The organism is Streptomyces sp. NPDC088124 (genome assembly GCF_040685895.1).
In the GTDB taxonomy this organism is placed as follows: Bacteria; Actinomycetota; Actinomycetes; order Streptomycetales; family Streptomycetaceae; genus Streptomyces.
The window spans coordinates 1-56378 of sequence record NZ_JBFBJB010000022.1 but is presented as its reverse complement, the minus strand read 5'-3'; the positions used below and the strand labels follow the sequence as shown (position 1 = coordinate 56378).

The following is a 56378-nucleotide window of genomic DNA, read 5'->3' as shown; positions in this document are numbered from 1 at the left end:
CACATCGAGGTAGATCCTTATGGCCCCCGCCATTCGTCCCCCCGAGACCGCCCAGGCACTGCCCCGCGAGGCGTACCTGTCGCAGGAGCACTTCCAGAAGGAACTGGAAAGGATCTTCTACTCGACGTGGCAGTACGCCGGACACGTCTCGGAGTTCCCGACGACCGGTTCCTACAAGCGCTTCGCCGTCGGCGACGTCGACCTCCTCCTGGTCCGTGCCGGCGACGGCGCGATCAACGCACTGCACAACGTGTGCCGTCACCGCGGGGCACAACTCGTCTCCGACGAGACCGGAACCTGCAAACGCGCCGTGACCTGCCATTACCACGGGTGGGCCTACAACCACGACGGCAGCCTCCGAGGCGCTCCCAAGATGGGCGAGGACTTCGACAAAACCCAGTTCGGTCTGAAGCGCGCCCACACCGAGATCTGGAACGGCTGCGTCTTCGTCTACCTCGGCGACGAGACCCCCACACCGGTCCGCGCAAGCCTCGCCGATGTCGTGTGGCCCTACGCGGACCTCGACCGGGCCAAGGTCGCCGAAGTCGTGACCCATGAGGTGGAGAGCAACTGGAAGATCTGCTGGGAGAACGCCCTTGAGTGCTACCACTGCGCGATCAACCACCCAGAACTCGTTCGCGTCTTCGACCAGGACGGCGACGCCGGCGGCGCCGACGGAGGCGACGACTACGTCTACTTCGTCAACCCGCTCCTCGGCGACTCGCTCTCGGTGACGCTCTCGGGCCACCTGGAGAGCAAGATGCTCTTCGAGTGCACCACCCCCCTGGACGAGGCACGCGGCTTCTTCCAGTGGCACACGTCAACCTTCGAGATGGTCGCCAGCCCGGACTGCGTCGCCGTGATGACCTACACGCCGCTGGCTCCCAACCGCACTCGCATCACCCAGACCTTCCTCGTGCCCGAGAAGGCCGAAGCCGGCACGGACTACGACCCCGGCACTCTCTTCGAACTGCACAAGCTGGCACGCGAACAGGACAACCAACTCTGCACCTCGGTACAGAAGGGCGTCACCAACCCCGCCTACGTCCCAGGCCCCTTCAACGACATCTATGAGGTCGAGAACCTCCGATTCCTGGACGTCTACTGGAAACTCATGGGCGACACCTCCAGCAGCGACTACAACAGTCATCGCGGGTAGCAGGGCATCTCCAGGGTGGATCCAGGCTCAGTGGGCCATCACGGGCTCGCCCTCGGACGGCTCCAGGGCCCGATTCGGAATCAGGAACGCCGCGGCGGACGAGGGCGCCCTGGAACGACTGCACGCCTACTTGCTCCGCGCCGTCCACGGGGTGCCACTCGCCGCCGATGTACCCCCGCCCCCGACCGGACGGCGGCGGCCTGCTTCGCCGCCAAGATGGCCCTGGAGATCGGCGCCTCCGACCCCGAGGTGCAACGCCTGGCCAACGACTGCTTCTCCGTAGTCCGGACGGCGGTGGCCGAGTGCGTGCGAGCGGCCCAGCGCAACGGCGACATCGACCCCGATGCCGATCCCGACGACCTCGCCTACCTCCTGCTGACCATCATCCGCGGGAGCGATGTCGTAGGCGCGTACGGCCACAGCCCCGCCCGCCTGACCTCGATCGCGGAAAGCGCGTTCGCCCTGCTGCCCCGCCCCCGCCACCGCTGAGAAGGGCACGGCCGGCCTCGTTGCACCGGCACCTGATGCGGTCGGCCCACTTCGACACCGCGGAGACACGGATTTGGACGGCGTGTGGACCCTGCGCACCCTGGACGACGCGACAGCCCTCCGAGCCTCGCTCCGGGGGCGGCTGACGTGGTGGTCGTCGGGGCCGGCTTCATCGGGGCGGAGATCGCCTCTTCGGCGCGAGCGGGCGGTGCCCGGGTCACGATCGTGGAGGCAGCCGCCGTACCGCTCGTCCGCGCGGTGGGCGAGGTGGTCGGCCGCGTGCTCTCCACCCTGCACGAACGGCACGGCACACGCCTGCTCTGCGGCACGACGGTCGAGGCACTGATCGGGGACGGACACGTGAGCGGCGTCCGTCTGTCAACCGGCCAGGTCCTGCGCGCCGACGCCGTGGTCGTCGGCGTGGGCGCCGCTCCGGCGACGCAGTGGCTGACGACTTCCGGCATCGTCCTCGATCCCCGCGACGGAGGCGTCGTCTGCGACGAGTACCTGGAGTCGTCCATCCCCGGCGTCTACGCCGCAGGAGACGTCGCGCACTGGCCCAACGGACTGTTCGAGGGCGACGACACCACGCGCCTGGAGAACTGGACGAACGCCGCGTCGCAGGCCGCACACGCCGCCCAGAACGCGGTACGGCCCGACCGGCGTCGGCCCTACGAGACCGTGCCCTACTTCTGGAGCGACTGGTACGGCCAGCGGATCCAGTTCGTGGGCACCGCCGACGCGGATGCCGTGAGCGTTGTCGGCGGCGGCGGACCGGACGAGGGATCGGATCACCTCGTCGCCCTCTACCGACGCGGTGACCGGCTCCTCGGCGCCGCGACCCTCAACGAACCCCGCAAGATCATGAAATACCGGAGGTTCATCGCCGAGCGCGGCCTGTGGTCCGCCGCCGAAACCGCGGTCCCGGGCTGAAGGGGGTCCGAAACGGCAGCACGCCGTCGATGTTCCGGACAACGAGAGCCGACGCCCGACGCCCACGGCAACCCGACACGGAGAGCAGAATGGTCCTATCGCCCTCGAACCATGTCCCCCTCGGCGTCCCCGACCATCCGCCGAAGCTGAGGAAACAGCAAGCCAGAGGCGCTCTTACAGACCATGCCGCTCACCCCCTCCGATACGGACGACACCCACTGGCACACATCGGCTAGGCTGCCCCTGGTCGGTCGTTGGTACGGCGCCCTGTCTGCTCAAACCGCAGTGCAGAGAGCTCCACACCACGTCTGACCAGCGGGCTTGTTCTCCTTGCCGAAGATCCACGCCCTGGATTTTCGACAAGGTTTTCTACAAGCCCCACCTGGGACTGGTCCCCATCGCCACCGGTGAGCACGAGTTCACCCGGTACGGCTTCCAGCAGCTGCTGGAAGCCGGGGCCGCCGACGTCCTGCAGCCCGATGTCCACCGTGTCGGAGGCATCACCGAACTGCGCCGTGTCTGCCAGATGGCCTCCGGCTCCGGCATCGAGGTCATCCCCCACGTGTACTCGGCGGCCACCCTGCACGTCGTGCTCTCCCAGCCCAACTGCGGCTGGATCGAACACCTCACCAACCCGTCGTACTGGGGCGACGGCCAACGCGTCGACGCCCTGTTCCTCGGCGAGCCGGAGGTCCTCGACGGCGCGCCCGCACTGCCCACGGCCCCCGGTATCGGTGTGCGCGTCAACCCCGAGGCCATGCCGGAACTGGCCGACTGGCAGGAGTGACCTCTCCGGCCGAGAGTGGAGACGTACCGCCGGATCCTTCCGCGGCACCCACGCCACTCCCAGGAGCCCGCCATGACCTGTCCTGCCCGACGCGACCTCGGCCTGCTCGCCCTGCGGCTCGGCACCGGCGCGGTACTCGCCGCGCACGGCACGCAGAAACTGTTCGGCTGGTTCGGTGGCCCCGGGCTCGACGGCACCGCCCAGGGGATGGAGGCCATGGGCTACCGCCCGGGCCGGCCGAGCGCGCTCGCCTCCGGCCTCGCCGAAACGGGCGGCGGCGTGCTGCTGGCGCTCGGCCTCGCCACCCCGGCGGCCGGCGCGGCGGCGGCGGGCGGCATGGCGGGCGCGGTGGCCGTGCACGCGCCCAACGGGTTCTTCGCCCAGTCGGGCGGCTGCGAGTACCCGGGCCTCCTCGGCTGGACGGCCGCCTCCATCGGGCTGGCGGGCGCGGGCCGTTACTCCCTCGACCACGCCACCTGCCACGTGCTCGACCGGCACTGGATGGTCCCCGCGGCGTTCGCGGTCAGCGCGGCGGCGGCCTATGTGGTGATCGGCAGGCGGGCCAAGGCGCTGGCGGCGGCCGGGAACGGCGGGGACGACGGCTCCGCGCGGGAGTGACACACGGACCACCGCGCACGTACGAGGGGCGGGCCACCCTCCACGGTGGCCCGCCCCTCGTACGTGCGCGGGCGCTTCCGGCCGGTCTACGGCCCCGTCGGAGGCTGCTTGACCGGCGGCTCGGTCGAATGGGGAGCCGACGGACGTGCGGGAGCGGCCGGAGAGGAGGGGGACGGGGGAGCGTCCCTGGCCGGGACGCGGCCCTCCTCGGTGGGGCCGCCGCGCGCCCTGATGACCGGGGCGATCACGCGGTCGTAGATCTGGGACCCGACGATGCCACCGATGAGCGGGCCGATGATCGGGATCCACCAGTAGTGGCTGAACCACTGGAAGCTGCCCGGCAGCGCGATGGAGCCCCAGCCCTCGAAGAAGGTGAAGAGCCGGGGACCGAAGTCCCGGGCGGGGTTGATCGCGTAACCGGCGTTCGTTCCGAAGGTCAGACCGATCGCGAAAACGACCAGACCGGTCAGGAACGGGCCGAGGTTGGAACCCGGTGCCAGGTTCTTCGTGTCGATGAGCGCGCAGATCAGCAGGAGCAGAACCGCGGTGCCCACGATCTGGTCGAGCAGCGGCCCCCACCATGAATTCCCGAAATACTCGGCGGGAAAGGTGGCGAAGATCGAGAAGGTGGAAAGGGACTGTTCCCGCCCGGTTCCCGCTTTGAAGTTGAACGCGTCGATCGCCCACCGGTACGTGGCGTAGACGAGCGCGGCGCCGGTAAAAGCGCCCAGCAATTGGGCGCCCCAGTAGGGGAGGACCTTCCGCCAGGGAAAAGTGCGCCGGACCGCGAACGCGAGCGTCACCGCCGGGTTGATGTGCGCGCCGCTGATACCGCCGGCGACATACACGCCGAACACCACGGCGAGGCCCCAGCCCCACGAGATGATCAGCCAGTTGGCGGGCCCGAAGGCCGCGACCTGACGGCCCGAGCCGGGCAGCCCGACGACCGCGACGGCCACGGATCCGCAGCCCAGCAGGAGCAGGACGAGAGTGCCCAGGAACTCGGCGGCCAGCTCGCCGCCGAGACCTTCCGGGTAGCCTCTGCGGCGTGTACTGCGTACGGCCATGTGCTCTCCTTCTCCCGGGCGGCTCCGCACCGCGCATCACACATTTCCGACCCTAGGCGCCGGGTTCGGCGGCCGCGTCCGGACCGCCCGGCGGAAAGGCCGGCCGTCCCGTCCGGCGGCGTACGGCAGACCGGTGATTTCACGCGCCGCGCGGGGGCCGGGAATTCCGGAAGGGGAATCGGAACGGCCGCCGGAGGGCAGGGAACGCGGGGACACCGCCGCGCACGGCCCCGTCGCCCGGGAATTACGGTGGGCCTTTCCGGGAGCCAGGGGGTTTTCCTCACGGGCCCGTCGGCCGTCCGGGCGATCCCGCCGCGCACCCGGCCGGCCCGGCGCCCGTACGGTAAGGGGTCCGGCCTCACCCGTACCGAGCCGGCCGGGACCGGGCGGGAACGGACCGGAGCCGGAACCGAGCCGGACGGGAACGATCAGCAGGGAGACAGGCGCATGGCAGACCTGAACATCCGTGACAACCGGCCCCAGGGCCGCTTCGAGGCGTACGAGGACGGTCAGGCCGTCGGCGCCATCTCGTACGTCACCCTGGTGGCCACCCCGGAGACCCCCGCCGTACCGGCAGCGCTGGTCGCGATGCACACCGTGGTGGAGGAGGAGTACGAGGGCAAGGGCATCGCCGGGGCGCTGGTGCGGGAGTTCTACGCGATGGCGGAGCGGGAGGGCGCCTTCGTCGTCCCGCTCTGCCCGTACGCCGCCCGCTGGGCGCAGCGTCACCCCGAAGCGGCGCCCGAGGCCCCGCCGGAGGCCGTCGAGGCGGCGAAGGCACAGGTGAGGAACGCGTGACGGCGCGGAGCGCGGCGCCCTCGGACGGGCAGCGGGTGGGGGGCCCACCGGAGCGGGCCGTGCTCGTCCTGCTGCACACCTCCGCGGTCCATGTCCCGGCCTTCGACGCCCTGCGGGACGCGGGCCACCCCGGTGTGACCCTGCGTCATGTCGTCGCCGAGGAACTGCTCGCCCGCGCCCGGGCGGAGGGGCCCGAAGCCGTGGCGGCCGAGGTCGGGGCGGTGCTCGCCCCGGCTGTCGCCGAGGGGGCGGGCGCCGTGCTCTGCACCTGCTCGACCATCGGGGAGGTGGCGGAGCGGGCCGGGGCCGCGCTCGGCGTGCCCGTGCTGCGGGCCGACCGGCCGATGGCCGAGGCAGCGGCGGCGGCCGGCCGCGTCGTGGTGGTCGCCACGGTGGAGTCCACCCTGGGGCCGACGGCCGATCTGATCCGGGAGGCGGCGGCCGGGCAGGCCCTGGAACTGCGCACGGTGCTGGTGGAGGGGGCCTGGGAACGCTTCGAGGCCGGGGACATGGACGGCTATCTGGCGAGGGTGGTGGCGGCCGTCGACGCGGTTACGGACTCCGTCGAGGACGGGGTGATCGTGCTGGCCCAGGCGTCGATGGCCGGGGCGGCCGAACGGATCCGCGGCGCCGTGCCCGTACTCACGGGGCCCCGGACCGGGCTGGCCGCGGCGGTGGCGGCCGCGACGGCCGACCGCTGACGCCGTCGCGCCCCGCGCCGCCGCGCGTCCCTTGCCCCGCGCGACCGGCCTCCGCGACGGACTCGGCCCTTCGCGTCCCCCACCACGAGGGGGCCGGCCAGAGGCCGGCGAGGGACCACGCGTGGACCCGGCGCGCGTGGGCACGCGCACCGGGAGACATTGGGAACGCACGACTCCCGTACTTCTGGAGGACAGGCATGACCAGTCCGTACCCCGACCCGGTTCCGCAGCCCACCCCGCCGCCCGGTCCGCCAGGCCCGGGACCGGCGCCGGATCCCGTTCCTCCGGGCCCCGCGCCGTCCCCCGTGCCCACGCCGCCGGGACCGGCGCCGATCCCCGGCCCCGACCCTGTCCCCAGCCCTGTCCCCGGCCCGCCGGAGCCCGGCCCCGTACCCCAGCCGGAACCCCAGCCGCAGCCGGGCCCCCTGGGCTGAGGCCACGCGGCCGGGCCCCGCGCCCAACGGAACGGGCTCCGCGCCGACCCAGGTCGGTGCGGAGCCCGTTCAGCCGTGGCGGGCCGCCGGATCAGCCGGTCTGCACCTCGGAACGGTCGCCGCCCCACAGCGTGTGGAACGAGCCCTCGCGGTCCGTGCGCCGGTAGGTGTGCGCGCCGAAGAAGTCACGCTGGCCCTGCGTCAGCGCGGCGGGCAGCCGCTCGGCGCGCAGCGCGTCGTAGTACGAGAGTGCCGCCGCGAAGCCCGGTGTGGGGACGCCCTGGTGCACGGCGGCGGCGACCACCGCCCGCCAGTCCTCCTGGGCCGCGCCGATCTCCTCGGCGAACTGCTTGTCGGAGAGGAGGCTCGGCAGGTCGGCGCGGGTGTCGTACGCCTCGCGGATCCGGTCGAGGAACGCGGCGCGGATGATGCACCCCTCCCGCCAGATCGCCGAGATCGCACCGAGGTCGAGGTCCCAGCCGTACTCCGTACTGCCCGCCTGGAGCTGGTGGAAGCCCTGCGTGTACGAGACGATCTTCGACGCGTAGAGCGCCTGCTCGACCTGGTCCGCGAAACGGGCCGCCTCGGCCTCGCCCAGCGGCGCCGCCGCCGGGCCCGGCAGCGTCTGCGACGCGTCCCGCAGCCCCGCGTGGCCGGAGAGCGAACGGGCGAAGACCGCCTCGGCGATGCCGGAGACCGGGACGCCCAGGTCGAGGGCGATCTGCACGGTCCAGCGGCCGGTGCCCTTCTGCTCGGCCTGGTCGGTCACGATGTCCACGAACGCCTTGCCGGTGGCCTCATCCGTATGGGCCAGCACCTCGGCCGTGATCTCGATCAGATACGAGTCGAGGCGGCCGGTGTTCCACGACTTGAAGGTCTCCGCGATCTTCGCGGGGGAGTAGCCGGCGACGGAGCGCAGCAGGTGGTACGCCTCGGCGATGAGCTGCATGTCGGCGTACTCGATGCCGTTGTGCACCATCTTGACGAAGTGTCCCGCGCCGTCCGGGCCGATGTGGGTGCAGCAGGGCGTGCCGTCCTTCGCCTTGCCGGAGATCTTCTCCAGGAGCGGGCCGAGGGACGCGTACGACTCCTTGGAGCCGCCCGGCATGATGCTCGGCCCGTGCAGGGCGCCCTCCTCACCGCCGGAGATACCGACGCCGACGAAGTGGATGCCGCGCTCGCGCAGCTCCTTCTCGCGCCGCCGGGTGTCCGCGAAGTGGGCGTTGCCGCCGTCGATGATGACGTCGCCCTCCTCCAGCAGCGGGGCGAACTCCTCGATGACGGCGTCCGTCGGGTCACCGGCCTTCACCATGATGACCAGCCGGCGCGGCCGCTCCAGGGCCGCGACGAACTCCTCCGCCGACTCCGCGGGGACGAACGAGCCCTCGTCACCGAACTCGTCCACCAGGGCACGGGTCTTCGACGCGGTGCGGTTGTGCAGAGCGACGGTGAATCCGTTGCGGGCGAAGTTCCGGGCGAGATTGCGGCCCATCACCGCGAGCCCCGTGACACCGATCTGGGCTGTACCACTCATGCGTGTGCTCCTGGATATCCGTCGAATTGTGCCGTGCCCCGCCAGTAAAGACCCCCGCACCCGGGCGCGCCAAGAAAGACCTGCGGGTACCGGGCCGGCCGGACGGGGCCGCCGGGGAGGGATACGTACCGCCGAACACGGCCGTTCACCCCGACCGGCGCCGCCCGGAGCCGCCTGCTCCTGTCCGCAAACGGGCTCCGTTTCCGGTGCCGGCCACGGCCGCACCGGGCGCCGAACGGGCACCGAAGTGACTCCATTCGGGCAGTGATCCGTGCAACACCGACCCCTTCGGCCGGTGTGACCAGGGCAGACGCGATGGGTCGAACGGGCAGACTCGGACTCACTCAACGCTGTGAAGAGCCTGGTCGCGGTGGGTTGCCTGCTTGTAAAAACGACGCACGAGCCCGAACGGGTGCTGAGCCGCAGTAAAAGCAGGGAAGTGTGTGGTCGTGGACACCGACGAGCGCCGACGAGAAATCCTTGAGATCGCCCGGAGCAACGGGTCAGTGGAGGTCACCGCACTGGCCGGGAGGCTTCAGGTCGCCAAGGAGACCGTACGGCGAGACCTGCACGCCCTGGAAGGACACGGACTGGTACGGCGCACCCACGGCGGCGCCTATCCCGTGGAGAGCGCCGGGTTCGAGACGACCCTCGCGGTACGGACCACCCGGCTCGTACCCCAGAAGTCCCGGATCGCGGCGGCCGCCGCCGACCTGCTCGGTGACGCCGAGACGGTCTTCGTCGACGAGGGGTTCACCCCCCAACTCGTCGCCGAGGCGCTGCCCCGCGACCGGCCGCTGACCGTGGTCACCGCCTCCCTCGCCGTGGCGACCGCTCTCGCGGACGCCGAGAAGATCGCCGTACTGCTGCTCGGCGGCCGGGTGCGCGGCTCCACCATGGCCACCGTGGACCACTGGACCACCCGGATGCTCTCCGAGTTCGTCATCGACCTCGCGTACGTCGGGGCCAACGGCATCTCGCGCGAGTACGGGCTCACCACCCCCGACCCCGCCGTCAGCGAGGTGAAGGCCCAGGCGATGCGGAGCGCCCGCCGCCGGGTCTTCACCGGGATCCACACCAAGTTCGGCGCGGTGAGCTTCTGCCGCTTCGCCGAAGTCGGTGACTTCGAGTCCATCGTCACGGACTCCGGACTGCCCTCGGCCGAGGCCCAGCGGTACTCGCTGCTCGGACCGCAGGTCATCCGCGTCTGACGGCGGGCCCCTGCCCGAGCGGGCCCGGCCCGTCCGGCCCACCCTCTCCGGTCCACCCTGTCCGTTCCACCCTGTCCGTTCCACCCACTCCGTTCCGCCTTGTCCGTTCCGGCCTGTTGTTCCGCCGAACCGGCGCCGCGTCGGTCACCCCGGCGCACCGTCCCCCGTCCCACCACCCCCACTCACCACCCGAATGATCAGGAGATCTCTCATGCCACTGCAACAACGACGTCGTGGAATCCGCCTGCGCGTGGGCGCGAGTGTGGCCTTGACCGCGCTTCTCGCTGGATGCAGTGGCGCGGGTGGGGGTTCCTCCGCCGGCGGCGACGACACGCTCAACGTGCTCATGGTGAACAACCCGCAGATGGTCGACCTGCAGAAGCTGACCGCGGACAACTTCACCAAGGAAACCGGCATCAAGGTGAACTTCACCGTCCTGCCGGAGAACGACGTCCGGGACAAGATCACCCAGGACTTCTCGAACCAGGCCGGCCAGTACGACGTCGCCACCATCAGCAACTTCGAGGTGCCGTTCTTCGCGAAGAACGGCTGGCTGCACGCGCTCGACGAGTACACCGAGAAGGACAAGGAGTTCGACCAGGGCGACATACTCAAGCCCCTCTCGGACTCCCTCACCGCCGAGGACGGCAAGCTCTACGGCCAGCCCTTCTACGGCGAGTCGTCCTTCCTGATGTACCGCAAGGACGTCTTCGAGGCGAAGAAGCTGACAATGCCCGAGAAGCCCACCTGGCAGCAGGTCGCGGACCTCGCCGCCAAGGCGGACGGCGCGGAGAAGGGCATGCGGGGCATCTGTCTGCGCGGGCTGCCCGGCTGGGGCGAGGTCATCGCGCCGCTCACGACCGTCGTCAACACCATGGGCGGCACCTGGTTCACCAAGGACTGGGAGGCCCAGCTCGACTCGCCCGAGTTCACCAAGGCCACCCAGTTCTACGTCGACCTGGTGCGCAAGCACGGCGAGGCGGGCGCCCCGCAGGCCGGCTACGCCGAGTGCCTCAACAACATGACGCAGGGCAAGTCGGCGATGTGGTACGACGCCACCGCCGGCGCCGGCTCGCTGGAGGCCAAGGGATCCCCGGTCAAGGGCAAGATCGGCTACGTACCGGCCCCGGTCGACAAGACGGAGAACTCCGGCTGGCTCTACACCTGGGCCTGGGGCATGCAGAAGGCGTCCAGCAAGACGGAGAACGCCTGGAAGTTCATCTCCTGGGCGTCCAGCAAGGAGTACGAGGCCCTCGCCGGTGAGAAGGTCGGCTGGTCGAACGTCCCGGCCGGCAAGCGTGCCTCGACGTACGAGAACCCGGACTACCTGAAGGAAGCCGCCGCGTTCGCCGAGGTGACCAAGAACGCCATCGCCAACGCCAACCCGACCGACCCGGGCACCCAGCCCCGTCCCACCGTCGGCATCCAGTTCGTCGACATCCCCGAGTTCACCGACCTCGGCACCAAGGTCTCGCAGGAGATCAGCGCCGCCATCGCAGGCAAGAAGACCGTGGCCGAAGCGCTGAAGAACTCGCAGGCGCTGGCCGAAAAGGTGGGCAAGGACCAGAAGTGAGTACCTCCGTCAGCACACCCCCACTCACCCCGGCCGGAGGGCCGCGGCCCGCCGCGTCGCACCAGGCCGGCCGGGGCGGCACCCGGGCCCGCGCGTGGGCCACCCGGGCACCGCTGCTGCCCGCCCTGATCTTCCTCATCGCGGTCACCCAACTGCCCTTCGTGGCAACCCTGCTGATCTCACTCTTCGACTGGAACTCGCTCGCGCCCGACGAGCGCAGCTTCGCCGGGCTCGCCAACTACGGCTCGGTGTTCACCGACGCGAGCCTGCGCGAATCGGTGTTCACCACCGTGCTGCTCACCGCGACCGTGGTGATCGCCAGCGTGGTCCTCGGGCTGCTGCTCGCGCTGCTGCTCGACCGCAAGTTCATCGGCCGCGGCTTTGTCCGCACCCTGCTGATCACACCGTTCCTGCTGGTCCCGGTCTCCGCCGCGCTCATGTGGAAGCACGTCCTCTACAACCCCGAGTACGGGCTCCTCAACGGCGGCTGGGCCTGGTTCACCGGGCTCTTCGGGGTGGAGAACCCCTCCCAGCCCGACTGGATCTCCGACATGCCGCTGCTCGCGGTCGAGGCCGCGCTGATCTGGCAGTGGACGCCGTTCATGATGCTCATCCTGCTCGCCGGACTCCAGAGCAGGCCCGCCGAGATCATGGAGGCAGCCAAGCTGGACGGTGCGACCGGCCGCCAGATGTTCGGCTACCTCACCCTGCCCCACCTGCGCCGTTACCTCGAACTGGGCATCCTGCTCGGCTCGATCTACATCGTGCAGAACTTCGACGCGGTCTTCACCCTCACCTCCGGGGGCCTCGGCACCGCGAACCTCCCGTACACCATCTACCAGACCTTCTACCAGGCTCACGAGTACGGACTGGCCTCGGCCGCCGGCGTCGTGGTCGTGATCGGCACCATCGTGATCGCGACCTTCGCCCTGCGCGTCGTCTCGTCCCTCTTCAGTGAGGAGGCGAACCGCGCATGAGCACCCTCTCCGTGACCGGCACCCGTGCGAGCGCCCGGCCGCACGTCGACAAGTACGCCCCCGCCGCCCGGCGGGCCAGGCGGCGCTCCGCCGGACTCGGCCTGCTGGCCTGGATCGTCGGCATCGTCTTCTGCCTGCCGGCCCTCTGGATGCTGCTGACCTCCTTCCACACGGAGGCCGACGCGGCGACCAACCCGCCCTCGCTCACCGCCGGACTCACCCTCGACAGCTACCGGGTGTTCTTCGGCGAGGGCGGCGGCGCGAGCCCCTGGCCGCCGCTGATCAACTCCGTGACCGCGTCGTTCTTCTCCACGCTCTTCGTGCTCCTGCTGGCCCTGCCGGCGGCGTACGCGCTCTCCATCAAGCGCGTGGAGAAGTGGACGGACGTCATGTTCTTCTTCCTCTCCACGAAGATGCTGCCGGTGGTCGCCGGGCTGCTGCCCGTCTACCTCTTCGCGAAGAACATCGGCATGCTGGACAACATCTGGCTGCTGGTCATCCTCTACACCTCGATGAACCTGCCGATCGCGGTGTGGATGATGCAGTCCTTCCTCGCCGACGTGCCGGTCTCCATCATCGAGGCCGCGCAGGTGGACGGGGCCCGGCTGCCGACCGTCCTGCTGCGCGTGGTCGCGCCGGTCGCCGCGCCCGGGATCGCGGCGACGTCGCTGATCTGCTTCATCTTCAGTTGGAACGAACTGCTCTTCGCCCGGGTCCTCACCGGAGTGACGGCGCAGACCGCCCCCGTGTTCCTGACGGGCTTCGTCACCAGCCAGGGGCTCTTCCTCGCCCAACTGTGCGCGGCGTCCGTCGTTGTGTCCCTGCCGGTGCTCGCCGCAGGATTCGCCGCCCAGGACAAGCTGGTCCAGGGCCTTTCTCTTGGAGCTGTGAAGTAATGAGGGCAGCGATCGTCGAAGCCGTCGGCAAGGTCTCCGTCACGACGGTTCCCGACCCCACCCCTGGCCCTCGTGACGTGGTCGTCTCCGTCGCCGCATGCGGACTGTGCGGCACGGATCTGCACATCCTGCAGGGTGAGTTCGCGCCCACCCTGCCGATCGTTCCGGGGCACGAGTTCGCCGGTGAGATCGTCGGGATCGGCACCGATGTCACCGAGCTGGCGATCGGCGACAAGGTCGCCGTCGACCCGTCCCTGTACTGCAACGAATGCCGCTACTGCCGCACCGGACGGGGCAACCTGTGCGACCGGTGGAACGCGATCGGGGTCAGCAAGCCGGGCGGGGCCGCGGAGTTCGCCGTCGCGCCCGTGGCCAACTGCGTCAAACTGCCCGACCACGTCGACGTCAAGGACGCGGCGCTGATCGAGCCGCTCTCCTGCGCCGTACGCGGGTACGACGTGCTCCGGTCGACCCTCGGCGCCGAGGTGCTGATCTACGGCTCGGGCACCATGGGCCTGATGATGCTGGAGCTCGCCAAGCGCACCGGCGCCTCCTCCGTCGACATGCTCGACATCAACCCGGAGCGGCTGGCGACCGCCGGCAAGCTCGGCTGCTCGCGCTCCGGTTCCTCGGCGGACGAGTTCGACCGGCCCACCGGCTGGGACGTCGTCATCGACGCCACCGGCAACGCGGGCGCCATCCAGGACGGTCTGGGCCGGGTCGCCAAGGGCGGTACGTTCCTCCAGTTCGGGGTCGCAGACTACGCGACGACCGCCGTCATCGAGCCGTACCGGATCTACAACCAGGAGATCACCATCACCGGATCCATGGCGGTGCTGCACAGTTACGAGCGGGCCGCCGCGCTCTTCGCCTCCGGGGTGCTCGACCCGGCCGTCTTCATCAGCGACCGGCTGCCGCTGGAGCAGTACCCGCAGGCCATCGAGAAGTTCAAGGCGGGCCAGGGACGCAAGATCGTGGTCCAGCCGTGACCGAGGTGGGCCCCGGCGCCGTCCTCGTGATGGGGGAGGCGCTCATCGACCTCGTCCCGGTGCCGGACGACCCGGAGACGTACCGGGCCCAGCCCGGCGGCGCGCCCGCCAACGTCGCGGCCGGCCTCGCCCGGCTCGGTACGCCGAGCTGGTTCGCCGGGGCGCTCGGCGGCGACGGCTTCGCCCGCATGATCGAACAGCGGCTGGTCTCCGCCGGTACGGAACTCGGCCTGTGCGCGCGTTCGGAGCTGCCCACGACGCTCGCGGTCGCGGACCCGGGTCCGGACGGCACCGGCTACCACTTCCACGTCGGCGACACGGCCACCTTCCGGCTGCCGGACCACTCCGCGCTGACCGGCCGGTTCGCCGCCGTGTACGTGGGCGGGGTCGCCGCCGTCGTGGAGCCCTCGGCCGAGGTGGTCGCGGCCACCGCCCGTGCGGGTGCCGAGCGTTCGCTGCTGGTGGTGGACCCGAACGTGCGCGAGGACCGGACGATCGACCCGGAACGGGCGGTCCGGCGGCTGCGCGAGCTGTGCGCGCTCGCCCATGTCGTCAAGGCGAGCGACGAGGACCTGGCGCGGCTCCGGCCCGGCACGGACCCCGACGAGAGCTGCCGGCGGCTGGCCCGGGAGGGGCGCCTCGTGGTGCTCACCCGGGGCGCCCGGGGCGCCACGGCGTTCGCGGGGGACGCGGAGCCGGTCTCCGTGCCCGCCGTACCCGTCGAGGTGGTCAACACCATCGGCGCCGGTGACGCCTTCATGGCCGGCGTCCTCAACTGGCTGACCGCGCCCGGCGCGGACCGGTCCGGCGGCGTCGCCGGGCTCTCCCGCGACGAGGTGACGGAGATGCTGGGCTTCGCGTCCCGGGTGGCGGCCTCGGTCTGCGCCCAGGCCGGTACGGAGCCGACGAGACCGCCGGACGCCTGACCCCCCGGGGGGACTTCCTCCCCTGCTCCCCCGGGGTTTTCTCCCGGAGCCGCCGCCTCGCACCCGCGCGGGGCGGCGGCTCCGCGCGCGTCCGCGGGCGCCTCCCGGACGGGGCGCGCGGGCCGGTGCCCGGGTTCGGGCGGACGAATTTCCCGCTCCCCGGGACACCGCGGGTTCCGGGATGGCACGCTGTGTGCCGGTACGCGGCCGTCCGGCGACCGGGACGCGACGGTGAGCTCTTGTCACGGTCCTTGCCCAGCCTTTACGTTGGCCGCTGCGACGTGTCCTACAGCCAGTGGGGGAGCCACATCATGGCCGCAACCGGTCGGCACCGCCGATACCAGCCGAGCCGTATCAACCGTGCGTCGCTCACCGTCACGGCGGGCGGCGCGGGCATGGCCCTGCCGCTCCTCGCCGCGGCGACCGCGCAGGCGGCCCCGGTGGACGTCTGGGAGAAGGTCGCGGCCTGCGAGTCGACCAACAACTGGCAGATCAACACCGGTAACGGCTACTACGGTGGGCTCCAGTTCACCCAGTCCACCTGGGAGGCGTACGGCGGCACCCGCTACGCCCCGCGCGCCGATCTCGCCACCCGGGACCAGCAGATCGCCGTCGCCGAGAAGGTGCTCAAGGGCCAGGGCCCCGGCGCCTGGCCCGCCTGCTCGGTCCGGGCCGGACTGACCCGGGGCGGCGACGCGCCCGACATCACCCCGGCGCAGGGCCGTGACACCGGCACCGTGGAGCGGGCCCAGGCCCGGACCGACAGCGCCCCCGCGCGGACCGGGACCACCGGGACGACCGGGACCACGGCGAAGGCCGAGCGGAAGAAGGCCGCCTCGCCCACCTCCGTACCGACCCAGCGCGAGGGGTACACGGTCGCCCGGGGCGACTCGCTCTCTCGGATCGCCGTCGAGGAGTCCGTCAAGGGCGGCTGGCAGCGGCTGTACGAGGAGAACCGCCAGGTCATCGGCAGCGACCCCGACCTGATCTTCCCGGGGCAGAAGCTGGTGCTCCAGGCGCCCGCGAAGGGCACCGCCACCCGGCCGGAGAAGACGGCGCGGCCCGCCCCCGCCGAGAAGCCGAAGGCGACCGCCGAGCCCGAGCGCCGGGTGGAGAAGAAGCAGGAGAAGCCCGAGCAGGAACAGAAGCAGGAGAAGCCCCAGCAGGAACAGAAGCAGGAACAGAGGCAGGAAAAGAAGCAGGAGCAGAAGGAAGAACAGGCGCCGAAGCAGGAGGAGAAGCGGCAGGTCAAGGCCGAAGCCCCGGCCGCCAAGCCGAAGACGGGCGGCATGTCCGCGCCGGTCGCCGCCTCCACCGGCACCCAGTACCGCCAGGCCGGCTCCTGGGCCAGCGGCTACCACACGGGCGTCGACTTCCCCGTCCCCACCGGCACCTCGGTGAAGGCGGTCGCCGCCGGCCGCGTGGTCTCCGCGGGGTGGGCCGGGGCCTACGGCTACCAGGTCGTCATCCGGCACACCGACGGCAAGTACAGCCAGTACGCGCACCTCTCCGCGCTCACCGTGCGCGAGGGCCAGAACGTCGGCAGCGGCCAGCGGATCGCCCGCTCAGGATCGACCGGTAACAGCACCGGACCGCATCTCCACTTCGAGATGCGCACGGGGCCCGGCTACGGCTCCGACATCGACCCCCTCGCCTACCTGCGCGCGGGCGGTGTCCGGCTCTGACCCCCGCTCCGGAGGCCGGGCCGCCGGGACCGATGACCCGGCGCCGCCCCGCGTCGCGGCCCGCGCCGCCCGCGACGCGGCAACCGACCGCTCCACCGTGAGCAGGATCAGCCCGCCCGCCGCCACGGCACCCGAGGCCAGCGCCAGTGCCGTACCGAGCGTCCCGTACCGGAAGTCCTCACCGAACAGCGTCAGTCCCACGGTCGCCGCGACCACCGGGTTCACGACCGTGACCGTGGCCAGCGGGGCGGCCAGCCCCGCGCCCCGGTAGGACGCCTGCGACAACAGCAGTCCGCCCGCCGCGAGCACCGCGATCACCACCAGGCTCGGCGCCTGCACGGTGGGCCGGTCCGCGGTCCAGTCCACGGCGACCGTCTTGGTGAAGACCGAGGCGATACCGAACGCGATCCCGGCAGCGGCCGCCAGCAGCATGCTCCGTACGGCGGGCCGCCCCACGAACTGCGCGGCCAGGAAGACCACCCCCACCGCGCCGAACGTCGCCGCGGCCACGACCAGCCGCTCCGTGCCGTCCAGCGCGCGGGTGTCCGTCCCCTCCGTGAGGGCGAGCAGCCCCGCCAGCCCCACGGACGCCATGAGCGCGCCCCGCCACGCCGTGCGCCCGGCCCGGCGCCCCACGAACAGCGCCGCCATCGGCAGCGCGAAGACGATGGTGAGCGCGCCGAGCGGCTGGACGACGCTGAGCGGCCCGTAGGCGAGCGCGACGACGTGCAGCGCCGCCCCGAGCCCGTTGAGGGCCACCGCGGCCCACCACAGCCCGTGGTGCAGCGGTGCGTACGGGCGGGCGGGGGTGTCCGTCGCGACATGCTCCTGAAGGATGGCCCCGGACGCGTAGGCGACCGCGGAGACCAGCGACAGGAGAACGGACAGGGCGAGTGCACTCATGTCGTCACGATCTCTCGCCGGGGACGGCTCCCGCGTCGTCCTGTAGACGTCAATCCGGCGTACTGCTGTAGTAGTACGGATCCGGGCCGGTTTCCACCCGTGGAGGGTAGCCCCAGGTCAGCGCCGTGCTCGGGCCCCTCCACGGGCACGGCCCGAGCGGCCGGGCCCCGGGCCCGCGCCGCCGCCGTACCGGTCCGGCACAGCGGAGCGTGACCGCCCGGGTGTGCCCGGTTCCCGGCCGGGCGCCGCAGCGGTCTTCCGCCCGGACGGTTTCCGGGTGACCATGACAGGGCCGCGCGGTCGCCGGGCGAGGACGGGGGTACGGCGTGAAGGTCGGTCTGCTCACCCGCGAGTATCCGCCGGAGGTCTACGGCGGCGCGGGCGTCCACGTGGAGTTCCTGGCCGGCGGGCTCCGGCCGCTGACCGACCTCGAAGTGCACTGCTGGACCGGGAGTGACGCCGCGTCGCTCCCCGCGACGGGCACCGACGCCGGGACCGTGGTACGGCACCGGGCCGCCCCCGGTCTCGCGGACGCCAACGACGCCCTGCGCGCCTTCTCCGCGGACCTGTCGATGGCCGCCGCGCTCGGCGGCCGCGACCTGGTCCACTCGCACACCTGGTACGCCCACCTCGCCGGCCATCTCGCCAAACTGCTCCACGGCGTCCCGCACGTGGTGACGGCGCACTCCCTCGAACCGCTGCGCCCCTGGAAGGCCGAGCAGCTCGGCGGCGGCTACGCGCTGTCCCGCTGGGCCGAGCGCACCGCCTTCGAGGCGGCGGACGCCGTCATCGCGGTCTCCCGGGGCATGCGTGCCGACATCCTCGCGTGCTACCCCGCCCTCGACCCCGGGCGGGTGCGCGTCGTCCACAACGGCATCGACACCCGGCTCTACCGCCCCGACCCCGGCACCGGCGTACTGGAGCGGATCGGCCTCGACCCGGAGCGGCCCTACGTGCTCTTCGTCGGCCGGGTCACCCGCCAGAAGGGCGTCCCGCACCTGCTGCGCGCGGCCCGCGCCCTCGACCCGCGGGCTCAGCTCGTGCTCTGCGCGGGCGCCCCGGACACCCCGGAGATCGGCGCCGAATTCCGCGCCCTGGTGGACGAGCTGTTCCGGACCCGGGACGGGGTGCACTGGATCCCCGACATGCTGCCGCGCCCCGAGGTGATCCAACTCCTCACCCACGCGGCGGTGTTCGTCTGCCCCTCGGTGTACGAGCCGCTCGGCATCGTCAATCTGGAGGCGATGGCGTGCGGCACCGCCGTGGTCGCCTCGGCGGTCGGCGGCATCCCGGAGGTCGTCGACGACGGCGGTACGGGACTGCTCGTACCGTACGACGAACGTCACCCGGAGGACTTCGAGTGGGGGCTCACCGAAGCGGTCAACCGGGTGCTCGACGACCCCGAGTCGGCCGCCCGGATGGGGGCCGCCGGACGGCGGCGTGCCGTACGGGAGTTCGGCTGGGACCAGGTGGCCCGGCGTACGTACGACGTGTACCAGGAGCTTCTCAGGAACCGGCCGGAACCCGGTAACCGGTAACCGGTAGCAACCCAGTCAAGGGAGCGGCCATGCGTGGTGGACCTTCGGTGCTCGGGATCGTGCTGGCGGGCGGGGAGGGCAAGCGTCTGCTGCCGCTCACCGCGGACCGGGCCAAACCGGCGGTGACGTTCGGCGGTACGTACCGCCTCGTCGACTTCGTCCTGTCGAACCTGGTGAACGGCGACATCCTGCGGATGTGTGTGCTCACCCAGTACAAGTCCCACTCGCTGGACCGCCATGTCTCCACCACCTGGCGGATGTCGAGCCTGCTCGGCAACTATGTGACCCCGGTGCCCGCCCAGCAGCGGCTCGGGCCGCGCTGGTACCTGGGCAGCGCCGACGCGATCCTCCAGTCCCTCAACCTGGTCCACGACGAACGCCCCGACTACATCGCGGTGTTCGGCGCGGACCACGTCTACCGGATGGACCCGCGTCAGATGCTCGCCCAGCACGTGGAGAACGGCGCGGGCGTCACCGTCGCGGGCATCAGGGTGCCGCGTACGGAGGCGTCGTCGTTCGGGGTCATCACCCCGGGCGCCGACGGCGTCCAGGTCGAACGGTTCCTGGAGAAGCCGGCCGATCCGCCGGGGCTGCCGGGCGATCCCGAGCGCGTCTTCGCCTCGATGGGCAACTACCTCTTCACCACGAAGGTCCTCGTCGACGCGCTGCACCGGGACGCCGAGGACGAGAACTCCGTGCACGACATGGGCGGTTCCATCCTGCCGATGCTCACCGAGCGGGGCATGGCGCAGGTCTACGACTTCCAGGAGAACCACGTCCCCGGCGAGTCGGCGCGGGAGCACGGCTACTGGCGTGATGTCGGCACCCTCGACTCGTACTACGACGCGCACATGGACCTGATCTCGCCCGAGCCGGAGTTCGGCCTCGACAACCGCCGCTGGCCCATCTACACCCACCCCGGCCAGCTGCCCCCGGCGCGCTTCGTGGCGGGCGGTATCGCCACCGACTCGATCGTGAGCCCCGGCTGTGTGATCCGGGGCCAGGTGAGCCGGTCGGTGCTCTCCCCGGGCGTGGTGGTGGCCGAGGGAGCGATGGTGCAGGGCTCCGTGCTGCACGACAACGTACGGGTGGGACGCGGGGCGGTGGTGCGCGGCTCCATCCTCGACAAGAACGTGGACGTGCCGCCCGGGGCGACGATCGGCGTCAACCCCGCGCGCGACCAGGAGCTGTACACCGTCTCCAAGAACGGCGTCATCGCCCTGGGCAAGGGGCAGCCGGTGGTCTGACCGGTCCCCGCGGCGGGCGGCGGGGACCGGACCGAGGACCCGGCGTCAGAGCATCCGGCGCCGCCGCCCCAGCCAGGTCTGGGCGATCACCACGACCGCCAGGAAGGCACCGCTGACGACCTGTTGGTAGGCGGAGTCCAGCGAACCGATCTGGTTGATGACGTTCTGGATGACCTTCAGCAGCAGCACCCCGACGAGCGAGCCACTGAGGAAGCCGAAGCCGCCGGTGAGCAGGGTGCCCCCGATGACGACGGCGGAGATCGCCTCCAGCTCCATCCCCGTACCGAGAATGGTCACCCCGGAGACCAGCCAGGCCGCGTTGAGCGCCCCGGCGAGCCCCGCGCAGAGCCCCGAGAGGGTGTAGACGGCGATCTTCGTACGGGCCACCGGGGCGCCCATCAGCGCCGCCGCGTCCTCGTTGCCGCCGACCGCGTACACATACTGGCCGAAGCGGCTGCGGCGCAGCACGACCGCGCCCAGCGCGAAGAGCGCCGCCGTGATCCACACGGGGACGCCGATCCCGAGCAGGCTGTCCTGGCCGAGCCGCGCGAAGAAGGACGTCCCGTCCACCAGATAGGTGTTGGCGCCCTCGTCGGTGACCGACAGCAGCACCCCGCGCGCCAGCAGCATCGCGGCCAGCGTCACGATGAACGGGGCCAGCCGCGCCCGCGCGATCAGCAGACCGTTGACCAGGCCGATCAGCCCGCACACCGCGAGCGGCAGCAGCAGCGCGACCGCCGTGCCGTACCGCGACCCCCAGGCGGCGAGCACCCCGCCGAGCGCGAAGAGCGAACCCACCGACAGATCGATCCCGCCGGTGATGATCACGAAGGTCATGCCGAGGGCGACGACGGCGAGGAACGCCGACGAGACCGCCATGTTGGCGAGGTTGTCGCCGGTCGCGAAGGTGTCGAAGCCGACGGAGGCGGCGACGGCCACCACGGCGAGCGTGACGAGCGCGCCGTGCTGCTGGGCGAAGGCGCTGAGCCGCTCGGCCCGGCTCGCGCCGGGGGCCTCCGCCTCGTCCTCGGGGGAGTGGGCCTCCCTGGTCTCCACCGTCGTCACCGCTTCCCCCGTTCCCGCGCCGCGTAGACCGCGAGCACGATCACCACGGCCTGGGCGATCTGGGTCCAGGACGGCGGCAGGTCGTGTTTGATGAGTGTGGCGGTGAGGAGCTGGATGAGCACGGCGCCCGCCACGGTCCCGCCGATCCGGATCCGGCCACCGCTCAGCGGCGTACCGCCCACCACCACGGCGGTGATGGCCGACAGCTCCATCAGGGTCCCGAGCGAGGTCGGGTCGCTCGCCTGGAGCCGGGCGGTGGCCAGCACCCCCGCGACCGCGGCCAGCACACCCGAGGCGACGTAGACCAGGATCAGCACCCGGCGCACCGGCAGCCCCGCGAGCCGGGCCGCCGGCCGGCTGTCCCCGATCGCGAGGAGCTGCCGGCCGAAGGTGGTGCGCCGTACGGTGAAGCCCACCGCCAGCGCCAGCGCGCCGGCGATCAGTACCAGATACGGGACGCCCAGCAGATCGCCGGAGCCCAGCGCGGCGAGCCCCGGGTCCCGGACGTCCTTGAGCTGCGGGAGCAGGACCAGCGCGAGCCCCCGCCCGGCGACCATCAGCGCGAGCGTCGCCACGATGGGCTGCACCCCGATGAACGCGACCAGCGACCCGCCCGCGAGCCCGACGGCCGCCCCGCCGGCCACGGCGGCGAGCAGCGCGATCCACGGCCCGTACCCGAGGTAGAGGGAGAGCAGGGAGGTGGCGAGCGCCATCACCGCGCCGACGGAGAGGTCCACGCCCTCACTGCCGATGGCCAGCGCCATGCCGAGCGCCACGATGATGACGGGCGCCACCTGCACGGCCTGGGTGCGGAAGTTCTCGGCCGACAGGAAGTGCGGGGTGAGAAGGACATTGGCGATCAGCAGCACGGCCACGCCCGCGTAGACGCCGTACTCCTGGAGGAGCGTCAGCAGACGCCCCCGGTCGGCCCGTTTCAGGGGCAGGCGCCGCAGCGCCGCGAGATCAGTCATGCGGGGACCCTCCGTCCTCCCCGGGTACGGAACCGGCCGCGATCGCGCCCAGCAGCCGGTCCTCGGTCACCTCGGAACCCGTCAGCTCCGCCACCACCGCACCGTCCTTGAGGACCACGACCCGGTCGGAGCCCTCGATCAGCTCCTCCATGTCGGAGGAGATCAGCACCACCCCGAGCCCCTCGCCCGCGAGTTCGTCGATCAGCGCCTGCACCTCGGCCTTGGCGCCGACGTCGATGCCGCGCGTGGGCTCGTCCAGAAGCAGCACCTTGGGCCGCATCGCCAGCCAGCGGGCGAGCAGCACCTTCTGCTGGTTGCCCCCGGACAGCTCACCGACCTTCTGGTGGGGACCCGCCGCCTTGATGCGCAGCCGCCGCATGAAGGTGTCCACCAGCCGGTCGATCCTGGCGTCGTCGACCAGCCCGAAGCGGGCCAGCCCCGGCAGCGCGGCCAGCGCGATGTTCTCCCGTACGGAGAGCCCGGGGACGATCCCCTCGGCCTTGCGGTCCTCGGGCAGCAGGCTGATGCCCGCCCGGATCGCGGCGGGCGTGGACCCGGTCCGTACGGGCGCCCCGGCCACCACCACCCGGCCCGAGTCGGGCGGCAGCGCGCCCGCCACGGCCTTCGCGGTCTCGCTGCGGCCGGAGCCGAGCAGCCCGCCGAGCCCCACCACCTCGCCGGGCCGCACCCGTACCGACACCCCGTGGAGGACCTGACGTACCGTCAGATCGCTTGCCTCCAGCACCGGTTCGCCGCCCGTGTCGGGCCCGCCGGAGGCGTGACTCCGGGAAAACTTGGTGAGCCCCTCGCCGCGCACCTCGCCCATCGCACGCCCCAGCATCAGCGAGACCAGCCGCAGCCGGTCCAGCCCGGCGAGGGGGCCCGCGTGGACCCGGTGGCCGTCGCGCAGCACGGTGACGGTGTCGCAGATCTCGTACAGCTCGTCGAGCCGGTGACTGACGTAGATCACCGCGATCCCGCGTTCCTTGAGCATCCTGATCACGCCGAACAGGGTGCGCACCTCGCGCGGTTCGAGCGACGAGGTGGGCTCGTCCATGACGACGACCCGCGCGTCGACCGAGACCGCCCGCGCCAGCGCCACCATCTGCTGGGCGCCGACCCCCAGCGAGCGCAGCGGCCGGCGGACGTCGACGCGCAGCCCGAGACCGCGCAGTGCCTCGTCGGCGGCCCGGTGCATCCGCCGGAAGTCGATCAGTCCGAGGCGGCCGCGCGGCTCGCGCCCCAGGAAGAGGTTGCGGGCCACACTCATCAGGGGGACGAGATTGACCTCCTGGTAGATGGTGGAGATCCCGGCGTGCTGCGCCTCCAGCGGGGTGGCGAACCGTACCGGCTCGCCCCGCAGGACGATCTCGCCCGCGTCGGGCCGGTACACCCCCGTGAGTACCTTGATGAGCGTGGACTTGCCCGCGCCGTTCTCGCCGATCAGCGCGTGGACCTCGCCGGGGCCGACGGTGAGGTCCACCCCGTCGAGCGCCCGCGCGCCGGGGAAGGACTTGGTCAGCCCGGTGACCGACAGCAGCGGCGGGCGTATGGCGTTCTCCGGCGTTCCCGGCGTTCCGGACGGCTTCGGCGTTTCCGGCGTTTCCGGCGGCTCTGATGCTTCCGGTGCTCTCTGCGGATCCGGTGCTCCGGACGGCACGTCAGTAGGCCTTGCCGAGATCGGCCTTCGCGTTCTCGGGGGTGTAGGCGCTGTCCTGGATGACGATGTCCTGGGAGACCTTCTCGCCCCGGGTGAAGGTGTCGAGCGTCTCGAAGGCCAGCGGCCCGAAGCGCGGATTCGACTCGATGACGCCGGAGATCCAGCCGTCCACGATGCCGCGCACCGCGTTGCGCGTGCCGTCGACCGTCACGATCTTGACGTCGCCCGCCTTCTTGCCCGCGCTCTTGAGGGCGTTGACGGCGCCGAGGCCCATCTCGTCGTTCTCGGCGTAGATCCCGGTGATGTCCGGGTTGGACTGTATGAGCTGCTCGGTGACCTGCTGGCCCTTCTCCCGGGCGAACTCGCCGGTCTGCTCGAACACCACCTGGAGCCCCGGGGCCTCGGCGGCGATCCGGTCCTTGAACCCCTTGGTGCGTTCCGTGGTGACGTTGTTCCCGGCGGTGCCGAGCAGAATGGCGACCTTGCCCTTGCCGCCGGTGGCCTCGATCATCCGGTCCGCCGCGCGCTCGCCCTGCTCGATGAAGTCCGAGCCGATGAAGCTCACGTAGTCCTTGCAGGCCGTCGCGTTGATCTTCCGGTCGATGGTGACGATCGGGATCTTCTTCGCCGCCGCCGAACGCAGCACCGGGCCCCAGCCGTCCGAGTTGAGCGGGGCGATGACCAGCAGGTCCGCGCCCTTGGCGATCAGGTCCTGGACATCGCTGATCTGCTTGGAGAACTGCGACTGGGCGTTGGCCGTGAGGAGCTTCACCCCCCGGTCGGCCGCCTCCGCCTTGATGGAGGCCGTCTCCGCGATCCGGAAGGGGTTGGCCTCCTTCTCGGACTGGGAGAAGCCGACGGTCGCGCCCGAGAGGTCCAGCTTCTCGCCGCCGAACTGTCCGAGGGTGCAGGTCTTGCCGGCCCCGGCACCGGGGGAGGCGACCACCTGGTCGCCGCCTCCGGCGGCGGTCGCCGTCGCGCTGTCGCCGGCGGCGTCCTCCTCCGACTTGGCGCAGCCCGTCAGGGCGAGTGCGGCGACGAGGCTCGCGGCGAGAACGGTCGTGGTGGTGGAGCGGGCGGAGGACTTCATGGCGGAACCCCATCTCGGCACGGCCCCGGCGCGCGAACACCGCCCGGGAGATCGGCTCGTACGGTCTGCTGGTCTGCACGGTCTGCTGCGCTCGTTCGGAAGGGTTTTTACATCGTTGTACGGATCCTGTAAACCCTTCGCGCGAGAACGGCGCCACCCGGGCCCGCGACCGCTCCGTACGGGCACATCACGCTCTGCCCAGCGTGGACTCCCGCTCCACCAGCCGGAATTCGGCCCGGAGTTCCCGCGCCCGCCGGCCGTCCCCGGCCTCGTCGCCGGTGCCTTCCCCGGCTCCCTCCAGCCGCTCCACGAGCGACCGCACCGCGAGCCGGGCGATGGTGTGCTTCGCGGGGGAGACCGTGGTCAGGGTGACCGTCCCGTACCGGCCCTCCGCGACGTCGTCGAAGCCCACCACCGCCACGTCCTCCGGGACCCGCAGCCCCCGCTCGGAGAGCACCCGCATCGCGCCGATGGCGATCAGGTCGTTGTACGCGAAGACCGCGTCCGGCAGCTCGCCCGAGTCCAGCAGCCGGGCCATCGCCGCCGCGCCGTCGGCGTGCGCCCAGCCGCCCGTCTGCGCGACCAGCGAGTCCGGCGCGGGCACCCCCGCCGCCGTCAGCTCCGCCCGCCAGCCGCGCAGCCGCAGCTGCGAGGGCTCGTTGAAGCGGTCGGTGCGGGCCCCGAGGAACGCGATCCGCGACCGGCCGAGCGCGAGCAGATGGCGTACGGCCGTCCTGGCCGCCGCGACATTGTCGATCGCGATGTGGTCGTACGGCAGGTCGTACTCCCGCTCGCCGAGCAGCACCAGCGGCGCGTCCTGGTCCCGTCCGCGCAGGTCCTCCGCCTCCAGCTCGATCGGGCTCAGGATCAGCCCGTCGATGACCCGCGCCCGGAACCCCTGGCTGACCAGGATCTCCCGCTCCCTGCTGCCCCCGGTGTGATCGAGCAGCACGGTGTACTCGTGCTCGGCGGCGGCGTCGATGACCGCGCCCGCCAGCTCGGCGAAGTACGGGTTGCCCAGCTCGGGCACGGCCAGCGCGAGGATGCCGGTGCGGCCCTTGCGGAGGTGTCTGGCCGTCATGTTCGGTACGTACCCCAGCTCGTCGATGGCCCGCTGTACACGGGAGCGCATCGACGGTGTGACGTGCCGGTAGTTGTTGACCACGTTCGACACGGTCTTGATCGAGACGCCCGCGCGTTCCGCGACGTCCTTGAGGCTGACGGTCACCGATACCTTCTCCCCGGGTCTGGACAGTGCAGGATTGGCGTGTTGTCATGCCAACTGCCGTTCCTTCCAACGTTGTACAGACTGACGCAACGAGCCGCCACCTCTCTTCGCAAGGAGGATTCGTGCGCATCCGAAGAAAACTGGCCCTCCTGCTCGCCGCCGTCCTCGGCGTCGCCGGACTCACCGCGGCGCCCGCCGCCTCGGCCGCGGACGACCCGGTCGAGGTCCATGGACTCAAGGGTGAGTACTACACCCAGTCCGCCCCCGGCGCCTTCGATTTCGACGAGCTCAAAGCCACGGTGTTCGATCCGGCCATCGACTTCGCCAATCTGGAGCCGCGGCTGGCCGCCACCACCGGACGATCCGACGACGTCTCCGTGCGCTGGACCGGGAAGGTCGTCCCGGCCACCTCCGGCGCCCACACCTTCTCGATGATCGGTGACAACGGTTTCCGGCTCTGGGTCGACGGCCGGCTCGCCATCGACTACTGGGTCGACGAGTGGGACAAGGAACAGACCGCCGAGCCCATCGATCTGACCGAGGGCCAGGAATACGACATCAAGGTGGAGTACTTCGAGCGCGTCGGCGGCTCGAACCTGCGCCTGCGGTGGACCGAGCCCGGCGGTACCAAGGTGCCCGTCCCCTCCTCGGCCTTCCGGCTGCCCGACGGCTTCGCCTACGACGGCGCCCTCGCCGCCACGGTCCTGCCCGACGGCCGCAGCCTGCGCCTGGACTTCGCGCAGAAGCTCGCCGCCCCGCCCGCCGGTCTGGCCGGCCACCTCAACGCGGTGATCGGCGGCGCCCAGTGGCCGCTCGGCACCGTCAAGAAGGACCCGAAGGACGCCCGGCGGCTGCTGGTCACCCTCAAGGAACCGGTCGTCGGCCAGGGCGGCAGCGCCGATGTGCGCTACGACGGGACCGGCGGCCTCGCCGCCCGTGAGGGCAAGCCCGTCGACGCCTTCTGGAGCAGCGGGCCCAACACCTCCGAGTACCAGCTCTCCACCCCCTGGGCCAAGGAGGTCGGGCCCCGCAACGCCCTTCCCGAGTACCCCAGGCCGCAGCTGACCCGCGGCGACTGGCGGAACCTCAACGGGCAGTGGCAGTTCGCCGCCGCGACGAAGGGCGAGAGCCCGCCGGTGGGCAAGAACCTCCGCGAGAAGATCCTCGTCCCGTACCCCGTGGAGTCCCAGCTCTCCGGGATCGAACGGCACGAGGACCGGATGTGGTACCGCCGTACCTTCACCGTGCCGTCCGACTGGCAGGTGGGCAAGGGCAAGCGGCTCAACCTCAACTTCGACGCCGTCGACTGGCAGGCCGAGGTCTACGTCAACGGCACCAAGGTCACCGAGCACAAGGGCGGTTACGACCGCTTCACCGCCGATGTCACCGACGCGCTGAAGCCCGGCCGCACCCAGGAACTGATCGTCGGCGTCTACGACCCCACCGACTCCAGGGACGGCGAGAACCCGCCGATGGGCAAGCAGCGCCTGGACCCCAGCGGCATCTGGTACACCGCGTCCTCCGGGATCTGGCAGACGGTGTGGATGGAGCCGGTCGCGGCCGACCACATCGGCTCCCTGAAGCTCACCCCCGACGTCGCCGGTGAGAAGCTCGCCGTCGAGGTGCGCGGCATCCGGGACGGAGTGCCCGTCACGGCCACCGCGTACGACGGCCGGCGCAAGGTCGGCAGCGTTACGGGCCGGAGCGGCACCACCCTCGGTGTGCCCGTCCGTGACCCGCGCCTCTGGTCGCCGGACGATCCCCACCTCTACCGGCTGGAGGTGACGGCCGGCAAGGACCGCGTCGGCAGCTACTTCGGGATGCGCTCGCTGACGGTCGAGAAGGTCGACGGCACCCCCAGGACCGTCCTCAACGGCAAGCCCACCTTCCTGATGGCCACCCTCGACCAGGGCTTCTGGCCGGACGGACTGCACACCGCGCCGACCGACGAGGCCCTCGCCTACGACCTGAAGGCGCACAAGAAGCTCGGCTACAACTCGGTGCGCAAGCACATCAAGGTCGAGCCCGACCGGTGGTTCTACTGGGCGGACCGGCTCGGGCTGCTGGTCTGGCAGGACATGCCCGCGATGAACACCATCAACCCGGACGCGGAGTCCCGTACCCAGTACGAGCACGAGATGAAGCGGATGATCGACCAGCACAGCAGCAGCCCCTCGGTGATCATGTGGGTCACCTTCAACGAGGGCTGGGGCCAGTACGACCAGGCGCGCGTCGCCGACCAGGCCAAGTCCTGGGACCCGAGCCGGCTGATCAACAACATGAGCGGGGTGAACTGCTGCGGCGCGGTCGACGGCCGCAACGGGGACATCGCCGACGCCCACGGCTATCCGAGCGCCCAGCTGCCCGCGCCCGACGGGAAACGGGCTCTGGTCAGCGGTGAGTACGGCGGCCTCGGCCTCGCCGTGCCCGGCCACGCCTGGCCGGTGCAGCACACCTACGTGGGGGTGGACCAGGCCGCGTACACCGACTCGTACCTCGCCGAACTCGCCAAGGTGCGCGCACTCGCCTGCCAGGGGAGCAACGGCGCGGTCTACACCCAGATCACCGATGTGGAGGGCGAGCTGAACGGTCTGCTCACCTACGACCGCACGGTGCTGAAGCCCGACGCCGAGCGGGTCAGGGCGGCGCACGAGTCGCTGATCCGCGACGCGGAGAACCCGGCGGCCATGGAGTGCACCTCCTGAGGCCTGACGGCCTGACCGCCTGACCGCCTGACGTCCTGAGGGACGCCGGAGACGGCCCCGGTCCGCCCCCGCCAGGGGCGGACCGGGGCCTCCGCACGCCCGGCGGCGGAGCCGGGTGGCGAACCCCGGGTGGCCGGGGGTCCGGGGCGCCGGAATAGCCTGCCACCTGTCCGCATTACACGGTGGTGGCGCCCGGATGAGTCATTCAGGGGGCGACCGACCCACTGGTTCAGATGGAGGAGCCGCGTCCATGCCAGACGCCCCCGCGCCGCCGCACGCGCTCGACAACCCCGCCCGCTCGGCGCTCACCGGACCCCACGCGCACCTCGCCGAGCGGTACGGCAGGCTGCTGCGCTATCCGGCCGACATGGCGCCGTGGCTGGCGCTGCCCGACGACCCGGACGAGAGCGACTGGGCCGACGCCGCAGCGTTCGCCGGGCCCGGCGGTTCCGTCGCGGTCGCCGGGTTCGCGGGCCCGCCGCCCGCCGGCTGGGAGATCACCTTCCACGCCGACGGCGTCCAGATGGTCGCCACCGGACTCCCCGGCGGGCGGGACACCGGCGGGGACGTGATCGTGCCCCTCGGCCCCGCCGATGTGCCGGAGATCCTCGACCTGGTCGAGCGCACCAGGCCCGGGCCCTTCCTGACCCGTACCGTCGAGCTCGGCACCTATCTGGGCATCCGCCGGGGCGGCGCGCTCGTCGCGATGGCGGGGGAGCGGATGCACCCGCCCGGCTGGACCGAGATCAGCGCCGTCTGCACCGACCCGGAATTCCGGGGCCGGGGACTGGCGGCCCGGCTCGTCCTGGCGGTCGCCGACGGGATTCTGGCCCGTGGCGAGACGCCCTTCCTGCACGCCGCCGCCGACAACACGGGCGCGGTACGGCTCTACGAGTCGCTCGGATTCGAGGTGCGCCGGGCGACGCGGTTCCTCGGCGTGCGCGCACCGGTCGGGGCGGCGGTCGGGACCGGATAAAATGATGGGATTTTGTTGGCACCCGCGCCGTCGGTACTCTCCTGACCTGCGGTGACGATCTCGGCAGCCAGCGGACCCAGTGATCAGTGAGCAGTGTTCGACGAATGGCAGCGACAATGACGGTGACAGAGGACAGTCCGGCCCGCGGCGAGAGCCCGGTGACCCCGGCCGGCCGGGCCAAGGCCGGCATCCCGGAGCCCCGGGACGGCAGCCCGGAGTCCGCTCCCGGCGGTCCGGCGTCCGGCCCCGGCATCGTGGAGTCCGCTCCCGGCGGTCCGGAGTCCGCTCCCGGCATCGACCCCGAGCGGATGGCCGTCTGCCTGAGCGTGCTGGACGAACTCGACCGGCTGGACGTCGACCACCCCGACGCCATCGTGGTCCGGCGCGCCACCGCCGGGATCTACCGGACGGTGAAGCAGCGCCGCCGCCAGGAGCGCAGGGCCGCCAAGACCGCCCACGACAAGTCCGTCACCGAGGCCACCGCCACCGGCTCCGCCGAGCGCATCGACGACGAGACCCAGGGCCTGCTGCCGTCCTCCTCGGCCGCCGGCGAGATCGCGGGCATCCTCCAGCGCCCCCGCTCCTGCTACATCTGCAAGACCCGCTACACCGAGGTCGACGCGTTCTACCACCAGCTCTGTCCGCCGTGCGCGGCGGAGAACCGGGCCCGCCGCGACGCCCGTACGGACCTGACCGGCCGCCGCGCGCTGCTCACCGGCGGCCGGGCCAAGATCGGCATGTACATCGCGCTGCGGCTGCTGCGCGACGGCGCCCACACCACCATCACCACCCGGTTCCCCGCCGACGCGGTCCGCCGCTTCAAGGCCATGCCGGACAGCGACGACTGGATCCACCGGCTCAAGATCGTCGGCATTGATCTGCGGGACCCGGCGCAGGTGGTCGCCCTCGCCGACTCCGTCGCCGCCGAGGGCCCGCTGGACATCCTGATCAACAACGCCGCGCAGACGGTACGCCGCTCCCCGCAGGCGTACAGCGAGCTGCTCGCGGCCGAGTCCGCGCCCCTGCCCGCGGGCGAGCTGCCCGCCTCGCAGGTCATCGGCGCGTTCGGCAGCGGTTCCCAGGCCGTGCTCTCCGCCGGCGGTGCCGAGGCCCTGAGCGCGTCCGACGTCACCGGGCTCGCGCTGGTCGGCGGCTCGGCCACGCTCGCCAGGATCGAGGCCGGTACGGCGATCGACGCGGGCGGGCTCGTACCCGACCTGCACGACACCAACAGCTGGGTGCAGACGGTCTCCGAGGTCGACGCGGTCGAGCTGCTCGAAGTGCAACTGTGCAACTCCACGGCGCCGTTCATCCTCATCAGCAGGCTGCGCCCGGCGATGGCACGGGCCGCCGCGGCCCGTGCGTACGTCGTCAACGTCTCCGCGATGGAAGGGGTGTTCAGCCGTGGCTACAAGGGCGCGGGGCACCCGCACACGAACATGGCCAAGGCCGCGCTGAACATGCTCACCCGCACCAGCGCGCAGGAGATGTTCGAGTCCGACCGGATCCTGATGACGGCCGTCGACACCGGCTGGATCACCGACGAGCGCCCGCATCCGGACAAGATGCGCCTGGCCGACGAGGGCTTCCACGCCCCGCTCGACCTGATCGACGGCGCCGCCCGGGTGTACGACCCGATCGTGCGGGGCGAGAGCGGCGAGGATCTGTACGGCTGCTTCCTCAAGGACTACGCGCCCGCCAACTGGTGACACCCCGGGCGCCGGGCGCCCGGTGGGGGCCCCGGGGCGGCCGGCGGCGGGCCGCGGGACGCCCGACACCCCGTCACGGGCCGCCGGTGCTCCACCGCCGGGGTTCCGCTATCCCGTCACCGTGGGTCCGGCCGACCGGAACGGGGCCGGTTGGCCGGAACTTCACCCGAAAGCCATCCCTATAGAGCGGGCCGGCGCTCATCTGGTTACCCTGGTGCGCACGGACGGCCGAGCAGGGGACACACCATCCCCATGGCCGTGCTGGGACAGGCCCCCTACCACGGCCGCGGTCCCGTCCGACAACACGACGCCACCGCGACGGAGCCACCCTGTCCCAGAGTTACCCGACACAGAGGAGTGCGCGGTGACACCAGATCTGAAGCACCACGAACAGCAACGACCGGCGGAGTCCGCCGAGCGGAGCCGCAGGCCCGAGAAGATCGGCAACCTGGAGGTGTGGGCCAGATCGGCCCCGATCCGGCTCGCGGGCTACGAGGACGACCTCGCCGAGCCGCACATCCTGCCCGGGGTCGACTGACCGGTCCGCGGAACGGTCCCGTGCCCCGCGTGATGCGGGGTACGGGACGGCACGCCGGAGGGCCCGCGCGGCGGCGGCTACCCGCCGACCGCGATCCGGGCCAGGTTCCGGCCCAGCCACCGGGCGTACGCGCGCTGGAGCACCGGCACCAGCGGGCCCCCGAGCCGCGTGTACCAACGCGCCGGACGGCTGAAGGCCATGACGGTGAACCAGACGGAGCCGTCCTCGCCCAGCTCGACCACGAAGGACTCCTCGCCGCACTCCGGATGCCCGGTCAGGGTGCCGTACGCGAAGCCGGTGCGGTCCTTCTCGTACACACTCCACACCACCTCGCACGGGGCGCTGATCCGCAGCGGTCCCACGCCCAGCGAGACACGGGCGCCGGTGCCCCGCTCCGCCCGGGCCGTGGTGGCCGTGACGCGGGCGCCCGCCCGCCGGTGCAGGGTCCAGGCGGTGACGGCCGTGCCCGCCGCCTCGAACGCCGGGCGCCCCCGGCCGATCCTGGTCCGGTGGTGGAGATGGTGGTAGCCGTCCGGCAGTGGTCCGAGCCGGGTCGCGCCCACCTCGCGGTAGGTGAAGGTGCCACCGTTCATACGCCGGTCTCCTTGAGTCGTCGCCAGGCCAGGATCGAGCAGAGTGCGAAGCCGAGGGCGTTGCCGAGGCCGTGCGTGGCCGCCATCCAGGTGAGGGTGGGGTGGGGGAGCCCCGTCGCCTCGCCGAGCGCCCAGCTCAGGGCGAGGACCATGGTCGCCGCCAGCACACCGGAGGAGACGGCGAGCAGGGTGCGCGTGAACCGGTCCCGTGCGCCGGGTCTGATGTCGCGCCAGGTCAGCACCGCGACCGTCCACATGCCCGCGGTCAGGATCACCGCCCCGGCCAGCTCGGTCACCTCGCCGGTGAAGTAGCCGGTCAGGACGGTCAGGGTGCCGAGGGGAACGCTCAGCGCCGCGAACCGGCCCGCGGGCCCCGGCACCGTGCGGCAGACCAGACCGGCCGTCAGCGCCGCGGCGAACCCGGCGAAGTGGAAGTGCGCGACCGTCAGCCGCAGGATCGTCGGCGCGAAGCCGAGCGGATGGTGTCCCCATCGCTCGGCGACCAGGGCGACCCCCGCGATCGACGGGGTCGCCAGCGCGGTGAGCGCCGCGACCTCGGCGGGCACGGGGACGAGAGGCCGGTTCCGCGCGGCGCGGACCAGCGCGATCAGCGCCAGGGCGAAGGTGGCGAGGGCGTAGCAGGCGGCGAGTGCGGCGGCCGGGGCGCCGCGCGGCAGCCAGAGGGAGACGGCGCCCAGCAGGCCCGGCAGGGGCCACAGGCGGCGTAGCGCGCGCAGAGCGGTGGTGCCGGGCCGCTCCGGCGTCTCCAGCAGACGCAGCCCCAGCGGCACGATCGCCGTCATGCCCACCGTCACGATCAGGCTGACCAGCACGGACATCCCCGTCACCCCCGGACTTGAACGCGTTCAAATTCCCGCGCCATGAGCGTAGGACCTTTATTGAACGCGTTCAAGTCTCGGGCGCGTCGAGATCGTCCGGCTTGCGGGGTGCGCGGAGTTCGGGCAAGACATAGGGGGATATTCGCGGAGGAAGAGGCGGGAGATTGTGGTGCGCTCACCCATCGGCCGACGGGGTGCCGTGCTCGCGGTGCTGTCCGTGGGCGTTCTGATCACTGCGGGCTGCGGGTGGGGCGGTGGTCACGGAGGTGGTGGCCAGGGTGGCGGTGGTCGAGGCGGCGGTGCTGTCCATGGCGCCGGTGAGAGCGCGCCGAGCGCCGAGGACCTGCACTTCCAGCCCGTCGCGGCCCCGGGGCCCGACCCCTTCACCTCCTCGACCGCGGCCCCGCCCCTCCCGGCGGCGCCGGCGGAGCGGAAGCCGGGGAGCGCGGGGAGCCCGGGCGCCCCGCGAGGCCCCCGTGACGGGGACGCGCGGGGGGCGGCCACGGGCGCCCGGACGCCGCGCGCCCTGCCCGGCTCCACCCCCGGCCTCTACGGCGGTTCCCCGTCGGCCAGTTGCGATGTGGAGCGGCAGGTCGCCCTGCTCGCCGGGGACCCGGCGAAGGCCCGCGCCTTCGCCCGGGGCGCCGCGCTCGGCGGGCGCTCCGTCCCCGACTTCCTGCGCGGGCTGACCCCCGTCGTGGTGCGGGCCGACGTCCGGGTCACGGCCCACGGCTACCGCGACGGCACGGCCACCGACTTCCAGTCCGTGCTCCAGGCGGGCACCGCCGTCATGGTCGACGGGTACGGCATGCCCAGGGTGCGCTGCGCCGGGGGGAGCCCGCTGGGCGCCCCGGTCGCCGCCCAGGGCTCCGTGAGCTACCAGGGAGAGCCCTGGCGGGGCTACGCCGCCGACCGGGTCGTCGTCATCACCCGCGCCCCGCGTCCGCTCGACGCCCTGGTCATCGTGGACCTGCTCGGCCACGCCTGGGCCGAGCGGCGGATCGGCACCGACGGCGGTGAGGACAAGGCCCCCGGGACGCCGCCGCCGTACGCCCCGGACGCGGACCTCACCGATCCCGAGGCGGTGAAGGCGCCGGGGGCGGTCGTGCCGGACGCCGCGCCGGGGGGCGCGCGGTCCGCGCCCCCGGGCCCCGCCGCGCCGTCGGGCGCCCCGGCTCGTGAGGGGCGGCCGGCCGTACCGGAGCAGTCGCCGCTCCCCGCCGACGAGGTGGTGCCCCTGCCGGAGGACGCCCCCGGCGGCGGGCCGGGCGGGCTGCCCGGTGACGCGCTTCCCCCGCCCGTGGACGACCTGTTCCCGCCGGAGCCGGACGGCCCGGTCCTGCCGGACGGGCCGGCCCCGTCCGACGGCCCGGTCCTGCCCGACGGCCCGGCCGGCACCGGCACCGGTGCCTTCCAGGGCTGACCGGGCCGACCGGGCGGCCGGGCCGACCGGGCGGCCCGGGCTGACCGGTGCCGACGCCTTCCAGGGGTTTGCCGGGCTGATCGGGGCTGACCGGGCCGACGGGCCCGCCGTACGGTTCCGGGGTTCCCGGGATCACTCGAAGAATCCGACAAATGATGACAGAGTGTCCACATGGTTGAACGGGCAGCGGGTCCCCTGTCGCTCCCCGACGACTGGCCCGCCCACGCCGACACCAGCCTGTCCCTCAACCGGATGGGCACCTTCGACTGGGACCTCGACGCCGGGCGGCTCCACCTCGACGCCCCGGCCCTCGATGTCTTCGACCTCTGCGCCGGCGAGTACGACGGCCGCCCCGAGCGGCTGGAGCCCCGGGTTCCGCCCGCCGAGTCCATCCGGCTGGACGAACTGGTGGCCAGGGCGCTGCGGGACGGCAGCGAGGCGTTCGGTGCCTACTTCCGCGTCCGGCGCCGGGACGGAAGCCTGCGCTGGACCCACACCCAGGGCGTCATCCGCCGCGACCCCGCCGGGCGGGCCCGCCGGGTGATCGGTCTCGTCCGCGACGCGGCGCAGGAGCTGGCCGACTCGGCCGCGCGCCACGAGTTGGGCGTCCTGCGCCGGGTGGGCGCCAACGTGGTCGAGGGAACCACCGCCGCGCTCGCCCACGCCAGGACCGTGCAGGACGTCATCGACGTCCTCAAGCAGTCCCACGGTCTCGCGCACCTCGGTGCCGGCAGCCTGGTCATGGGGCTGGTCGACGCGGGCCGTATCCATCTCGTCGCCGAGGGCCCCGAGGGCTCGTACGTACCGGGCACCCGGGTCACCCGTACCGACGAGGCGTACCCGATGAGCGAGGTGGTGCGCACGTTGACGCCCCGCTTCATCGAGTCGGCCCAGGAGTTCGCGGACAGCTACCCCATGCTCTGGCCGTACATCGACGACCTCGGGATCAACGCGGCCGCCTATCTGCCGCTGATCGCCCAGGCGCGGCCCATCGGGGCGCTCGGGCTGCTCTACCGCGACAAGAGCGGCTTCACCGCCGAGGACCGCAACCTCCTCGTCGCGCTCGGCAGCAGCATCGCCCAGAGCCTCCAGCGCGCGGTGCTCTACGAGCAGGAGCACGACCTCGCGGAGGGGCTCCAGCAGGCGATGCTGCCGCGCCGGATCCCCGCCGTGCCGGGGGCCGAGATCGCCGTGCGCTACCGCTCCGCGCGGCTCGGCCGGGACATCGGCGGCGACTGGTACGACGTGATCCCGCTCCCCGGCGGCCGGGTCGGGACCGTCATCGGGGACGTCCAGGGCCATGACACCCACGCCGCCGCCGTGATGGGGCAGCTCAGGATCGTGCTGCGGGCGTACGCCGCCGAGGGGCACGAGCCGGCCACGGTGATGGCCCGTGCCTCGGTCTTCCTCTACGAACTGGACACCGAACGCTTCGCGACCTGCACCTACGCCGAGGCCGACCTGACCACCGGCGTCATCCAGCTGGTCCGGGCCGGCCATGTCGATCCGCTGCTCAGGGACACCGACGGAACCTGCCGCAGGCTGCCGCTGCCCGGCGGGATGCCGCTCGGGCTCTCCGCCGCCTTCGGCGGGCTCGACTACCCGGTCGAGACCGTCGAGCTGGACCCCGGACAGACCCTGCTGCTCTACACCGACGGCCTCGTGGAGCAGCCGGGCGCCGATCTCGACGACGGGATGCGGGCACTGGCCACGCTGGTACGGGACGGGCCGCGCGATCTCCAGCACCTCGCCGACCGGCTCTGCGAGGTCGTGGACGCGCGCGGCGGCGAGGACGATGTGGCGGTCCTGCTGCTGCGCCGCGGCGGCACCCGCGCCCCGCGCTCCGGCGGCAGGCTCTACCAGCAGGTCGCGCAGGGCGACGCCGAGGGGCTGGCCACCGCGCGCCACATGATCCGGTCCGCGGTCACCGCGTGGGGCGCGGGGGAGCGCTCCGACTCGATCGAGCTGGTCGCCGACGAGCTGATCACCAATGCCCTGCTGCACACCGGTGGCGGCGCCGCCGTGGTCGTCCGGGTGGTGCCGCGCCCGGAGGGGCGGGGGCCGGGGCGGCCGGGGGCGGAGTCGCCGGACACCGGCCGGCCGGTATCCGGGCGGTCCCGGGCGGGGGCGGGCCGCCGGCTGCGGGTGGAGGTCGAGGACGGGTCCAGCGCGCTGCCGCACCGCCGCGATCCCGGGGAGTCCGGGGTCTCGGGGCGCGGGCTGCTACTGGTGGACGAGCTGGCGGACGACTGGGGCGTGGAGTCACGCGGCAGCGGCAAGTGCGTATGGTGCGAATTCGTCGTCCCGGACCGGCCGGCACGCTGAGCGGGGCCCGCCACTCCGGATGGCCCCGCCACTCCGGATGGCCCCGCCACGCCGGACGATCCCGTCACGCCTGATCGACCTGCCTCGCCGGATAGATCGGACAGGTCGGGCCGGAAAAATCTCCCAAGGCTGTCTCGAAGGTGTTGACGTCCTCAGTCATCCGATGAATATTCGGGGGTGATCGACGACGGACCGACGTCGACGGACGGATGCCGGCACAGGGACGCCGCCACACGCACGTCGGTCGGCACACAGGAGGCGGCAGCGGCATGCGGCACAACACGCTCGGGACCAGCGGTACGGTCCGGGTGACCGGACTGTCCTTCGGGGCCGCCGGGATCGGCAATCTCTACACCCCGGTCGGCGCCGGGCAGGCGCGGGAAGCCGTCGACGCCGCCTGGGACGCCGGCATCCGGTACTTCGACACCGCGCCCCACTACGGCCTCGGCCTCTCCGAACGGCGGCTCGGCGAGGCGCTGCGCGAGCGGCCGCGGAGCGCGTACACGCTCTCCACCAAGGTCGGCCGGATCCTCGAACCCGTCCCCGGCGCCGCCGCCACCGGGCCCGGTGGTCCTCCCGACGACCTCGCCCACGGCTTCGCCGTACCGGCCACGCACCGCAGGGTGTGGGACTTCAGCGCCGACGGCGTACGCCGCTCGATCGAGGACAGCCTGACCCGGCTCGGGCTGGACCGGATCGACATCGTCTACCTGCACGACCCCGACGACCACGCCGAGGAAGCCTTCACCCAGGCCTACCCCGCGCTGGAGCGGCTGCGCGCCGAGGGCACCGTCGGCGCCATCGGCGCCGGCATGAACCAGACCGCGATGCTCACGCGATTCCTGCGCGACACCGACACCGATGTGGTGCTGTGCGCGGGCCGCTTCACCCTGCTCGACCAGTCGGCGCTCACCGAACTGCTGCCCGAGGCCGCGGCGCGCGGCCGGAGCGTCGTGGTCGGCGGGGTCTTCAACTCCGGGCTGCTCGCCGACCCGCGCCCCGGCGCGACCTACGACTACGCCGCCGCCCCGCCGGCCCTCGTCGAACGGGCGCTGCGCATGGACACCGTCACCCGGCGGTACGGCGTCCCGCTGCGCGCCGCCGCCCTCCACTACCCGTTGCGCCATCCCGCCGTCGCCAGTGTCCTGGTCGGCACCCGGTCGGCCGCGGAGGTACGGGACGCGGCCGGACTCGCCGGCCTGACCCTCCCCGACGACCTCTGGGCCGAACTGCGCGCCGAGGGACTGCTGACCGAGAACGGAGCCCCCGCATGAGAGTCGCCCTGCACACCAAGGTCCGCGCCGACCGGATCGAGGCGTACGAGGAGGCCCACCGCGAGGTGCCGGCCGAACTCACCGCCGCCATCCGCGCCGCGGGCGCCACCTCCTGGACGATCTGGCGCAGCGGCGCCGACCTCTTCCACCTGCTGGAGTGCGCGGACTACGCGGCCCTGCTCGCCGCCCTGGACCGGCTCCCGGTCAACATCGCCTGGCAGGCCCGGATGGCCGAACTGCTCGATGTCGTGCACGACTACTCCGAGGGCGGCGCGGACGCCGGACTGCCCGTGGTCTGGGAGCTGTGACCCCGATGCCGCCCGCCACCGTCGTCGACGCCCACCACCACGTCTGGGACCTGTCCGTACGCCCCCAGGAGTGGATGACCGGCAGCCGGATGGACCCGATCCGCCGGAACTTCACCCTGGACGAGCTGGCCGCCGAGGCGGCCGCCGCCGGGGTGGGCGCCACCGTTCTCGTCCAGACCGTCGCCGTCGCCGCCGAGACCCCCGAGTTCCTGGCCCTCGCCGAGGGCAGCGAACTCGTCGCGGGCGTCGTCGGCTGGACCGACCTCACCGCGCCCGGCGTCGCCGACGCCCTCGCCGCGCTGCGGGCCGGACCCGGCGGCGGGAAACTCGCCGCCGTCCGCCATCCGGTGGAGGGTGAGGCCGATCCGGCGTGGCTGCTCCGTCCCGAGGTGCTGCGCGGACTGGCGGCCGTCGAGGCCGCGGGGCTCGCGTACGACCTGCTGGTGCGCCCGCACCAGATGCCCGCCGCGACGGAGGCCGCCCGGCTCCTCCCCGGCCTCACCTTCGTCCTCGACCATCTCGGGAAGCCGCCCGTCGCCGAGGGCCGCACCGCCCCCTGGGAGGAGCACTTCCGGGCGCTGGCCGCCCTGCCCAACACCGTCTGCAAGCTCTCCGGGATGGTCACGGAGGCGGAGTGGGACTCCTGGACGCCCGAGGACCTGCGTCCGTACGCCGGTGTCGCGCTCGACGCCTTCGGGCCCGAGCGGCTGATGTTCGGCTCCGACTGGCCGGTCAGCCGGCTGGCCGCGTCGTACGAAGAGGTCCTCGACGCGGCGCGCACGGTCACCGACGGGCTCGGCGCGGCCGAGCGCGAGGCCGTCTTCGGGGGCACCGCGCGGCGGGTCTACCGCCTCTGAGCGGCCCTACACGCGCTGGACCGGGTCCGTCTCCTCCCCGGCGGCCGCCCGCAGGAAGGCGTCCGCCACCTCGGCGGGGAACCGGCCGAGGCCGAGCAGCCCGGTGACCGAACCGGTACCCAGCGCGTGCCACGTGCCGGCCCGCCGCAGCATCGGGTGATCGCCGCCGGAGAGGAGCACGGCACACGCCTCGGCGCCCGCGTCCCTGGCGCGGGCGGCCAGCGCCACACTCTCCCGGGGGTCCGTCGTCCGGTCGCGGTCGCCGTGCAGCAGCACGATCCGGCGGCCCGCCAGCTGCCCCACCGGCTCGCCCGGCGGGCACCACGGGGCGAGTCCCACCACGCCGACGACCTGCTCGTGACCGGCGGCGGCCAGCGCGGCGCGCCCGCCCATCGAGTGCCCCACGAGCACCACGGGCACCGGTCCGACCAGCTGCTCCAGCTCGTCCAGCGCCCGCCGGGCGTCCCGGGCGGCGTCGGCGCGCGTTCCGTTCCACCCCCGGTGGCGGTAGCGGACCCGGCCCACCACCACGTCGTGGCCCTCGGTGGCGCGGAGCACCGCGCGGGTGAACGGCCGCATCCGCGCCCCCGGCGGATTGAGCCGGGATGGCGGGCGCTCGCTCTCCGCGCGTCCGCCGTGCAGCACCAGGACGACGGCCCGGGGGCGCGCGGCGGTCCGGTCGAGGACGAGGGCGGGCCGGACGGCGGCTCGCCGGTCTCGTACGGGCACGTGGGCCTTCCTTCCTGCGGGCGGGGGAGTCGGGCGGGGGTCCCGGGCCACCCGTACAACGGGGAGGACCTCGTCGGGCGTTCCCCGCGGCCCTGCGGCACGCTGGAGACATGCCGGAACTGCCCGAGGTCGAAGCGCTGCGCGCGTTTCTCGACAGCCGTCTGGTCGGCAAGGAGATCGTCCGTGTCCTCCCGCTGACGGTCAACGTCCTCAAGACCTATGATCCGCCGCTCTCGGCGCTCGAAGGCACCACGGTCACCGCCGTCGCCCGCCACGGAAAATATCTCGACATCGTCACCGGAGGCGCGGGCGCGGGCGTGGACGCGGATGCAGGCGCAGGCGCAGGCGTGGACGCGGGCGTGGGCGGCGCGGGCGGGACGCGTGACACCGGCGAGCTGCATCTCGCCGTCCATCTGGCCCGCGCGGGCTGGCTGCGCTGGAAGGACTCGTTCTCCGGCGCGCCGCCCCGCCCCGGCAAGGGGCCGCTCGCCTGGCGCACCGTGCTCGCCGAGGGGGACGGCTTCGACCTGACCGAGGCGGGCACCGCCAAGCGCCTCGCCGTTCACCTCGTCCGCGACCCCGCCGACGTCCCCGGCATCGCCCGGCTCGGCCCCGACCCGCTCGACGCCGCCTTCGACCGCGCCGCGTTCGCCCGGCTGCTCGCCGGGGAACGCCGCCAGATCAAGGGCGCCCTGCGCGACCAGCGGCTCATCGCCGGTATCGGCAACGCCTACAGCGACGAGATCCTGCACGCCGCGCGGATGTCCCCGTTCAAACCGGTGAAGAACCTCTCGGAGGACGAGATCACCGGGCTGTACGAGGCGCTGCGCGCCACCCTCGGCGACGCCGTCGAGCGCTCGCGCGGGGTCGCCGCCGGCGGGCTCAAGGCGGAGAAGAAGACCGGCCTGCGGGTGCACGGCCGTACCGGCGAGGCGTGCCCCGTCTGCGGGGACACCATCAGGGAGGTCTCCTTCAGCGACTCCTCGCTCCAGTACTGCCCCACCTGCCAGACGGGCGGCCGGCCGCTCGCCGACCGGAGGATGTCCCGGCTGCTCAAATAGCCCGGCCCCGTCGGCTGCCGCCGATCCGCCTCAGCTGCCGCCGATCCGCCTCAGCTGCCGCCGATCCGCGCCAGGACGCGGCCGTCCCCGGACCGGATCTCGAAGTGGTGGATCTCGTCGGGACGCATCGCCGCGCCGCCGCGGGTGATCAGCCGCCCGCCGTCCTCCGCGCGGGATCCCCAGCTCGTCACCGTCTCGCTGGAGCCGTTCTTGCCCACGGCGACGAGCGCGCAGACTCCGGAGGCGGCGGGCCGCACCAGTTCGAGACCGATGTTCGTACCCCAGTCGGTGGCCGCCGTCGTCACCACCGCGGCCATCCCCGTCGTGTGGTCCGACGCCGTCCACTGCGTCGCCGCCGCGGGCCCCGCGGTCGTCGACCGGGTCACCCCGAGGACGGTGAGCGGCCCCCCCATCACCAGCGCCGCCGCCACGGCCACCAGCGCGAGCCGCCGCCTGCGGCTGCGGCGCCGGCCCTCCGCCGTACGCCCGAGCAGCCGCGCCAGCATCTCCGGTCCCGCGACGACGACCGGCGCCATCCCGGCCGGGGTCTGCCGGGCGTAGAGGTCGAGCTGTGTCTTCACCCCGCCGAAGTCACCCAGTGACAGGGTGCACTGCGGGCACTCCATGAGGTGATCCTCGAAGCGAAAGGCGTCCGCGGCGTCGAGCACGCCCAGTGCATAGGCGCCGACATCGCGATGGAGGTCCAAGGTCCGCATGTTGACTGTTACGCAGTGGAGCGCCGAATCATTCAAGGAAAGCCTGACCTAACCCCTACACTCCGGCGTCATGCTGCGCGTACTGGCTGTGGACGACGAAGAACCGGCCCTGGAGGAGCTTCTGTACCTGCTCAGGGCCGATCCGCGGATCCGGCGGGCCGAGGGAGCCACCAGCGCGACCGAGGCACTGCGCAGGATCGGCGCCGCGCTCGAAGCCGGGCCCGACGACCCCGCCGCCGTCGATGTCGTCTTCCTCGACATCCACATGGCCGGGCTGAGCGGACTCGACGTCGCCCGGCTCCTCGCCGGTTTCGCCGAGCCCCCGCTGATCGTCTTCGTCACCGCCCACGAGGGCTTCGCGGTCCAGGCGTTCGACCTGAAGGCCGTCGACTACGTCCTCAAGCCCGTCCGCAGGGAGCGGCTGGCGGAGGCCGTGCGGCGGGTCGACGGGCTGGTGGGGGAGCGTACGCCGGCCGCCGCCCCCGCGGCCGACCAGATCGCGGTCGAACTGGGCGGGGTGATCCGCTTCGTCGCCGTCGACGACATCGCCTACGCCGAGGCGCAGGGCGACTACGCCCGGCTGCACACCGGCACCGGCAGCCACCTCGTACGGATCCCGCTGACCACGCTGGAGGAGCGCTGGCGGGCGCGGGGGTTCGTACGGATCCACCGCCGCCATCTCGTCGCGCTGGCCAGGATCGACGAGATGCGGCTGGACGCCGGCGCGATGAGCGTCCGCGTCGGCGACGCCGAGCTGGCCGTCAGCCGCCGCCACGCCCGCGCGCTGAGGGATCTGCTGATGCGGCAGACCGGTCGCTGACCAGGGCCTTCCCCTCGGATCACCGGGCTGCGTACACTCCGGGCGCGAGCCGCCGCAGGACCGGGGGCCCGGCACGGAGTGTGCGAAGGCACGGAGCGCACGGCGGTACGGAGCGTACGAAGGTACGGAGCGTACGGCGGTACGACGGCACGGCGGGGGAGGAGACACCATGGCGGGGGAGCCCGCGGCGCCGCGCCGCGAGACCGTCACCGGGGAGCCCCGGCGCGTACGGCCCCTGCCGCGCTACCGCGCCCAGGCGGAGATAGCCGAGCAGACCGCGCTCGGCGACGCGTACGTCCGCTCCCTGATGCGCAGTCAACTACGGGCCGGACTCACCGCGTTCGCGGTACTGGCCCTCGTGGCGGGCACCCTGCCCCTCGCCTTCGCCACGCTGCGCGACGCCACCGCCGTCTGGGTCGTGCTGGGCTTCGCCGCGTATCCGCTGCTCACTCTGCTCGCCTGGTGGTACGTGCGGCGCGCCGAACGCAACGAACGTGACTTCGCCCGGCTGGTGAAGGGCCGGCCCGCCCCGTGAGCCAGAGCCATCCCGCCGCGGCGATCGCCGTCGTCGTCCTCGCCACCGTCCTCGTCGGCGGCTTCGGGCTGCGGATCTCCCGTACCACCTCGGACTTCTACGTCGCCTCCCGCTCGGTCGGTCCCGCCCTCAACGCCGCCGCGATCAGCGGCGAGTACCTCTCCGCCGCCTCCTTCCTCGGGGTCGCCGGGCTGGTGCTGCTGCACGGACCCGACATGCTCTGGTACCCGGTCGGCTACACCGCCGGCTACCTCGTGCTGCTCGTCTTCGTCGCCGCCCCGCTGCGCCGCTCGGGCGCGTACACCCTGCCGGACTTCGCGGAGGGGCGGCTGGAGTCGCGGGCGGTGCGGCGGCTGGTGAGCGTCTTCGTGGTCGGTGCGGGCTGGCTCTATCTCGTGCCCCAACTCCAGGGCGCCGGGCTGACGTTGAAGATCCTCACCGGTGCGCCCGGCTGGTTCGGCGGGGTGCTCGTCTCCCTCGTCGTGGTGGTGGCCGTCGCGGCGGGCGGGATGCGCAGCATCACCTTCGTGCAGGCGTTCCAGTACTGGCTCAAGCTCACCGCGCTCCTCGTCCCCGCAATCTTCCTGCTGCTGGCCTGGCAGGGCGACGGGCGGCCGCCCGTGGACCTCGATCTGACGGGCGACCTCGCCGGACGCGCCGACCACCCGCTCTACGCCACCTACGGGCTGATCGTGGCGACCTTCCTCGGCACGATGGGGCTGCCCCATGTCGTCGTCCGCTTCTACACCAGCCCCAACGGGCGGGCCGCCCGCCGCACCACGGTGGTGGTTCTCGCGCTGATCGGCGCGTTCTACCTGCTGCCGCCCGTGTACGGCGCGCTGGGCCGGCTCTACGTGCCCGGACTGCCGGGCGGCGCGGACGCCGACGCCGCCGTCCTGCTGCTCCCGGAGCGCGCGATCGGCGGGCTCGGCGGCGATCTGCTGGGCGCGCTGGTGGCGGGCGGGGCGTTCGCCGCGTTCCTGTCGACCGCCTCCGGACTGACGACGGCCGTCGCGGGGGTGCTCACCCAGGACGTCCTTCCCTCGCGCGGGGTCCGGGACTTCCGGCTGGCGACCCCGCTCGCCATGGCCGTCCCCCTCGGCGGCTCGCTGCTGGTCAGTGGGATCCCCGTGGCGGACTCCGTCGGGATGGCCTTCGCGGTCTCCGCGTCCTCGTTCTGCCCCCTGCTCGTGCTCGGGATCTGGTGGCGGCGGCTCACCCCGCCCGGCGCGATCGCCGGGCTGCTGCTCGGCGGCGGTCTCTCGTTCGCGGCGACGGTGATCACGGTGAGCGGTACGGTACGGTCCGGCTGGCCGCACGCGCTGCTGGCCTGGCCCGCCGTGTGGTCCGTACCGGTCGGCTTCCTCGCGATGATCCTGGTCTCGCTGGCCACCCGGAGCCGGATACCGCCCGGCACCAACGCCGCCATGACCCGCTTCCACCTCCCGGAGACCCTGATGCCGGGCGGCCGGGACAGCGCGGGAGGCACCCGGTGAACGGAACCCGCCGACGTCGCCTCGTGAACGGATCCCGATGGAGGCGCCTCGTGAACGGAGTCGCGGGGGGCGCGCCATGAGCGGAGCCGCCCTCGCCGTGCTGATCGTGCTCGGCCCGCTGCTCCTCGCGGGCGGCTTCGTCCTCGGGCGCCGTACCGCGCGCCCCGAGCGGATCAGCGACGTCGGCACCCCCGTCGAGCACGCCACCTTCGAGACCCTGCACACCGCCTCGCTCGCCGCGCCCCCGCTCCGGGCCGGACTCACCGAGGAGAGCGCGGGCAAGGCCGCCCACCGGCTGCGCTCCCTGCTCGGCACCGACGCGCTCTGTCTCACCGACCGGGAGGGCGTCCTCGCCTGGGACGGGCTCGGCGCACACCACGCGGACCGGGCGATGGAACGGGTCGAGGGGCTGCTCGCCAGCGGACGCGGCACGGCCTTCACGGACGGCTGCGACGATCTCGACTGCCCGCTGCGCTGGGGCGTGGCCGCCCCGCTGACCGTGGACAACCGCGTACTCGGCACCCTGGTCGCCTACGCGCCGCGCGAGTCCGCGGTGCTCGCCAGGGCCGCCGGGGAAGTGGCCCGCTGGGTCTCCGTGCAGCTCGAACTCGCCGAGCTGGACCGCTCCCGCACCCGGCTGATCGAGGCGGAGATCAAGGCGCTGCGGGCGCAGATCTCCCCGCACTTCATCTTCAACTCGCTGGCCGCCATCGCCTCGTTCGTCCGCACCGACCCGGAGCGGGCCCGTGAACTCCTGCTGGAGTTCGCGGACTTCACCCGCTACTCGTTCCGCAGGCGCGGTGAGTTCACCACCCTCGCCGATGAACTCCACTCGATCGACCAGTATCTGGCGCTCGTCCGGGCCCGGTTCGGCGAACGGCTCTCGGTCACGCTGCAGATCGCCCCCGAAGTGCTGCCGGTGGCGCTGCCGTTCCTCTGTCTCCAGCCCCTCGTCGAGAACGCCGTCAAACACGGTCTCGAAGGAGCCGTCACCACGAGCCGCATCACCATCAGCGCGCTCGACGCGGGCGCCGAGGCGGAGGTGGTGATCGAGGACGACGGTGTCGGCATGGAGCCGGACCGGCTGCGCCGGATCCTGCGCGGCGAGGGCGACGCCTCCACCGGCATCGGGCTGCTCAACGTGGACGAACGGCTGCGTCAGGTCTACGGCGACGAGTACGGCCTGGTCATCGAGACCGGCGTCGGCGCGGGCACGAAGATCACGGTACGGGTGCCCAAGTACCGCGCCGGAGTGCACGGCACCTGACCGGGCGCCGGTCCCGCCGGGCGCGCTCGGCACCGGCCCGCCGGACCGGAAGAGACGGCCGGATCAGAAGAGATGGATCGCGAGATGGCCGAGCGGCAGCCCGAGCTGCCAGGCCGGCGTCCACACCTGCGGACCCTCCTCCTCTCCCGCGAACCCGTGGGCGGCCCCGTCGGCGAACCCGCCGGGGTAACCGTCGGCGAACTCCCCGCACCCGGCCGCCGGTTCCCCCGCGGCCCCGCCCCCGCGCCACGCCGTCCCGGTCCCGCGCGGCGGGCCCACCGCGTCGAGGTCCGGCGCCAGCAGTTCCGTCTCCTCCAGCCAGCGCCAGGCCTCACCGGCCAGCGCCAGATCCGGGTCGCGGACCTCGGAGGGCGACTCGAAGTCGGCCGCCTCCAGCAGGTCGAGGCGCCCGCACACCCACTCCCGCCAGGAGGTCCCGTACGCCGTCAGCGAGCGCCATTCCTCCATCCTGGCCACGACACGCGGGCCGCCCACCGAACTGTCCGAGAGAAAGATGGTCAGGGCGAGCGCGTCCCGGCCCGCCCGGTACTCCAGCGTCGTGGGTGGCATCAGATCACCGGTGCGCAGCAGCTCGTCGGCGATGTACTCGGCGTACATCCAAGCCATGGGCACCAGAAGGCCACCGCTGCCTGCCCCTTCGGTACATTCCGGACGCATTGCTTTTCCGCCTTCCTTTCTTCCCCCGAAGCGTGCCTAAGGGAGCATTGAACCGGCGGAGACCGCCCCGCGTGGCCAGAAGGGCAGGATCCGGCGGCGGACGGGAGCGGATTGTGACGGGTGAGGCCGAGAGTGACGCGCCCGGCGATGGAGCGGACGATTCCGGTCCGCATGTGCGGTCGCTTCTGGGCGCCTATGTGCTGGAGGCGCTCGGCCCGGCGGAGGACCGCCGGGTCGCGGGCCACCTCGCGCGGTGTGACGCGTGTGGCGCCGCCTACCTGGAGGTGGCCGACGTACCGTCGCTGCTCGCGCTGCTGGACGAGGAGGACCTGCTGTAGCCGGGCAGTTCGCGGGAGAGCGCCCGCAGGGCGTAGTACGAACGGGACTTGACCGTGCCGGGCGGGATGCCGAGCGCCCGCGCGGCCTCGTTCACGCTCAGTCCGCGGAAGTAGATCTGGGCGAGCACCGCGCGGTGCTCGCGGCTCAGCGTCCGCACCGCCTGGCGTACGTCCAGCGCCGCGACCGTGCTCTCGGTGCGGTCCTCGGGGTCGGCGGTGGCGGCGAGGACCCCGTCGCTGACCTCCGGGGGGCGCGCGAGGCGTGATCTGCGCGCGTCGATCGCGAGCCTGCGGGCGACGGTGAAGAGCCACGGCCGCATCGACTCGAAGGGCCCCTCGAACGCCTCGGGGTGGAGCCAGGCCCGTACCAGGGTCTCCTGGAGCAGATCCTCGGCGCGCTGCCGGTCGCCGTAGGTCAGTCCCAGCAGGAAGTTGAGCAGGGCGGGGCCGTGGTCGCGCTGAAGCTCCGCCAGCGCCCGTTCGTCGGTCGTCTCCGTGGCCGTGGCGGTGGTCATCGTGAACGCCCTTCCCGTCGGGGTCGCTGTCCTGCGGTGATTCGCTGCCGCCTGCCGTATCCGAACGCATGGCGGCGCCGAGGGACAGGGAGCGCACCGAGATCTGCGACGAGCGGTCGCTCACTGCGGCGAGTGGTGCGGTGAACGGTCGCCCGGTGGCATTCGGGCCCTTTCGGGTGTGATGTCGGCTTGGTTCATTGACATACGTTTATGTGACTATATGGATTCATCGGGACGCTATCCCTTCTCATCTCCTGTCATCTCGCCTTCCGGCCGTATCGCTCCAGCGACCGCGACACGGACCGTGACACCGAAACCGGAGCCTTCCCGATGACCCAGCGCATGCGACAGGGAGCCGTGGCCGCCGCCGCGCTGCTCCTCGGCACCATGGCGGCCTGCAGTGCCCCCGGTCGGCCCGCCGTCCCCCACGGGCCGCCGGGGCACGGCGCCGCGTTCCCCTCGGGGGCGGCCGGCTCCGGCCCGCAGCGCGGCTTCACCCTCGTCGCCTCGGGCGACGTCCTGCCGCACGACTCCGTGATCGCCTGGGGCCAGGAGGCCTCGGACGACGGCGACGGATACGACTTCCGGCCCATGCTCGCCGGGGTGAAACCGGTCGTCTCCGGGGCCGGTCTGGCGATCTGCCACATGGAGACGGTGTACGGCGAGGAGGACGGACCGTTCTCCGGTTACCCGGCCTTCGTCTCCCCGCCTCAGATCGCCGCGGGCCTGCGCGCGACCGGCTACGACTCCTGCTCCACCGCCTCGAACCACACCCTGGACGACGGTGCCGACGGCGTACGCCGCACCCTCGACGCCTTCGACAGAGCCGGGCTGAAGCACACGGGCTCGGCGCGCTCCGCCGCCGAGGCCCGCCGCCCGGCCCTGCTGACCGCGAGCGGCGGCGCCCGGGTCGCCCAGCTCGCGTACACCTTCGGCACCAACGACCAGCCGTTCCCCGAAGGGCAGCCCTGGGCCGTCAACCTCATCGACGAGCGCCGGATCGTCGCCGACGCGCGCGCCGCCCGCGCGGCGGGCGCCGACATCGTCGTGGTCAGCGTGCACTGGGGCACCGAGTGGCAGACCGAGCCCGACGACGACCAGCTCGGTCTCGGCCGGAAGCTCACCGCGTCCCGCACCGGGGGCCGCCCCGACATCGACCTGATCCTCGGCACCCACGCGCATGTCCCGCAGGCGTACGAGAAGGTCAACGGGACCTGGATCATCTACGGGATGGGTGACCAGATCGCCGGCACGATGGCCAACGACGACGGCGACCAGGACGGACGCGGCAATCAGGGCTCGATCGGCAGATTCACCTTCGCGCCGCCCGCCGCGCCGGGACAGCGCTGGCGGGTCGAGAAGGCCGAGTTCGTCCCGCAGCTCATGGATCTCACCTCCGGGCGTGTCGTCAGCCTGCCGCGCGCCCTGCGCGACGACCCCGAGCGCGACGACTACCGGGAGGCCAGGTCGTCCATCACCGAGGCGGTGCTGAGCCGCGGCGCCGCCGCCGACGGGCTCACCGAGGGCGACGGCTGACGGACGGTGACCGGCCGGCGGCGGACGGCGTACGGACGGCGGCGTACGGACGGCGGCGTACGGACGGCGGCGTACGGACGGCGGCGTACGGACGGCGGCGTACGGACGGTGGCGTACGGACGGTGGCGTACGGGCGGCGAGGATGTCCGCGGGCGGACCGCTACGGAACGACCGTCACCGGCCAGCGCCCCGCCTTGACCAGCCGTACCGCCACCGAACCGACGAACCGGTGCCCCGCCGACTCCGACGCGCCGACCACCACCGCGTCCGCCGTCAGCTCGTCGGCCGCGGTGACCAGGCCGTTGTACGGGTCCCCATGGAAGGTGTGGAACTCCCAGCGGACGTCCCAGCTGTCCTTGACCCGCTCCACCGACGCGCGGATCTCCGCCACCAGCTCCTCGGCGATCTCCCCGGTCGTCCCGGCGACCGGGGCCCCGAGGGCGGCGCCCGCCGTCAGCACGGGCTGTACGTAGACGATCGCCAGCAGCGCGTTCTGCCGCCGGGCGAGACCGCCGGCGTACGCGGCGGCGCGGAAGGAGGACTGGGAACCGTCCACACCGACGACGATCACCTTCGGACCGTCGGTGCCGCGTTCGAATTTGGTTGGCTGCTGGGTCACGGCACGCAGGGTATCCGCTCCCGACGGGCACCCCGACGCCGGTCTGCCTAGAGTGCTGATCATGAGGGTCGGCAGGCGGAGACGGGAGCGGCCACCGGAGCGGGGGCCGGACCGCGGGCCGCGACGCGGGACGGAGCGGACGCGGGGGACCGGAGCCGCCCCCGGCCGTCTCCTGAGCCGGGTGCCCGGCGTCCTCGCGGCGTTCTTCGTCGGGCTCGGCGTGTACTGCGCGGCCATCGCGCTCATCGTCCCGCTGCGCCGGCTGCTCGCCCCCGTCACCCGCTTCCTCGACACCGTGGTCGTCCCGCTCAGCGACAACCTCGCCTACGCGGTCTTCCTGCTGCTCCTGGCCGCGGCCGTCGGCGCCAGGAAGAAGGTCGCCTGGTGGCTGGTGATCGTCTATCTGGGGCTGCTCGTCCTCGGCGACCTGCTGCTGGTGACCGCCGCCGCCTGGATGTGGCTGCCCAACCTCCTGGTCTGCGCCGTCGCGATCTCCGTGCTGCTCCTGGCACGCCGCCACTTCTACGCGGAGACCCGCCACGGCTCCGTCCTCAGGGCACTGCTCGTCCTGGTCCTCGGGCTGGCCGCCGGGGTACTGGCCGGCTGGGGACTGGTCACGGCCTTCCCCGGCACCCTCGCGGGCAGCCAGCACCTGCTGTGGGCCGCCAACCGGGTGCTCGGCGGGCTGGTCTCCGAGGGCGACTTCGACGGCCGTCCGCCCCACCCGGTCTCCTTCGTCCTCGGCCTGTTCGGCGCCGTGGCCCTGCTCACCGCGGCCGCGACCCTCTTCCGCTCGCAGCGCATCGAGTCCGCCCTGCACGGGGACGAGGAACCCCGGATCCGCGCCCTGCTCGGGGCGTACGGAGCCCAGGACTCGCTGGGCTACTTCGCCACCCGCCGCGACAAGGCCGTCGTCTTCTCGCCGAACGGCCGGGCCGCCGTCACCTACCGCGTCGAGACCGGTGTCGCCCTCGCCAGCGGCGACCCGGTGGGCGACCGCGCGGCCTGGGCCCCCGCCATCGAGGCCTGGCTCGACCTCGCCCGGCGCTACGCCTGGGCCCCGGCGGTCATGGGCGCCTCCGAGAACGGCGCCACCGCCTACGCCCGGGCCGGGCTCGGAGCCATCCAGCTCGGCGACGAGGCGATCCTCCTGACCGACCGGTTCGACCTCGCCGGGCCCGAGATGCGGGTCACCCGGCAGGCCGTCGGCCGGGTCCGCAGGACCGGCGCCACCGTCCGGATCCGGCGGCACTCGGCGCTCACGCGGCCGGAGATGGACCGGATCATCGACCGCGCCGACGCCTGGCGCGACACCGACACCGAACGCGGCTTCTCCATGGCGCTCGACCGGCTCGGCGACCCCGGGGACGGGGAGTGCCTGCTCGTCGAGGCACGGGACGCCGAGGGCACCCTGATCGCCCTGCTCTCCTTCGTTCCCTGGGGCCCGGACGGCGTCTCCCTCGACCTGATGCGGCGCGACCGCGAGGCCCCGAACGGCGTCATGGAGTTCATGGTCGCCGCGCTGTGCGACCAGGCCCGCTCGCTCGGCGTCCGCCGGATCTCCCTCAACTTCGCCGTCTTCCGCGCCGCCTTCGAGGAGGGCGCCCGGATCGGCGCGGGCCCCGTGCTGCGGTTCTGGCGCAGGCTGCTGCTCTTCTTCTCCCGCTGGTGGCAGCTCGAAGCCCTGTACCGCTCCAACGTCAAGTACCGGCCCCGGTGGTTCCCCCGCTTCCTCTGCTACGGCGACGCCGGTTCCCTCGCCCGGATCGCCCTCGCCTCCGGCATCGCCGAGGGCTTCGTCACCGTCCCCGGCCTGCGGGCCACCCGGGGCCGGTGGCGTGCCCGTACCCGCGTCGCGGGACCGGCCACCACCGCGGGGCTGCCCGCCATCGACGCGCTGCGGCTGCCGGGGCCCGGGACCGTGACCGCCGCGCGGGAACGCCGGGCGCCCGAGCGGATACGGATCCGCCACCGCAAGGCGGAACGGCTGCGCGCGTCGGGCACGGATCCCTACCCCGTCGGCGTGGCGCCCCCCACCGCCACCCTGGCGGGGATCAGGGCCGCGCACCCCGCGCCGCCCGCCGGCTCCCGTACCGGCGAACGGGCCACCGTCGCCGGCCGGGTGATGGCGCTGCGCGACTTCGGCGGCGTCGTCTTCGCCGTCCTGCGCGACTGGTCCGGCGACCTCCAGCTCGTCGTGGCCCGCGACACGGCCGGCGCGGCGTCCCTGCGCCGCTTCACCGCCGACATCGGCCTGGGGGACCAGCTCACCGCCACCGGCGAGATCGGCGCCAGCGACCTCGGCGAGCTCTCCGTCTTCGTCACCGACTGGCGGCTCACCGGCCTCTGCCTGCGCCCGCTGCCCGACAAACGGCACGGCCTCACCGACCCCGAGGCCCGGGTCCGCCTGCGCGCGCTGGACCTGATGGTCACGCCCGGCGCCCGTACGGTCGTACGCGTCCGCTCCACCGTCGTCCGCGCGCTGCGCCAGGGGCTGCTTGACCGCGGCTATCTGGAGGTCGAGACGCCGGTGCTCCAGCGGGTGCACGGCGGCGCCAACGCCCGGCCGTTCACCACTCACAGCAACGCCTACGACCTCGACCTCACCCTGCGGATCGCGCCCGAGCTCTATCTCAAACGGCTCTGCGTCGGCGGCCTGGAGAAGGTCTTCGAACTGGGCCGCACCTTCCGCAACGAGGGCGTCTCCGCCAAGCACAATCCCGAGTTCACCATGGTGGAGGCGTACCAGGCGTACGCCGACTACGATGTCATGCTCGATCTGGCCCGTGAGCTGATTCAGGGCGCGGCGACCGCGGCCTTCGGCGCGCCGGTCGCCCGCAGGAAGGGCCCCGACGGCCGGACCGCCGAGGTGGACCTGTCGGGGCGCTGGCCGGTCAGGACGGTGTACGGGGCCCTGTCCGAAGCGCTCGGCGAGGAGATCGGCGCCGGTACCGGCGAGGCGGCGCTGCGGAGGCTGTGCGACCGGTCGGGCGTGCCGCACACCCCGGACGACACGCGGGGCGAGGTCGTGCTGGAGATGTACGAGCGGCTGGTGGAGGAGAGGACCGGGGAGCCCGTCTTCTACAAGGACTTCCCGGCCGACGTCTCGCCGCTCGCCCGGGGCCACCGGGCCGATCCACGGCTCGCCGAGCGCTGGGACCTCGTCGCGTACGGCACCGAACTGGGCACCGCCTACTCCGAGCTGACCGACCCGGAGGAGCAGCGGCGGCGGCTCACCGCGCAGTCCCTGCGCGCCGCGGGCGGCGACCCCGAGGCGATGGAACTCGACGAGGACTTCCTGGCGGCGCTGGAGTACGCCATGCCGCCCACCGGCGGTCTGGGGCTCGGGGTGGACCGGATCATCATGTTTCTCACCGGGCTGACCATCCGTGAGACACTGCCGTTCCCACTGGTGCGCGGGGGGTGAGTTCCGCTCCGCCCCTCATCCCATTGGGTGCTTTCCCCGGGATAACCAGTGTTGGTGAACGGCGTGGCCGATCCGCCGTATGAACCATTGGTCATGAAAAAGGATCAGATGATTCTGGGGCGTCGTGGGATGCTCCGGATCGCCGCCTGTCTCGGCGTCGCGGTCACCGCCCGGGTGCTCAGCACCGGCGAGGCCGGCACACCCGGCCGCCCCGCCGGGCCGCCCCCGCCGGCCGGCCCGGACCTGCCGGCCCCGGGCGCCGCGGGAAGGGGCGCCGCCGGGCCGGGCGCCGCGGGGCCACCGGCCGCCGTCGGTCTGCGGCCCTCCACGTACCGGCTCCAGCCTCTGACCGAGGGCGGGCGGACCGGGGTCGGCAGACCCCTGCCCCCCGTGCGCCACAGGCCCTTCCTGGAACTGCCCGATCTGGGCCGCACCATGGTGCTCACCTTCGACGACGGGCCCGACCCCGCGTACACCCCGGGCATCCTGCGCACCCTGCGCGACCACGACGTCCGCGCGATGTTCTTCGTCTGCGGCGAGATGGCCGACGTCCACCGCGATCTGCTGCGGGAGATCGCCGACGACGGCCATGTCATCGGCAACCACTCCTGGTCGCATCCGCAGATGACCAAGCTCACCCGCTCCGGGATCCGCGGCGAGCTGGAGCGCACCAGCGAGGTGGTCGAGGAGACCGTCGGGGCCACGCCGCTCTGGTACCGCGCGCCGTACGGCGCCTGGAACCGGCACTCCTTCGAACTCGGCGCGGAAATGGGCATGGAACCGCTGGCCTGGACCGTCGACAGCCTCGACTGGACCACGCCGGGCACCGGCACGATCGTCCGCAGGGTGCTGGACGGCGCGGGCCCGGGTGTCGTCATCCTGTCCCACGACGCGGGCGGCGACCGCTCGCAGAGCGTGGCGGCGCTGCGCCGCTATCTGCCCAGGCTGCTGGACGCGGGCTACCGCATCGCGGTGCCGCACCGCTGAGGTGGACGGGAGCAGGGGTACGGGGCCGGTCCCGGGTGGGGCCGGCCCCGTACCGTCAGCGCGTGCCGACCATCCGGGCGAAGACGACGACGTTGCCGTCGTACCCCCCGGCCCTGGAGTAGCCGCCGCCGCAGGTGATCACCCGCAGCTCGGGGTGGCCGGTGTCGCCGTACACCCGCGAACCCGGGAAGTCGTTCTTGGCGAAGACCTCGACCCCGTACACCTCGAACACCGCGGTCGTGCCGTCGAACCGGTCCACCTCCACATGCCGGCCCTTCGCCAGCGCGCCCAGCCCGTAGAAGACGGTGGGACCCGCCTGGTTGTCGACATGGCCGACCACCACCGCGGTGCCGCGCTGCCCCGGTGACACGCCGTTCTGGTACCAGCCGGCCAGATTGGGGTCCTGCGGCGGCGGGGCGGAGATCCAGCCGTCCGGGTCGAGTCCCACGTCCATCACCGGGGCGTCCACCTTGATCGCCTCGATGCGGATCCGGGACATCGGGGCGTACGGCAGGGGCCTGACGTCCGGCACGGCGGAAATGGCGAGCGCGGCCGGGTCGGGCCTGCTGACCGGCGCCGCCGCGGACGCCGGCTGCGGCGGCCCCAGCGGTGCGTCCACCCCGTTGCGCATCAGGGCGATCCCCGTGAGCATGACGAGAGCCAGAACGCCCCACGGCGAGCGCTTCCTCGACTCCGGGGCGTGATGGTCCTGGCCCATAATTCTCCCTTCGTGGGCGACCTGGAGGCACGGTAAGGGCGGGGCGGCCGACCGGCGATCAGGGGCGGGCGAACGGGTGAGGCCCGCGCCGGGAATACCCCGGGCGGGTCAGCGTGCCGCCCCAACCGAGTAATGCGGCCGACAGAATTTCTGACGGTCCGTGACCTGCGACTCCGCCCTGCGGAGCGTCCTTCTGACGGCGTGTCGCGGTACTGGTGCACACCCGGTCGAAATGCGCGCTTCCGGTTGCCCGGTGAGGGTTCGTCATGGAAGACGTTCTCGTCGAATATCCCGGAGCGCCGCTTTGGGGCGTCTTCCGCTGGAGGTTCAACGATGCGTGCTTCACGCGCTCTCGCGGTGACCGCGACGGCCTGCGCGGCCGTGGCGCTCTCCGCCCCGCTGGCCGGCGCCACCAATGGCCCCCGCGAAGTCTCCGTCGACCCGTTCGAGGTGCACCGGGGCGGCACGCTCCACATCCGTGTGGAGGGTTGCGGCCATGGAGGCACGGTCACGTCCAACGCCTTTTCCCGGGTCGAACTGTCCGTCAACTCCTCGGGGCACTCCTCGGCCCGTGCCCGGATCCATGACTTCACCACGCCCGGGCACTACAACCTGGCCGTCCGGTGCAGTGACGACCCGCGTACCGTCACGCACCAGTTCCGGGTGGTGGAGGGGCTCGGTGCGCTGGGCGGGCTCGGGGGTTCCGTCGGTCCCAGTTCCACGGAAATGGCGCTGGGCGGTGGGCTGGTCGCCGTGGGCGCCGTCGGCGGGTCGGTGTTCCTCGCCCGCCGTCGCCGGGCGCTCGCCGCGGGCGCCTGACCGGGCCCTCCCGGCGGGCCGCCACGGCGAGGTCCGCCCCGTCGGGCCGGGAAGAGCCCGAACGCCCGTCGCCCCGAGCCGGAGAGCGGCT

Annotated in this window: 51 protein-coding genes; 35 read left to right on the top strand and 16 right to left on the bottom strand. The window is 72.7% G+C overall.

Translation table 11 applies throughout. The features are described 5' to 3' along the window. Nucleotides 1–19 precede the first annotated feature (19 nt). From AB0P17_RS19640 to AB0P17_RS19620, 5 genes are all read left to right on the top strand, one after another. Complete coding sequence (locus tag AB0P17_RS19640) at nucleotides 20–1159, top strand: aromatic ring-hydroxylating dioxygenase subunit alpha (RefSeq protein WP_365812590.1); 1140 nt, start codon at nucleotides 20–22, stop codon at nucleotides 1157–1159. A gap of 216 nt (nucleotides 1160–1375) precedes the next feature. After that, a complete protein-coding gene (locus AB0P17_RS19635) occupies nucleotides 1376–1648 on the top strand; it encodes a hypothetical protein (protein ID WP_365812588.1) in 273 nt (90 codons plus the stop codon). A gap of 147 nt (nucleotides 1649–1795) precedes the next feature. Then, entirely contained in the window at nucleotides 1796–2581 is a 786-nt protein-coding gene (locus AB0P17_RS19630; RefSeq protein ID WP_365812586.1) for an FAD-dependent oxidoreductase, read from the top strand. A 97-nt stretch (nucleotides 2582–2678) separates the two neighbouring features. Further along, nucleotides 2679–3368 (top strand): enolase C-terminal domain-like protein, encoded by a 690-nt coding sequence (locus AB0P17_RS19625; protein WP_365812712.1) that lies wholly within the window; start codon nucleotides 2679–2681, stop codon nucleotides 3366–3368. A 72-nt stretch (nucleotides 3369–3440) separates the two neighbouring features. Continuing rightward, a complete protein-coding gene (locus AB0P17_RS19620; RefSeq protein WP_365812585.1) occupies nucleotides 3441–3986 on the top strand; it encodes a DoxX family protein in 546 nt (181 codons plus the stop codon). An 86-nt stretch (nucleotides 3987–4072) separates the two neighbouring features. On the opposite strand, the gene AB0P17_RS19615 is transcribed toward AB0P17_RS19620, so the two are convergent. After that, a complete protein-coding gene (locus tag AB0P17_RS19615) occupies nucleotides 4073–5053 on the bottom strand; it encodes an MIP/aquaporin family protein (protein ID WP_365812583.1) in 981 nt (326 codons plus the stop codon). Between the two features lie 447 nt (nucleotides 5054–5500). On the opposite strand from AB0P17_RS19615, the gene AB0P17_RS19610 reads away from it, so the two are divergent. Further along, nucleotides 5501–5851: a GNAT family N-acetyltransferase gene (locus AB0P17_RS19610; protein WP_365812581.1), complete on the top strand. Its 351-nt coding sequence runs from the start codon at nucleotides 5501–5503 to the stop codon at nucleotides 5849–5851. 59 nt (nucleotides 5852–5910) lie between these two features. After that, complete coding sequence (locus tag AB0P17_RS19605) at nucleotides 5911–6552, top strand: aspartate/glutamate racemase family protein (protein ID WP_365812710.1); 642 nt, start codon at nucleotides 5911–5913, stop codon at nucleotides 6550–6552. A 525-nt stretch (nucleotides 6553–7077) separates the two neighbouring features. Here AB0P17_RS19605 and gndA read toward each other — a convergent pair. Continuing rightward, complete coding sequence (gene gndA / locus AB0P17_RS19600; protein ID WP_365812579.1) at nucleotides 7078–8520, bottom strand: NADP-dependent phosphogluconate dehydrogenase; 1443 nt, start codon at nucleotides 8518–8520, stop codon at nucleotides 7078–7080. A gap of 449 nt (nucleotides 8521–8969) precedes the next feature. Between gndA and AB0P17_RS19595 the strand changes: the two genes are divergently transcribed. The 7 genes from AB0P17_RS19595 to AB0P17_RS19565 all read left to right on the top strand — a co-directional run bounded on the left by AB0P17_RS19595 (nucleotide 8970) and on the right by AB0P17_RS19565 (nucleotide 16777). Beyond that, a complete protein-coding gene (locus AB0P17_RS19595; protein WP_365812577.1) occupies nucleotides 8970–9731 on the top strand; it encodes a DeoR/GlpR family DNA-binding transcription regulator in 762 nt (253 codons plus the stop codon). 211 nt (nucleotides 9732–9942) lie between these two features. After that, a complete protein-coding gene (locus AB0P17_RS19590; protein WP_365812572.1) occupies nucleotides 9943–11304 on the top strand; it encodes a sugar ABC transporter substrate-binding protein in 1362 nt (453 codons plus the stop codon). Further along, nucleotides 11301–12281, top strand: coding sequence for a sugar ABC transporter permease (locus AB0P17_RS19585; RefSeq protein ID WP_365812570.1), 981 nt, complete (start codon nucleotides 11301–11303; stop codon nucleotides 12279–12281). The genes AB0P17_RS19590 and AB0P17_RS19585 overlap by 4 nt, the downstream gene beginning before the upstream one ends. Continuing rightward, complete coding sequence (locus tag AB0P17_RS19580) at nucleotides 12278–13177, top strand: carbohydrate ABC transporter permease (RefSeq protein ID WP_365812568.1); 900 nt, start codon at nucleotides 12278–12280, stop codon at nucleotides 13175–13177. Before AB0P17_RS19585 ends, AB0P17_RS19580 begins: the two co-directional genes overlap by 4 nt. Next, nucleotides 13177–14166 carry a zinc-dependent alcohol dehydrogenase family protein gene (locus AB0P17_RS19575; protein ID WP_365812567.1) on the top strand — a complete coding sequence of 330 codons (990 nt, stop codon included), beginning with the start codon at nucleotides 13177–13179 and terminating at the stop codon, nucleotides 14164–14166. Before AB0P17_RS19580 ends, AB0P17_RS19575 begins: the two co-directional genes overlap by 1 nt. Next, nucleotides 14163–15092 (top strand): carbohydrate kinase, encoded by a 930-nt coding sequence (locus tag AB0P17_RS19570; RefSeq protein ID WP_365812564.1) that lies wholly within the window; start codon nucleotides 14163–14165, stop codon nucleotides 15090–15092. Before AB0P17_RS19575 ends, AB0P17_RS19570 begins: the two co-directional genes overlap by 4 nt. Nucleotides 15093–15403: 311 nt before the next feature. Continuing rightward, on the top strand, nucleotides 15404–16777 hold the full coding sequence (locus AB0P17_RS19565) for a transglycosylase family protein (protein ID WP_365812561.1): 1374 nt from the start codon (nucleotides 15404–15406) through the stop codon (nucleotides 16775–16777). Here the strand turns inward: AB0P17_RS19565 and AB0P17_RS19560 are convergent. Then, nucleotides 16658–17680: a DMT family transporter gene (locus tag AB0P17_RS19560; RefSeq protein ID WP_365812559.1), complete on the bottom strand. Its 1023-nt coding sequence runs from the start codon at nucleotides 17678–17680 to the stop codon at nucleotides 16658–16660. The two genes, AB0P17_RS19565 and AB0P17_RS19560, sit on opposite strands and share 120 nt — an antisense overlap. A 326-nt stretch (nucleotides 17681–18006) precedes the next feature. Here AB0P17_RS19560 and glgA point away from each other — a divergent pair, with 326 nt between their 5' ends. Both glgA and glgC read left to right on the top strand, forming a co-directional pair. Next, nucleotides 18007–19218 (top strand): glycogen synthase, encoded by a 1212-nt coding sequence (glgA, locus tag AB0P17_RS19555; protein WP_365812557.1) that lies wholly within the window; start codon nucleotides 18007–18009, stop codon nucleotides 19216–19218. A gap of 29 nt (nucleotides 19219–19247) precedes the next feature. After that, nucleotides 19248–20465 carry a glucose-1-phosphate adenylyltransferase gene (gene glgC, locus AB0P17_RS19550; RefSeq protein ID WP_365812555.1) on the top strand — a complete coding sequence of 406 codons (1218 nt, stop codon included), beginning with the start codon at nucleotides 19248–19250 and terminating at the stop codon, nucleotides 20463–20465. A 45-nt stretch (nucleotides 20466–20510) separates the two neighbouring features. Here the strand turns inward: glgC and AB0P17_RS19545 are convergent, their stop codons facing one another. The 5 genes from AB0P17_RS19545 to AB0P17_RS19525 form a co-directional block, all read right to left on the bottom strand. Further along, nucleotides 20511–21521 carry an ABC transporter permease gene (locus AB0P17_RS19545; protein ID WP_365812707.1) on the bottom strand — a complete coding sequence of 337 codons (1011 nt, stop codon included), beginning with the start codon at nucleotides 21519–21521 and terminating at the stop codon, nucleotides 20511–20513. Between the two features lie 5 nt (nucleotides 21522–21526). Then, on the bottom strand, nucleotides 21527–22501 hold the full coding sequence (locus AB0P17_RS19540) for an ABC transporter permease (protein WP_365812553.1): 975 nt from the start codon (nucleotides 22499–22501) through the stop codon (nucleotides 21527–21529). Continuing rightward, the gene (locus AB0P17_RS19535; protein WP_365812705.1) at nucleotides 22494–24041 is read right to left on the bottom strand and encodes a sugar ABC transporter ATP-binding protein; all 1548 of its coding nucleotides are present in this window, start codon (nucleotides 24039–24041) and stop codon (nucleotides 22494–22496) included. Before AB0P17_RS19535 ends, AB0P17_RS19540 begins: the two co-directional genes overlap by 8 nt. Before the next feature lie 121 nt (nucleotides 24042–24162). Continuing rightward, nucleotides 24163–25251 carry an ABC transporter substrate-binding protein gene (locus AB0P17_RS19530; RefSeq protein WP_365812552.1) on the bottom strand — a complete coding sequence of 363 codons (1089 nt, stop codon included), beginning with the start codon at nucleotides 25249–25251 and terminating at the stop codon, nucleotides 24163–24165. 187 nt (nucleotides 25252–25438) lie between these two features. Continuing rightward, on the bottom strand, nucleotides 25439–26479 hold the full coding sequence (locus AB0P17_RS19525) for a LacI family DNA-binding transcriptional regulator (RefSeq protein WP_365812550.1): 1041 nt from the start codon (nucleotides 26477–26479) through the stop codon (nucleotides 25439–25441). Between the two features lie 122 nt (nucleotides 26480–26601). Here AB0P17_RS19525 and AB0P17_RS19520 point away from each other — a divergent pair, with 122 nt between their 5' ends. From AB0P17_RS19520 to AB0P17_RS19505, 4 genes are all read left to right on the top strand, one after another. After that, entirely contained in the window at nucleotides 26602–29184 is a 2583-nt protein-coding gene (locus AB0P17_RS19520; RefSeq protein WP_365812549.1) for a PA14 domain-containing protein, read from the top strand. A gap of 250 nt (nucleotides 29185–29434) precedes the next feature. Continuing rightward, nucleotides 29435–30160 (top strand): GNAT family N-acetyltransferase, encoded by a 726-nt coding sequence (locus tag AB0P17_RS19515; protein WP_365812547.1) that lies wholly within the window; start codon nucleotides 29435–29437, stop codon nucleotides 30158–30160. 308 nt (nucleotides 30161–30468) lie between these two features. After that, complete coding sequence (locus tag AB0P17_RS19510) at nucleotides 30469–31869, top strand: SDR family NAD(P)-dependent oxidoreductase (protein WP_365812704.1); 1401 nt, start codon at nucleotides 30469–30471, stop codon at nucleotides 31867–31869. Between the two features lie 364 nt (nucleotides 31870–32233). Then, a complete protein-coding gene (locus AB0P17_RS19505) occupies nucleotides 32234–32407 on the top strand; it encodes a hypothetical protein (RefSeq protein WP_365812546.1) in 174 nt (57 codons plus the stop codon). A 77-nt stretch (nucleotides 32408–32484) separates the two neighbouring features. Here the strand turns inward: AB0P17_RS19505 and AB0P17_RS19500 are convergent, their stop codons facing one another. Together AB0P17_RS19500 and AB0P17_RS19495 are read right to left on the bottom strand one after the other, a co-directional pair. Beyond that, on the bottom strand, nucleotides 32485–33000 hold the full coding sequence (locus AB0P17_RS19500; RefSeq protein ID WP_365812544.1) for a DUF1990 domain-containing protein: 516 nt from the start codon (nucleotides 32998–33000) through the stop codon (nucleotides 32485–32487). Further along, nucleotides 32997–33839 (bottom strand): YndJ family protein, encoded by an 843-nt coding sequence (locus tag AB0P17_RS19495; RefSeq protein WP_365812543.1) that lies wholly within the window; start codon nucleotides 33837–33839, stop codon nucleotides 32997–32999. Before AB0P17_RS19495 ends, AB0P17_RS19500 begins: the two co-directional genes overlap by 4 nt. Before the next feature lie 169 nt (nucleotides 33840–34008). On the opposite strand from AB0P17_RS19495, the gene AB0P17_RS19490 reads away from it, so the two are divergent. The 5 genes from AB0P17_RS19490 (at nucleotide 34009) to AB0P17_RS19470 (ending at nucleotide 40026) form a co-directional block, all read left to right on the top strand. After that, complete coding sequence (locus tag AB0P17_RS19490) at nucleotides 34009–35262, top strand: DUF6777 domain-containing protein (RefSeq protein ID WP_365812541.1); 1254 nt, start codon at nucleotides 34009–34011, stop codon at nucleotides 35260–35262. A gap of 171 nt (nucleotides 35263–35433) precedes the next feature. Next, complete coding sequence (locus tag AB0P17_RS19485; protein ID WP_365812539.1) at nucleotides 35434–37587, top strand: SpoIIE family protein phosphatase; 2154 nt, start codon at nucleotides 35434–35436, stop codon at nucleotides 37585–37587. A 269-nt stretch (nucleotides 37588–37856) separates the two neighbouring features. Then, nucleotides 37857–38861: an aldo/keto reductase gene (locus AB0P17_RS19480; RefSeq protein ID WP_365812537.1), complete on the top strand. Its 1005-nt coding sequence runs from the start codon at nucleotides 37857–37859 to the stop codon at nucleotides 38859–38861. Beyond that, a complete protein-coding gene (locus AB0P17_RS19475) occupies nucleotides 38858–39169 on the top strand; it encodes an L-rhamnose mutarotase (protein WP_365812535.1) in 312 nt (103 codons plus the stop codon). The genes AB0P17_RS19480 and AB0P17_RS19475 overlap by 4 nt, the downstream gene beginning before the upstream one ends. A 5-nt stretch (nucleotides 39170–39174) precedes the next feature. After that, a complete protein-coding gene (locus AB0P17_RS19470; protein ID WP_365812702.1) occupies nucleotides 39175–40026 on the top strand; it encodes an amidohydrolase family protein in 852 nt (283 codons plus the stop codon). Nucleotides 40027–40032: 6 nt separating this feature from the next. Here AB0P17_RS19470 and AB0P17_RS19465 read toward each other — a convergent pair whose 3' ends face one another. After that, nucleotides 40033–40755 carry an alpha/beta fold hydrolase gene (locus AB0P17_RS19465; RefSeq protein WP_365812533.1) on the bottom strand — a complete coding sequence of 241 codons (723 nt, stop codon included), beginning with the start codon at nucleotides 40753–40755 and terminating at the stop codon, nucleotides 40033–40035. 110 nt (nucleotides 40756–40865) lie between these two features. On the opposite strand from AB0P17_RS19465, the gene AB0P17_RS19460 reads away from it, so the two are divergent. Next, on the top strand, nucleotides 40866–41816 hold the full coding sequence (locus AB0P17_RS19460) for a DNA-formamidopyrimidine glycosylase family protein (RefSeq protein WP_365812530.1): 951 nt from the start codon (nucleotides 40866–40868) through the stop codon (nucleotides 41814–41816). A 50-nt stretch (nucleotides 41817–41866) separates the two neighbouring features. Here AB0P17_RS19460 and AB0P17_RS19455 read toward each other — a convergent pair whose 3' ends face one another. Next, the gene (locus AB0P17_RS19455) at nucleotides 41867–42532 is read right to left on the bottom strand and encodes a zf-HC2 domain-containing protein (RefSeq protein WP_365812528.1); all 666 of its coding nucleotides are present in this window, start codon (nucleotides 42530–42532) and stop codon (nucleotides 41867–41869) included. 70 nt (nucleotides 42533–42602) lie between these two features. Here AB0P17_RS19455 and AB0P17_RS19450 point away from each other — a divergent pair, with 70 nt between their 5' ends. From AB0P17_RS19450 to AB0P17_RS19435, 4 genes are all read left to right on the top strand, one after another. After that, complete coding sequence (locus AB0P17_RS19450) at nucleotides 42603–43352, top strand: LytTR family DNA-binding domain-containing protein (RefSeq protein ID WP_365812526.1); 750 nt, start codon at nucleotides 42603–42605, stop codon at nucleotides 43350–43352. Nucleotides 43353–43521: 169 nt separating this feature from the next. Beyond that, nucleotides 43522–43887 (top strand): hypothetical protein, encoded by a 366-nt coding sequence (locus AB0P17_RS19445; protein ID WP_365812524.1) that lies wholly within the window; start codon nucleotides 43522–43524, stop codon nucleotides 43885–43887. Next, complete coding sequence (locus AB0P17_RS19440) at nucleotides 43884–45383, top strand: cation acetate symporter (RefSeq protein WP_365812522.1); 1500 nt, start codon at nucleotides 43884–43886, stop codon at nucleotides 45381–45383. Before AB0P17_RS19445 ends, AB0P17_RS19440 begins: the two co-directional genes overlap by 4 nt. 76 nt (nucleotides 45384–45459) lie before the next feature. Beyond that, entirely contained in the window at nucleotides 45460–46650 is a 1191-nt protein-coding gene (locus AB0P17_RS19435; protein WP_365812521.1) for a histidine kinase, read from the top strand. Nucleotides 46651–46713: 63 nt separating this feature from the next. Here AB0P17_RS19435 and AB0P17_RS19430 read toward each other — a convergent pair whose 3' ends face one another. After that, a complete protein-coding gene (locus tag AB0P17_RS19430; RefSeq protein ID WP_365812519.1) occupies nucleotides 46714–47328 on the bottom strand; it encodes a hypothetical protein in 615 nt (204 codons plus the stop codon). Between the two features lie 113 nt (nucleotides 47329–47441). Here AB0P17_RS19430 and AB0P17_RS19425 point away from each other — a divergent pair, with 113 nt between their 5' ends. Further along, nucleotides 47442–47666, top strand: a complete 225-nt coding sequence (locus AB0P17_RS19425) for a zf-HC2 domain-containing protein (RefSeq protein ID WP_365812517.1) — start codon at nucleotides 47442–47444, stop codon at nucleotides 47664–47666. Here the strand turns inward: AB0P17_RS19425 and AB0P17_RS19420 are convergent. Next, a complete protein-coding gene (locus AB0P17_RS19420; protein WP_365812515.1) occupies nucleotides 47603–48181 on the bottom strand; it encodes a sigma-70 family RNA polymerase sigma factor in 579 nt (192 codons plus the stop codon). The two genes, AB0P17_RS19425 and AB0P17_RS19420, sit on opposite strands and share 64 nt — an antisense overlap. Before the next feature lie 330 nt (nucleotides 48182–48511). Between AB0P17_RS19420 and AB0P17_RS19415 the strand changes: the two genes are divergently transcribed. Next, a complete protein-coding gene (locus AB0P17_RS19415) occupies nucleotides 48512–49717 on the top strand; it encodes a CapA family protein (protein WP_365812513.1) in 1206 nt (401 codons plus the stop codon). Between the two features lie 160 nt (nucleotides 49718–49877). Here AB0P17_RS19415 and AB0P17_RS19410 read toward each other — a convergent pair whose 3' ends face one another. Next, nucleotides 49878–50336, bottom strand: coding sequence for a universal stress protein (locus tag AB0P17_RS19410; RefSeq protein ID WP_365812511.1), 459 nt, complete (start codon nucleotides 50334–50336; stop codon nucleotides 49878–49880). Between the two features lie 61 nt (nucleotides 50337–50397). Here AB0P17_RS19410 and lysX point away from each other — a divergent pair, with 61 nt between their 5' ends. Together lysX and AB0P17_RS19400 are read left to right on the top strand one after the other, a co-directional pair. Further along, complete coding sequence (lysX, locus tag AB0P17_RS19405) at nucleotides 50398–53763, top strand: bifunctional lysylphosphatidylglycerol synthetase/lysine--tRNA ligase LysX (protein WP_365812509.1); 3366 nt, start codon at nucleotides 50398–50400, stop codon at nucleotides 53761–53763. 93 nt (nucleotides 53764–53856) lie between these two features. Then, entirely contained in the window at nucleotides 53857–54750 is an 894-nt protein-coding gene (locus tag AB0P17_RS19400; RefSeq protein ID WP_365812507.1) for a polysaccharide deacetylase family protein, read from the top strand. Between the two features lie 55 nt (nucleotides 54751–54805). On the opposite strand, the gene AB0P17_RS19395 is transcribed toward AB0P17_RS19400, so the two are convergent. Beyond that, nucleotides 54806–55468 carry a class F sortase gene (locus tag AB0P17_RS19395; protein WP_365812504.1) on the bottom strand — a complete coding sequence of 221 codons (663 nt, stop codon included), beginning with the start codon at nucleotides 55466–55468 and terminating at the stop codon, nucleotides 54806–54808. Nucleotides 55469–55801: 333 nt separating this feature from the next. Here AB0P17_RS19395 and AB0P17_RS19390 point away from each other — a divergent pair, with 333 nt between their 5' ends. Continuing rightward, nucleotides 55802–56287 carry a hypothetical protein gene (locus AB0P17_RS19390; protein ID WP_365812502.1) on the top strand — a complete coding sequence of 162 codons (486 nt, stop codon included), beginning with the start codon at nucleotides 55802–55804 and terminating at the stop codon, nucleotides 56285–56287. The last annotated feature ends 91 nt before the right edge of the window (nucleotides 56288–56378 follow it).

Excerpts from the sequence above, each read along its gene's own strand:
- AB0P17_RS19415 (WP_365812513.1), top strand. The coding sequence starts at position 48,512 with ATGACCCAGCGCATGCGACAGGGAGCCGTGGCCGCCGCCGCGCTGCTC.
- AB0P17_RS19580 (WP_365812568.1), top strand. The coding sequence starts at position 12,278 with ATGAGCACCCTCTCCGTGACCGGCACCCGTGCGAGCGCCCGGCCGCAC.
- AB0P17_RS19455 (WP_365812528.1), bottom strand. The coding sequence starts at position 42,532 with ATGCGGACCTTGGACCTCCATCGCGATGTCGGCGCCTATGCACTGGGC.
- AB0P17_RS19495 (WP_365812543.1), bottom strand. The coding sequence starts at position 33,839 with ATGTCCGTGCTGGTCAGCCTGATCGTGACGGTGGGCATGACGGCGATC.
- AB0P17_RS19620 (WP_365812585.1), top strand. The coding sequence starts at position 3,441 with ATGACCTGTCCTGCCCGACGCGACCTCGGCCTGCTCGCCCTGCGGCTC.
- AB0P17_RS19390 (WP_365812502.1), top strand. The coding sequence starts at position 55,802 with ATGCGTGCTTCACGCGCTCTCGCGGTGACCGCGACGGCCTGCGCGGCC.
- AB0P17_RS19635 (WP_365812588.1), top strand. The coding sequence starts at position 1,376 with ATGGCCCTGGAGATCGGCGCCTCCGACCCCGAGGTGCAACGCCTGGCC.
- AB0P17_RS19485 (WP_365812539.1), top strand. The coding sequence starts at position 35,434 with ATGGTTGAACGGGCAGCGGGTCCCCTGTCGCTCCCCGACGACTGGCCC.
- AB0P17_RS19560 (WP_365812559.1), bottom strand. The coding sequence starts at position 17,680 with ATGAGTGCACTCGCCCTGTCCGTTCTCCTGTCGCTGGTCTCCGCGGTC.
- AB0P17_RS19445 (WP_365812524.1), top strand. The coding sequence starts at position 43,522 with ATGGCGGGGGAGCCCGCGGCGCCGCGCCGCGAGACCGTCACCGGGGAG.
- AB0P17_RS19540 (WP_365812553.1), bottom strand. The coding sequence starts at position 22,501 with ATGACTGATCTCGCGGCGCTGCGGCGCCTGCCCCTGAAACGGGCCGAC.
- AB0P17_RS19615 (WP_365812583.1), bottom strand. The coding sequence starts at position 5,053 with ATGGCCGTACGCAGTACACGCCGCAGAGGCTACCCGGAAGGTCTCGGC.
- AB0P17_RS19640 (WP_365812590.1), top strand. The coding sequence starts at position 20 with ATGGCCCCCGCCATTCGTCCCCCCGAGACCGCCCAGGCACTGCCCCGC.
- AB0P17_RS19450 (WP_365812526.1), top strand. The coding sequence starts at position 42,603 with ATGCTGCGCGTACTGGCTGTGGACGACGAAGAACCGGCCCTGGAGGAG.
- AB0P17_RS19515 (WP_365812547.1), top strand. The coding sequence starts at position 29,435 with ATGCCAGACGCCCCCGCGCCGCCGCACGCGCTCGACAACCCCGCCCGC.
- AB0P17_RS19480 (WP_365812537.1), top strand. The coding sequence starts at position 37,857 with ATGCGGCACAACACGCTCGGGACCAGCGGTACGGTCCGGGTGACCGGA.
- AB0P17_RS19470 (WP_365812702.1), top strand. The coding sequence starts at position 39,175 with ATGCCGCCCGCCACCGTCGTCGACGCCCACCACCACGTCTGGGACCTG.
- lysX (WP_365812509.1), top strand. The coding sequence starts at position 50,398 with ATGAGGGTCGGCAGGCGGAGACGGGAGCGGCCACCGGAGCGGGGGCCG.
- AB0P17_RS19460 (WP_365812530.1), top strand. The coding sequence starts at position 40,866 with ATGCCGGAACTGCCCGAGGTCGAAGCGCTGCGCGCGTTTCTCGACAGC.
- AB0P17_RS19435 (WP_365812521.1), top strand. The coding sequence starts at position 45,460 with ATGAGCGGAGCCGCCCTCGCCGTGCTGATCGTGCTCGGCCCGCTGCTC.
- AB0P17_RS19510 (WP_365812704.1), top strand. The coding sequence starts at position 30,469 with ATGGCCGTCTGCCTGAGCGTGCTGGACGAACTCGACCGGCTGGACGTC.
- AB0P17_RS19475 (WP_365812535.1), top strand. The coding sequence starts at position 38,858 with ATGAGAGTCGCCCTGCACACCAAGGTCCGCGCCGACCGGATCGAGGCG.
- AB0P17_RS19430 (WP_365812519.1), bottom strand. The coding sequence starts at position 47,328 with ATGCGTCCGGAATGTACCGAAGGGGCAGGCAGCGGTGGCCTTCTGGTG.
- AB0P17_RS19575 (WP_365812567.1), top strand. The coding sequence starts at position 13,177 with ATGAGGGCAGCGATCGTCGAAGCCGTCGGCAAGGTCTCCGTCACGACG.
- gndA (WP_365812579.1), bottom strand. The coding sequence starts at position 8,520 with ATGAGTGGTACAGCCCAGATCGGTGTCACGGGGCTCGCGGTGATGGGC.
- AB0P17_RS19400 (WP_365812507.1), top strand. The coding sequence starts at position 53,857 with ATGAAAAAGGATCAGATGATTCTGGGGCGTCGTGGGATGCTCCGGATC.
- AB0P17_RS19565 (WP_365812561.1), top strand. The coding sequence starts at position 15,404 with ATGGCCGCAACCGGTCGGCACCGCCGATACCAGCCGAGCCGTATCAAC.
- glgC (WP_365812555.1), top strand. The coding sequence starts at position 19,248 with ATGCGTGGTGGACCTTCGGTGCTCGGGATCGTGCTGGCGGGCGGGGAG.
- AB0P17_RS19420 (WP_365812515.1), bottom strand. The coding sequence starts at position 48,181 with ATGACCACCGCCACGGCCACGGAGACGACCGACGAACGGGCGCTGGCG.
- AB0P17_RS19530 (WP_365812552.1), bottom strand. The coding sequence starts at position 25,251 with ATGAAGTCCTCCGCCCGCTCCACCACCACGACCGTTCTCGCCGCGAGC.
- AB0P17_RS19610 (WP_365812581.1), top strand. The coding sequence starts at position 5,501 with ATGGCAGACCTGAACATCCGTGACAACCGGCCCCAGGGCCGCTTCGAG.
- AB0P17_RS19395 (WP_365812504.1), bottom strand. The coding sequence starts at position 55,468 with ATGGGCCAGGACCATCACGCCCCGGAGTCGAGGAAGCGCTCGCCGTGG.
- AB0P17_RS19590 (WP_365812572.1), top strand. The coding sequence starts at position 9,943 with ATGCCACTGCAACAACGACGTCGTGGAATCCGCCTGCGCGTGGGCGCG.
- AB0P17_RS19500 (WP_365812544.1), bottom strand. The coding sequence starts at position 33,000 with ATGAACGGTGGCACCTTCACCTACCGCGAGGTGGGCGCGACCCGGCTC.